The sequence below is a fragment of the Anaeromicrobium sp. genome (genome assembly GCF_025210435.1).
GTDB lineage: Bacteria > Bacillota > Clostridia > Peptostreptococcales > Thermotaleaceae > Anaeromicrobium.
This window is the reverse complement of sequence record NZ_JAOART010000135.1, coordinates 1-57,671: the sequence shown is the minus strand read 5'-3', so window position 1 is coordinate 57,671 and position 57,671 is coordinate 1. Positions and strand designations below refer to the sequence as shown.

Here is a 57,671-nt window from a genome sequence, read left to right as displayed (position 1 = left end):
GCCTACAACCGGACTTAAGTCTGCATAAAAAATATCTCCTCTTTTAATAATCACATTACTCACACTCCGCTAACTTTTCTTCATATCTCTTAAGAGCATTCATATCTAAATCCAGTCCAACTTCAGATAAAGCTAGATTCATAGCGCCCATTTCTCTGTAGCCTTTTTTCATATTTTCTCTTATCTGTATTTTTCTTCTCTCCCGAATATATAATTTCATAGCTTCTCTTATAAATTCACTTCTATTTCTCTTCTCCATTTCTACAAGATGATCCACCTCTTGTAGTAAGCTATTAGGTAAGCTGATCATTATGCGCTTTGACTCAGCCACATCCACACCTCCTGCAGTAAGCAACATGTTTATTTTAATATTTATATTATATACAAATAATATTTACTCAAATATATACTCAATTATATAATATTCATTATAAGTGTGTCAATATGACTACTTTTTTATACTTTTTTTCATCATTTTATATGAATAACCTTATTTTCACTTTTATATACCCTGGGAACTCTTTTATTTATCATACATACAACCTCATAGTTTATAGTATCTAAACTTTGTGCAATATTATCTACACTTATGTAATTTCTACCTGAACTTCCTATTAATACTACTTCATCTCCTACTCTTACATTTTCAATAGAAGACACATCTACCATACATTGGTCCATACATATTCTCCCTACAATAGGAGCCAACTTACCTTTTATCAATACATTAGCCTTTCCTGATAACATCCTAGTAAATCCATCTCCATATCCAATGGGTATTGTGGCAATTTTAGTTTTACCCATGGCTTCATATTTACGTCCATAGCCCACAGTCTCCCCCTTATCTATAACCTTAACATGGCTAATTTTAGCTTTTAAACTGAGAACAGGTTTTATGTGTAGCAAATTCTTTTGAATATGTTCTGATGGATAAAGTCCATATAATATAATACCTGCTCTGACCATATCTAAGTGAGTACTATCCATATCTATTATGGCTGCACTATTAGATGTATGTTTTATTTTTATATTTACATTATTTTTTTCTAAAGATTCTATCACATACAAAAACTTATTAAATTGTTCCTTCGAAAAGGTTTTATCCATTTCATCAGCCACTGCATAATGAGTATATATTCCTTCTAATTCCACATGGGATAAACTACTTATTTGCAAAATGTCTTTTATTGAACTTTCATTTGGTTTAAATCCTAATCTACCCATTCCCGTATCAATTTTAATGTGAAAACGAGCTTTTTTTTCTAAATATTCTGCCACTTTGTTGTAGTGTTTTCCTTGTTCCAAATTATATATGGTTTGACATATATTATTATTAATAACATCATCAGCACATTCATTAGGAGTATATCCCAGTATAAGTATAGGTATCTGATCATATTTATCTCTTAATTCTAATGCTTCACCTAAAGTTGCTACTATAAAATATTCAATACCACTTTCTATGAGTGTATCTGCAATTTCTAATGCTCCATGGCCATATCCATCGGCCTTTATGACTGCACCGATTTTAGTATCCTTTGATACTCGATTTCTAATTTCCATCATATTGTATTTTAAATTATCCAAATTAATTTCTGCCCATACGGGTCTTAGTTTACTTAAATCTCTCATTTGTTTGCCCCCCCACACCTTTTCTTAAATACATTTTTATTTTATCCGAAAAAATTCCTCAGATAACTTAGGATCATAGACAAACTTACAATATTCTATAAATATTCTAGTATTACCCTTATTATCAAATATTTCTAAATAGGCTGGCTTTAAGTTTTTTGTATGTATCCATAATCTTTCCTTGGAATAATAAGGATGATTTCCTGGTATATTAGTGTCTATAACCACATATTCCATATGATCTTTAACCTTTGTACCAATAGTAGAATCTTCACTTTTAAGACAATTATCTAAAAAGTATCCTAAAAACAGGTTCTTTTCCTTGGAACTTCTTTGTACCATCCAAATTTGGTCTATTTGAGGATGATATATATAGGTCTTATCTCCATCTGAAAGAGTAGTCTTTCCCTTTAAATTTTCAGGTTTCATCACTTCTAACTTATACATATTAGGTTTCTTAAACCATTGCCTTACTTTGTACTTTTGAGGTGTTTTATTTCCAATAGATGTTATTTCTATTTCACATGAATAACTCTCCATTTTGTTTAATTTTTTTTGTGAACTATAAAATATTTCTTCATCGGTTTTCTTTGCGCAAGCTGATAAACCTATTAACAAAATACCTATTATACATAGTACCTTCTTCATACACCCAATCACCCGTGAAAAATTATTAAAAGACAAAGAAGTCTTTTAATAATTTCTACGTGGATTCATTCACTTATATTCTACTTTTTTATTAATAATAATAGTTTATAGTAACAATTCTTTAAATACACTTCCTATTTCATTTACTATGTCTGTGGCATTTAAACCATATTCACTTACCTTTTGTGCTGCAAAATCTCCTGCTCTTCCATGGATATACACTCCACAAACAGCTGCTTCAAAGGGGGATAATCCTTGACCTATTAATCCTGTAATAATACCAGTAAGTACATCTCCACTTCCTGCTGTGGCCATACCTGGATTTCCCGTAGTATTTATAAAAACTTCTCCCTTAGGATTAACTATTATGGTTTTCGAGTCCTTTAAAACTACTACACAATTGACCTTTTTAGCAAACTCAGATACTACTTGTATCTTATTTTCTTTTATATATTCTATATCCAAATCTGTTAGTCTAGACATTTCTCCCATATGGGGAGTCATTACACAAGGGGATTTTATTTCTGATAACATTCCCTTCCTTCTAGCTAAAGCATTTAATCCATCTGCATCTATTACAATAGGTATATTAGTTCTTTCTAATATATTCCTTATTAAATCTTCTATTTCTCTACTTTTACCACAACCAGGTCCTATTCCTACCACATCGCTATCTTCCATAGTCTTTATGATTTTCTCTATGTCAGCTATACTAAATGTACCCGTCTTAGTTTCTGATAAGGGTACAGTTATGACTTCTGTAAGACTTGACTCTAATATAGAATTTAATCTTTGAGATATGGCTAACCTTATAATTCCTATACCACTTCTTAAAGCCCCCTTACAGGTCAACATGGCAGCTCCTGTCATACCTACAGATCCAGCTATGACATATCCCTTTCCATATGTACCCTTGTGGGTATCTCCATTTCTTTTTTTGATCCTATTTTTTATGTATTTAGAAGTGATCAAATTTCCCTTTAAGTTAAAATCCGATTCCACGTCCTTGGGAATTCCTATATTTTTAATAATTACCTCTCCACAATAATCCTTACCTGGATAATATATATTTCCATACTTAGGTAGATGAAATACTACAGTCTTACTTGCTTTTATGGCACCACCACATAACCTGCCATTATCTGCGCAAATCCCTGAAGGAATATCTATTGATATAACTTCATCACTATATGTGTTTATAATATCTATCACTTGCTTTATGTACCCATCTATAGGACGACTAAGTCCCGTTCCAAAGATGGCATCTACTATTATGGAACTTCTCTTTACATGTTCTGAAAATTTCTTTAGTATATTAATAGTAGTTAAAAGTCCAATTTCTATGTTTAGTTTTGATACTATATCATAGTTTATCTTTCCATCGCCCTTTATATGAGCTGGATTTCCAAGGAGATATAAGTTTATAGGTATCCCCATATTCTTTAGATGCCTGGCTACTACAAACCCATCCCCTCCATTATTTCCTGTACCACAAACGATAGTAACCACTTTTTTTTCATATTTTTCTAAAGACTTGCATATTTCTTCAACCACTTTCAATCCTGCATTTTCCATGAGAACAACTCCTGGAATCTTATATTTGTCCATGGCCATTTTATCAATATTTTTCATCTCTTCTCCACTTACAACCTTCATTACTCACACTCACTTCACTATATTTTTTTACTCTCCAATAGCATTGGCAACTGCATATTTTTTACTATGGGATATGCTTATTATTATATTACTTATTCCTAATTGTTCCTTTATCCTTTGTGCATTATTATAAAGGATGACCTCAGGCTTCCCTAGTTCATTGCGAACTACCTCTATATCCTTTAGTTTAAAATTTCTAAGCCCAGTTCCTAAAACCTTCATTATAGCTTCCTTTGCAGCAAAATTCCCAGCTATAGTATTAGTATTGTAGTTTACCTTTTGAAAATATTCTATTTCCCTTTGGGTAAAAATTCTTTCTATGAATCTTTTGTTTCTTTTTATCGCTTCTTCTATTCTATATATTTCTATAATATCTATTCCTATACCTTTTATCAATCTTACCACTCCCACGTAATTAAATTCTCTTTATCTTCTTTAAAACCTTCTAAATTACTAGTTTATACAATTTTAACATATTTTTAAATTTTCATACTATCAAGCAGGTCTATGAAGACTAAACTTGCTTTATACATTTATCTTTATGGAAAAACATAAAATTAATTTTATTAGGTTAGCCGTTGGTCGTTAGTATAGATTTATTGGTTTTAAATTTATTTTATACAGTAACTTGCCTATAAGGGAAACTATTGAAAATCTTTGGAACCCTGGAACGTCACAACATCCTATGCTACTTGGGCATGACACGTGAACCTATATACGAAGATTCACTCTTTCGCTTGTGACAAGGACTTGGGTGGAAAAGATTTTCAATATATTTTCCTGAAATAGGCCCGCATAAAGCAAGTTTATACACCAGAAATCTATATTTCTTAATAAAATTAAAAGTGTGAATTAGTTTAATCTAATTCACACTTTATAGATACGCATCATCATACTTATTAGCTTCCTTATGTCCAAGAGTATTATGAATGTATTCATATACCTTGTCTACCTTTTCCTGTAAACCTATCTTTTCATCTCTCATCTTTCCTAATTTTTCTCTTAAGATGGACATTTCACTTTCTAACTCTTCAACTCTTTTAGTTTCCTTTTCTATACTCTTATATGCCATATGAGTACTTTCTTCTAATATTTCTAAGTTATATTTCCTAATCTTTTTAGGTAAAGTTTCTAATAAAAATTGATTTTCATCTAATTGGTCATTTATTTGTACTAGTTGTTCCTTCATGTTTTCAAGTCTTTCAATAGAACCCTCATTTTTATTGTTTATTTCATCTGAAAGTTCTAGTATGGCCTTTATAAGTTGCTTCTTTTTTTTCTTAATTAAAACAGTTTTTTTTTCTGCACCCTTATGTTCATTACATAATTCATCTAGGATTTTAGCATTTTTTTTCATTGACCTAGTCATATTATTTTCAAACAATTCTTTCCACACTTTATCATATATTAAAATTCCAATTTTATTTTTTCGAATTATTTTATCATCTAGCATTATATTTTTTGACATAACCTACCTCCGATTTTAGCTTACACTCTATAATCGGCAAAAAGCCTTTTTTTCTTAAGGGACTATTACCCTATTCCTAAAAAATAACTAGCCATACTAAAGTATACAAATAATGATACTGCATCTACTATAGTAGTTATAAATGGGCTTGCCATAATCGCTGGGTCTAGCTTTAAACTTCTTGCTAATATAGGTAATGTTCCACCTACTAATTTGGCTATTACTACTACTACTATTAAGGTTAGACACACGGTAGTTGCAATTTTTATATCTACACTTTGTAAATAGTACATTCTAATGAAATTAAGTAAAGCCAATCCTAATCCAACTAACAAACTTACCCTTAGTTCTTTTCCTATTACTTTAAATAGATCTGACAACTGAATTTGCTCTAGGGCCATACCACGAATTACAAGGGTTGAAGATTGAGATCCAGCATTTCCACCTGTGCCCATTAACATGGGCATAAAAGATGCCAGTATTACTACCTTTTGCAATACATCCTGAAATTTATTTATTATACTTCCCGTAAACATGGCAGATACCATTAATATCATTAGCCACATTATTCTTCTTTTAGCTAGGGTAAATACACTAGTATCTAAATAATCTTCTTCTGTAGGCTCCATAGCCGCCATCTTATGAAAATCCTCAGTATTTTCTTGTTCTATTACATCTACCACGTCATCTATTGTAATAATTCCTGTTAACCTATCTTCCTTATCCACAACTGGAAGAGCTATGAAATCATATTTTTTAAACACATTAGCAATTTCTTCTTGATCATCATGAGTATATACTTTAATAGGATTTGTTACCATTATATCCTCTACAGTTTGATCCTCGTCACTTATTACAAGCTTTCTTAAAGATACTATTCCCTCTAGTTTTCTATTAGAATCCATAACATAACATGTATATATGGTCTCCTTATCGATTCCAACCCTTTTTATTAGCTCCATGGCCTGTTTTAAGGTCATTTCCTTTTTAAGGCCCACATACTCAATAGTCATAAGACTACCTGCAGAATCAGCAGGGTAGTTCAAAAACTGATTTATAAGCTTTCTTTCATCTTCCTTAGTATGCTTTAAAATCTTCTTCACAATAGTAGCTGGCATTTCTTCTATAAAGTCTATCATATCATCAAAATACAAATCATTTACTATGTTTGCAATTTCCTTATCTGTTATAGCCCTTATAATAGCTTCTTGTGTATCATTTTCTAAATTTGAAAAGACCTCTACGCTCATGTCCTTAGGAAGCAATCTAAATAAAATTACCGCTTGATCCTTTTGTAATTCTTCAATAAATTCTGCTATATCTACTGAGTTTAATTTTATAATTTCTTTTCTTACTAAACCATATTTTTTTTCTTCGATTAATTCAAATATATTTTCTTTCACAAATTAGACCCTCCTTACAAGGGAGAACCACATCCTATATTTACAGTAATGATTATGGTTCTCCTTATTCTATTAAGTTTTCCATAATCCCTCTGGGGGACAGGACTTGATTCCACAACCATCACCAACTTTCTCAAAATCATTTTTTCCTTACAAAGTATTATAAGATTTACTCAAAAAATAGGCCATAATAATATAGCCCATTATCTTTTCTTTAAGTAGTTTTTTATTGTTTCTTTTTATCTATTATATTATATGTCATATTGGCCAATTTATCAAGATTATAGGAAACTACAATAATAAATTTATGTTGAATTTAAAGAATTTTTACATATTTTCGAATTTTCCTATTGCCCTTTTCTCCTTAATGTAGTACAATTTCTTTTAATACTAATATAAATAAAAGTGATGATGGAGAAAAAAATACAATTTCTTTAGTTACAGAGAACCTATATATGGCTGAGAGTAGGTGCTAAATCTTGTATATAATGATCACTCCTAAACTGCTGAGTCGAACTTTTAGTAGGCAAGGCCGGTATTGTGATAAGTCACATTTGCCACCGTTATATGGCTAGGGTTAATTTATGACCCGAAGAGTTAATTTGTGTAAGCAAATTTTAAATTAGGGTGGTACCACGAAACTATACCTCGTCCCTAAGGTTATATACCTTAGGACGAGGTTTTTTTAATTGGAAAAACTTTTAGGAGGTAATAATAATGAGAAGTAACAAAATCAAAGGTGGAGCCAAGGGCGCTCCTGCTAGATCTCTTTTTTATGGAATGGGTTATACAAGAGAAGAGATAGACAGACCCTTAATAGGTATAGTAAATGCACAAAATGAAATAGTTGCAGGACACATGCACTTAGACGAAATAGCTAAAGCTGCTAAACTAGGAGTAGCCATGGCTGGAGGTACTCCCATAGAATTTCCTGCCATAGGAATATGTGATGGTATTGCCATGGGTCATGAAGGTATGAAATACCCCCTTGCAAGTCGTGAACTTATAGCTGACTCTATTGAGGCCATGGCTATGGCCCACGGTTTTGATGGACTTGTTTTGATTCCCAATTGTGACAAAATAGTCCCTGGAATGATTATGGCTGCTGCAAGACTTAATATTCCATCAGTAGTTATAAGCGGTGGTCCCATGTGGGCTGGAAAATACAAGGGGGAAAATCTTGACTTTAGTTCTGTAATAGAGAGGGTAGGAACTTACAAAAATAATGAAATATCTATGGAAGAATTAGAAGAATACGCTAAACGAGCTTGTCCAGGATGTGGTTCATGTTCTGGTTTATTTACTGCAAATAGTATGAACTGTTTAACAGAAGTACTTGGTATGGGTCTTCCTTTTAACGGCACTGCCATGGCCCACTCTGGTGAAAGGATTCAACTAGCTAAATATGCAGGTATGAAAGTAATGGAATGTGTAGAGAAAGACTTAAAACCCCTTGATATACTTACTCTAGATGCTTTTAAAAATGCTATTACTGTAGATATGGCCATGGCTGGGTCCTCTAACACAGTACTACACTTACCAGCCATAGCATACGAAGCAGGAATAGAACTTCCACTAGGTTTATTTGATGAAATAAGTAAAGTAACTCCTTATATAACAAAATTAAGCCCAAGTGGTCCCCATCATATTGAAGATTTACATAGGGCTGGAGGCATTCCTTCTGTTATGAATGAATTAACTAAACTTAATCTTATTAATACTGATTGTATGACAGTTACAAATTACACAGTAGAAGAAAATATAAAAACTACAACAGTACTAGACCATAATATAATAAGGCCTATAGATAAACCTTATAGAAATAGGGGTGGACTTGCCATACTAAGAGGTAACTTAGCAATGGATGGTGCTGTAGTTAAAGAATCTGCCGTAGCAGCTGAGATGTTAGTTCATAGTGGTCCTGCTAAGGTATATAACTCTGAGGAAGAGGCAGTAGAGGCCATATTTAATAGGGAAATAAAAAAGGGTCATGTGGTAGTTATTAGATACGAAGGACCAAAGGGTGGTCCTGGTATGAGAGAAATGCTATCACCTACGTCAGCCATTGCTGGAATGGGCCTAGATAAGGATGTGGCCTTACTTACAGACGGAAGATTTTCAGGAGCCACTCGTGGTGCCGCCATAGGTCACGTGTCTCCAGAAGCCATGGAAGATGGTATTATTGGTCTTATTAAAGATGGGGATATTATTAATATAGATATACCAAATAAAATTTTAGAAGTGGCTTTAACAGACGAAGAGTTAGAAAAAAGAAGAAAATCCCATGTAAGACCTGAGCCTAAGGTAACTAAGGGATATTTAGCAAGATATGCAAAATTAGTTACCTCTGCAAGTACTGGAGCAGTTCTTAAGTAAGGCATATTCAAAATAAAAGATGATAAGGAATATCCCTTACCATCTTTTATTTCTCCCCTATTTTTTCGCCCATGAATACACTAGTTTCTATTCCATCTTTAGAATTTCCAACTATATCAAGATCCATATTAACCATCCCCTTTTGTAGGAACATGATTACAGTAGAACCACCAAACTTAAAATAGCCCTTTTCATCTCCCTTTTTAACCTCTTTATATTCATTAAAGGTTTGGATTATACTTCCTACACAAGTGGCTCCCACATCTACAAAGGCCACTTGACCAAAATTTTTAGAATCAAACATGGTAATATGTCTTTTATTTCTACAATAAAGACTAATTACTTCTCTTAATGCAATAGGGTTTACTGAGTAATAATCTCCCTTTATCCTTTTTACATCCCTAGGTATTCCATCATCAACAAAGTGAAATCTGTGATAATCATTAGGAGCCAATCTAACAACTATACATGTGCCCCCTTCATATAATTCAGCTTCATTTTTATCATTAAATAAGTCCTTTAGCTTATAGAAAAATCCCTTAACTTGAATTATTTTATCCACATGAATATTCTCATAAGCCAATATTTTCCCATCAGCCGGTGATATTAATGCATTTTCAGATCTATCTATTTTTCTACTTTCACTTTTTAATCTCCTAGTAAAAAAATCATTAAAGGAAGTATACTCTAATATGTCTTCCCTTTCAGCTTCACCCATGTGAATATTAAAATCCCTTACAAAATCCCCTATCTTCTTTTTACTATGGGATGAATCTTGTAATTTCCCATATAAGCTTGAGAAAAACTTTCTTTTTACAATTAGCTCTAATAGTCCTTTCCCCACAGATGTGTTATATGTCCAAACTATAAATTGATTTCCTGCCACCTTTTCTTTTACTTTTTTTCCCGTTTTCCTATCTATATAATAACTCATGTTCTTGCTCCTTTTTAGTTTAATTAGGCCTATTAATTATTATCCCTGTTACCCTTATAAAAATCAACTAATAGATTATTAAATTTTTATAAAGAATAAAGTTTCTAATTTTATTATGGATTTATCCTGTGGAAACTTCCTTTATATGAGCCTACTTCGGGAAATTATATTTATGTTCTACATTTTCTCAAGTAATAACAATTACTCATTCGTATCTACCAATCCAACATTTCCCCTATTATGAAATTCCACATTTTTACAATGGTAATTTTTAGAAAATTCCAAATTAAGACCAATTTCCTTCAAATATGCAATTGACTCTTGAACTGGGTTGTGTTAAATTCTAATTGGATGGGATTAATATTTTTTTCCAAAAAATGCAATCTCAATCCAATATCATTCCCAAAAAGGAGATGTGAAATCATGTCAGTTGTTGAAAAAGTTTTAGAGCAAGTCAAAAAAAGAAATCCAGGTGAAGCTGAATTTCACCAAGCAGTAGAAGAAGTTCTTCATTCATTAGAGCCTGTTATTGAAAATCATCCAGAGTATGTTGAAGCAGGAATTATCGACAGATTAGTTGAACCTGAAAGAGTTATCATGTTCAGAGTTCCTTGGGTTGATGATAATGGTAAGCCTCAAGTTAACAGAGGATTTAGAGTACAATTTAACAGTGCAATTGGACCTTACAAGGGAGGACTTAGATTCCATCCTTCTGTATACTTAGGAATTATTAAGTTCTTAGGATTCGAACAAATCTTTAAAAATTCATTAACTGGTCTTCCAATTGGAGGAGGTAAAGGTGGATCTGACTTCGATCCTAAAGGAAAATCTGATGGAGAAATCATGAGATTCTGTCAAAGTTTCATGACTGAACTTTATAGACACATCGGACAAGATCTAGACGTTCCAGCTGGAGACATTGGTGTTGGAGCTAGAGAAATCGGATACATGTTTGGACAATTCAAAAGAGTTAAGAATCAATACGAAGCTGGAGTTCTTACAGGAAAAGGTTTAACTTATGGTGGATCTTTAGTAAGAAAAGAGGCTACTGGATATGGACTTATCTACTTTGTAAGAGAAATGTTAGCAGCTCATAATAATTCTTTCCAAGGTAAATCTGTTGTTATTTCTGGTGCTGGTAACGTTGCTATCTACGCATGCGAAAAAGTTACTCAATATGGTGCTAAAGTTATCGCCATGTGTGACTCTTCTGGATACATAGTTGATGAAAAGGGTATCAACTTAGATACTATTAAGCAAATTAAAGAAGTGGAAAGAAAAAGAATTAAAGAGTATGTTAACTACCACCCAGAAGCTAAATACTTCGAAGGACAACAAGGAATTTGGGGAGTTAAGTGTGATATCGCTCTTCCATCTGCAACTCAAAATGATATCGACTTAGAAAATGCTAAGAAATTAGTTGAAAACGGAGTTTTAGCTCTTGGTGAAGGCGCTAATATGCCTTGTACAAATGAAGCTTTAGAGTATTTATTAGAAAAGGGAGTATTAGTTGGACCTGCTAAGGCTGCAAATGCTGGTGGAGTTGCTACTTCTGCTCTTGAAATGTCTCAAAACAGCATGAGACTTTCTTGGTCATTCGAGGAAGTTGATGCTAAATTAGACCAAATCATGGTTAACATCTTCGCTGCTGCTCAAAAGGCTGCTAAAGACTATGGTATGGAAGGTAACTACGTTGCTGGAGCAAACATTGCCGGTTTCTTAAAAGTTGCTGAATCTATGAAGGCTCACGGAATCGTTTAATAATATGAGTTGTTAAGGAGTAACCCTCGGTTACTCCTTTTTTAATATGTCACTTAATCCATATCCATATAGGAAAAATTTCTACTTATTATTTTTCGCCCTCTCCAACCAAAGGCCCTATTTCCATATTTTCTTTTAAAAGCCTTATTAGACATGTTATCTATTTCTCCTTTGTCTAAACTAGTAATAAGATTTTCTTTAAACTCCATAATATTAGTTTCTACTATATTTTCATTATGGGGACAAACCTGTTGGCATATATCACAACCAAATACCTTCTTTGCCATTTTTACCTTTTTAATTTCATCACGTGTTAGTTCTTCCTTTTTCTGAGTTAAATAAGATACACATTTTTTAGCATTCATACTAAAATCATCGTAAAGGGCCTCTCCTGGACAAGCTTCTATACATGCTCTACATTTTAAACAAGTCATATTTAAGGGCATATCTTCCTTGAAGGGATAATTATTAATCATATATCCAATAAAGGTATAAGTACCATATTTATCATTTATTAAACTTTGATTCAATCCAAAAAAACCTAATCCTGCCCTATAAGCCAAATATCTATCTGCTAAAGGGCCTGTATCTACAAAGGCTTCATATTTAAACCCTTCTATTTCATCACTTAAATACTTGCCTATTTCCTTTAGTTTTTCTTTAACCACCATATGATAATCTAATGCATAGGTGTAATTAGAAATATTACTATTCATATCCTTTATATAATAGGGAAAAAGACAAACTATAACGGATTTACAATCATCCATTATAAGTTTAGGGTCTATTCTCCTTTCTATTTTTTCTTCTTCCATTCCACTTAACCAATTATTTTTCTCTCTTCTTTCAATCATATTCTTTAATTCATCATAGGGGCCTATGGGAGCAATACCCACATATTCTATTCCCATGTAATTACAATATTTCTTTAATTTTACTTTCATTTTTCACTATCCTATCCTAATTTCTTCATCTAAATAAAAGGAGTATATTATTTTTTCTTTCACCCTTTTATTTAAAATTTTCTCAAGGGCTTTTTCGTAAAGATCTAATTGGGGTTTGTATTTCATTATTATCTCATGATTACTCTCCTTTATATAATCACTTTTATAATCAAGTAACACCAACCCTTCATCTTCCTCAAAATAGCAATCTATTATACCCTGAATAAGCATGTCTTCCTCACTTGTAGTATTTGGAATTATATCTTTAGGATTCATTACAAGGTTAAAGGGAACCTCCTTGTAAATAACCTTAGCCCCTTTAGTCCTTTTGCCTATATTAGATTGGAAAAAATTCCATATTTTATTTGAATCTAATACACTAGCTTCATCTTTAGTTAACAGCTCCTTATTTTTCATTTCCACTATTGCCCTATCTATATACTCTATAGAATCTACCCTTTTAAAATCTAAGTATTCCATTAAAGAATGGATTATTACACCCCTTTGAGCTCCTGTGAAAGCACTTTTACTTTCCATAAATTTAGGTTTTTTAACTAATGTGGGTATATGTATATCTTCTACACCCTTTATTGCAACCCTTTTTATTTCACTTACCGTTAGTTTAGATGGTATTTTACTTTCATCCTTATAAGAATATACCCAGTCTAATTTATGACCTATAATAGCATTCATAGAAGCTTCCTTACCCTCATATTCTTCCATTTTTTCTAACAATAACTTTTTTTGTTCTTCCTTATTCTTTTCTTCTATTTCCACATGTTTCTTACTTAGTAAATTAACTTTCCATTTAGATTCATCCTCTATTATATTCACTTCCATATTTTCTCTTAAACTTTCTAAATCCCCATGTCTAACAAGAAGGGGCCCTATCCAGTCCATATAAGAATGGGCCCTCAAAAGATTTGATACATTTTGAGATTTTTTCCACTTTTTAAGAGTTCTTTCTAAATCATTTATACCTCCCACTAGAATTAATTTATCTTTAGCCCTAGTCAAGGCCACATATAATACCCTCATTTCTTCCGATAGACTTTCCCTTTTGATTCTATTTTTCATGGCTATTTTAGCAATAGTATCCATTTCTATTCTCATTTTAGGGTCCACATACTTAGGTCCTAATCCTAAATCTTTATGAAGCAATAAAGGGTTATTAGTATCTCTTAAATTAAACCTCTTTCCCATTGCTCCCACAAATACTACAGGAAACTCTAGGCCTTTACTTTTGTGTATACTCATTATTCTAACCACATTATCATTTTCACCTAGGGATTTGGCCTCTCCTAAATCACCACTACTATTTTTCAATTTATCCACATACTTAATAAAATTAAACAATCCTTTAATAGTTGTACTTTCAAATTGCTTTGCCTTATCTATTAATAATCTCAAATTAGCTTGCCTTTGAATTCCCCTAGGAATGGACCCTATATAGTTATAGTAGTTAGTCTCTATATATAGCTTATCTATAAACTTATCTATAGGAATATATATGGCTTCCTTCTTCCAATTATCTAATTCACTTATAAAGGCCTTGCATTTTTCACTTAAATCATCTTTCTTTTCACCTATATAGGAATTCACTGCATGAAAAAAGGTTCCACTTTTATTTTCTATTCTTATCTTTATAAGTTCTTCCACACTGAATTTACCAATGGGTGACTTCATAACACTAATAAGGGGAATGTCCTGCATTTTATTGTCTATTACCTTCAAAAAGTTCATAAATAGGTCTATCTCTAAGGTTTCAAAATAACCGCTATTAGTATCTGCATACACGGGTATGCCCTCTTCCATCAACACTTCCATATAAGATGCGGCCCAATTCCTTGTGTTTCTAAGCAGTATGACCATATCATTATATTGAACTTTTCTATATTCTTCTTTTTTATAATCATATATTTCCTTTTCCAATAATTCTTTTATTCTTTTAGCCACAACCTTAGCTTCAATTTGAGTATATTCTAATTCTTCCACTTCATCTATTATTTCTTCACTAGATTTTTTATCTATTAGATTCACTTCTATTTCAGAATCTTCCATAGGCTTCTTTTCAAATCCCTCGTAAAGATAAGCCCCCTCATCATAATCTATTTCTCCTAAAACTTTGCTCATTATGTTTTTGAATATGTAATTTATTCCATCTATTACTTCTTTTCTACTTCTGAAGTTTTTACTTAAATCTATTCTTTTATTTAAACTATCTTCGTCCTTACTAAAGTTCTCATACTTACCTATGAACAAGGATGGGTCTGCTAACCTAAATCTATATATACTTTGCTTTACATCCCCTACCATAAACATATTGTCCTGTCTTTTTATAAAATTAAGAATAGTTTCTTGAACTATATTACTATCTTGGTATTCATCCACAAATATATATTCAAATCTCCTTTCATACTCCTTAGCCACTTCCCTATTAGATAAAATTTCAAGGGCGTAATGTTCTAAATCATTAAAATCCACAATGCCCTTTTCATTCTTCTTTTCTTTATATAATTTTTCAAAATCACATACAAGGTCACATAGATAGGCCATGCATGGATATAGTTCCTTTAAATTTTCCACAAATTCCTTTGGACTTTTATTTAAAATATTTTTTCTTATATCATCTACAATATCCTTTCCCTGTTGCCTAATTTCCTTAAACTCTTCCTTTAAATTGTCATCAACATCTTTACTAACTCGTCCTAACCTCTTATAAGATACACTGCTTAATATTTTATAAAAGTAATCTAAATCTATCTTGAAAGCTTCCATCAACTCATGAACTAGGCCTATATCACTATTTGCCGCCTCTTCATAGGCAATGGGTCCAAAGGGCTTATTACATATATCCTTCGCCTCTAAAAACATTTCACGTGCTCCAGATAAACCAATATTTATTTGGTTTATAATTTCCTTATACCAACTATTTTCATATATACTTTTCATGTCTAAGTCAAATTCTAAAACTTTCCTTTTTAACCACTTTTGTGGATAGGGTTGACTTTGAATAAATTCATATAAGGTAAGTACTATTTCTTGTAATGGTATATCTTCCCTATTCCCTCCAAACCGTTCTACCAACCCTACAAATTCTTCATTTTCCCTTCTGTATTCTTCCTCAAAGATTTCTTCTAGAGATTCTCCTTTCATAATATTAGTTTCTGTAATATCTCCTATTCGAAAATTAGGATCTATATTAATTAAATGAAAATACTTCCTTACTACCTCTATGCAAAAGGAATGTATAGTACTTATGGAAGCCTTATTAAGCAATGGAATTTGTCTTCTCAAATGCTTATCCTTAAAATCCGTCTTCTCCAGTTCTTTACTTATGGCATTTCCTATCCTTTCGCGCATTTCTCCCGCTGCAGCATTGGTAAAAGTAACAATTAATAATTTATTTATATCTATTTTATCCTTAGTTATTAGATTTATTATTCGCTCCACTAACACAGCAGTTTTTCCAGAACCAGCCGCTGCTGATATGAGTAAATTACTTTCTCTCCCATCTATGGCCTCTTGTTGATCTTTTGTCCACTTAACCACTTTTCTTCATCTCCTTAGTTATGCCTGTATATACTCTTCTTATATTTTATATCATATTTTAATATTCACCTAATCAATATTAGAATTAATTATTTTTTGTATATTGAGCTCCATTAAAACTATATTTTTCTCTTTGAAATGATTAAAAATACGAAATTCCATCATAAAAAATTCATTATTTTAAATTTTTTATTTCAATCTCATGCAGGAGCTAAACCCTGTTCTTTACTTAATTTTATATATTTTCCATCACAAAGAAAACTTCATTCCATTTAGAATTTTTCCAAAATTCTTTATTTAACATCTAGAAATTATTCACATTTGATGGTACAATAAAATCACCAGTAAATATATTTTTTAATTTTCTATCTATTCAAACAATAACCAACACATCTAAAAACAATCTTTTATAAACACATTTCGAAATACCATATATATAAATATAAAATAAAAATTTTTTTAGGATGATTTTTTTTGAAAGGGTTATACTAAAGGCAAGTCAACCACGTTTTATTCAGTAATTCCGTATTACTGTATAATAAATTTTATTGAAGGGGGAGACATAATATGGCTCAAATAGTTGATGCTCTGAATGGTCTCGTTTGGAGTAAAGCACTAATTTATTTATGCTTAGGCGTTGGCCTATATTTTTCTTTTGCGATGCGCTTTTTACAAGTGCGACACATTAAAGAAATGGTTAGACTGTTAATGGATGGGGGAGATTCAGAACAAGGTATATCTTCATTCCAAGCACTAGCTGTTTCTGTTTCTGGACGTGTTGGTACAGGTAACATTGCCGGGGTTGCTACTGCAATCGCACTTGGTGGACCTGGTGCAGTATTTTGGATGTGGGCAATCGCCTTCCTAGGTGCGGGTTCCGCTTACGTAGAGTCTGCATTAGCACAGATTTACAAGATAGAACAGGATGGAGAATATCGTGGAGGTCCTGCCTATTACTTCGAAAAAGGTTTAGGAATGAAATGGTATGGAATCACATTTGCCATTGCGACAATAATAGCAATGCTTCTATTACCAGGTGTTCAATCTAACTCTATAGCTGCCGGTTTAAATAATGCCTTTGGCATTAGTCCAACTATAACTGGTGGAGGTTTAGTAGTTGTTTTAGCTATCATCGTATTTGGTGGAGTTAAGCGTATAGGTAAAGTTGCTGAGATAGTTGTACCTTTCATGGCTATAGCTTATATCTTAGTTGCAGTTGTAATTGTTGTTATGAACATAAGCGAATTACCAAGAGTTTTCTCTTTAATCGTGAGAAGTGCCTTTGGTGCCGATGCTGCATTTGGTGGTATTATAGGTATGGCAATTTCTTGGGGTGTAAAACGTGGTATTTACTCAAACGAGGCTGGTCAAGGTACTGGACCGCAAGCTGCTGCTGCTGCTGAAGTTTCTCATCCTGCTAAACAAGGTTTAGTTCAAGCATTTTCTGTATATATTGATACATTATTCGTATGTTCTGCAACTGCATTTATGATCCTAATCACAGGTACTTATAACGTTGAAAATCCTGCTGGCGGATACATTGTAGAGAAAATGCCAGGAGTAGCTATCGGTCCTGCTTATACTCAAGCAGCAGTTGAATCCATGTTCCCTGGATTCGGTAGTGCCTTTGTTGCAATATCACTGTTATTCTTCGCATTCACCACTTTAATGGCTTACTACTACATTGGTGAAACTAATGCAGCATACCTAAATGTAAAAGGTGATAAGCCCTGGTTGCTCACTGGATTTAGAGTTTTAATATTAGTAGCTACTTTCTATGGTGCTGTTAAAGCTGCTGGTTTAGCTTGGGGACTTGGAGATTTAGGTGTTGGTATCATGGCTTGGTTAAACATAGTGGGTATTATCATGTTAAGAAAACCTGCATTTGCTTCTTTAAAAGATTACGAAGAGCAAAAGGCTGCTGGAAAAGACCCTGTTTTCGATCCTGTTAAACTCGGAATTGAAAATGCAACTTTCTGGGAAAATAGAAATGCAAAAGGTAAAAGATTAGATAAATAAATAGATAAATAAAAATAAAGATTATTAAAATCAGGATGAATAAAAAATTAGAGTAAGTAAAAGGTTGTGTCTATGACACAACCTTTATTTATTCTCTTCTCTTATTTTTCTAACAACTTCATCCTTAGATAATTTTTTTATATTTTTATAACTATTATCATGAAAAGCCGTATCGAATTCGCATATGGTTGAATATAGGCAATAATCACAGGCCCTTTTAGTTCCATTTTTACAAGGTAATATTTCTATATTTCCCTTCATCATTTCATAACTTATTTCTTTAACTAGGTTTTTCACATGTTTTATTAAATTCTTGAAGGTTTCCCCATCTATGGCAGAGGATCTCCCATCCACCTCTCCCTTTTTACTTAATCTGACAGGAAGAATATCTGAATATCCATCTATATTTTTATCCATTTGCCTTATAATATTTACATCCTTTAAAACTAATCCCTTCATTTTTAATTTTTTCTTAATTTCCCTTTCAATAAGGTCCTTAACCTTTTCATCTGTCTTAATTAAAGGATCATCAATTTTAAAATAGAATATTCCAGCTGGCTTTTTATGGGGTTGACTTTTAAGTATAGCCTCTAAATATATTATTAGTTGTAGTTGAATACCATTATATACATCAGACAAGCTAAATTCCTTATTCCCAGATTTATAATCTATTATTTTAATATATTCACTATCTTCTTCGTTAAAAATATCAACCCTGTCTATTCTACCCTCTAAATATATTTTTTCACCCTCTGATAACTCAATTTCAATTGGAGGATATTTCTTGTTTATACCAAAAGCCACTTCATATTCCTCTGGCTTAAAGCCCCCTTCTCTTAAATGATCCGTTAAAGTCCAAATGGCCCTTTTGCTAATTCGTTTTAATTTTTTCACTAAATACTTATATCTATTAGAACTCAACATAATTCCATTCCTATATTGAGGAATTATATGATCTATTACCTCTTCTACAATTTCTCCACTTTCCTCTTCCTTTAAGTCTTTCCAATCTATAGAATCATTTTTCAATTTATCTGTAAATTTTTCCATAGACTGATGGAATAATTCTCCCACATCTGGACTTTTTATCTCAAATATTTTTCTTTCCTCTGGCCTTAATCCATAGCGTATAAAATGGGAAAAGGGGCAATTAACAAATTTTTCAAGTCTCGATACACTAGCATGTATTGGCACATTGTATAAATTTTTTGCATCCCTTTCATATATATAATTTTCTTTATTCTTATAGAACAATCCATTTATCACCTGTTCACTTAAATCCTTCCATCCAGGTTCATTCTTATACCAATTGTATACATGAAACCAGTTTTCACTAATGTCATTTCCATCCACATAATTTCGTAAATTTTCCACCAAATATTTAAAGGTACTATTTGGCCTAGTTACTAAACTCAAATTTAAATCTTCATAGGACATATCGCTTTTTTCTATCAATTTGGGAAATATCTTTTTAATTCTATCTATTAATATGGATGGTCTTAAAGCCTTCCCTTCCTCATTAGCCAAAGGATAACTTATCCATAGATATTCTGTAGGTTTTCCTAAGGACGAATATATGGTAAATCTCTCCTCTAGGGATTTTTTATTATCATCATAATAAATAGGTATGTCCATATTTCTCATAAAAAGCCTCTCTTCACTAGAAAGAATCTTATCATCTTCCCTTTTCTTAGGTAGAATACCATCATTTACACCTACCACAAACAGGGCTTTTATATCATGACTTTTAGACCTGGATATATTACCTACTAGGACCTGATCTATAGTTGTAGGTATTATTCCCACTTCTGTGGCCTCAAATCCCGATTCTAATATTTTTATAAAGTCCTTTAAACTCATCCTCCTAGTTCCCATTATTTCTACTAGTTGGTCTAAGGTTTCCATTAATATGTTCCAGATTTGTGTATTTTCATTCATATAATCATAAAGTTTTTCGTCCTTTAAATAGTCTATAAACCCCTGAAATTTATAAAAAAGCTCAACTTTTTCTAAAAACTTGTAAACTCCCCTTGTTATGGTTTCCACAGTCTTTTTTCCTTTAAATTTTTCTTCTAAAAATTCCAGGTCCTCCACTAGAGTTTTTCTAATTTTATTTAATGATTCTAAATCATATTCCCCTTCACCATATTTAAATGGAAACTTCCACCTATCTCCCCTTATGCCGTATTTTAGCACATAATTTTCTATCAATTCACCCTCCTGTGGTGAGATCCTAGTAAATCCAGTTTTTATATATCTAAACATATCTTCATACCTATAATTTTTCTGTATAACAAGCAAGGCTGACAGTATGAACTCTATTATGGGATTGTTCATTATTTTTCTTTTTTGGTCTAAGAATATGGGAATATCATATTCCTTAAATACCCTTTCAATAATTCTAGAATATTTGTCCATATCATTTGATACTACAGCAATATTCCTTAATCTATAATTTTTATCCCTTATTAGTTCTATAATTTTACTAGCCACATATTCAATTTCAACATAAATATTCCTTCCATGAAATATATCTAGATTTTCCACTTCCCTCTTATAGGTTTTATAGGGATATGCATATATGTTTTTTTCTAAGTGACTTATTTCTTCTGATTTTTGTAAATAATCAAGTCTTTGACTGTCTAAATTTATTATATTTATACAAGAACTATATCCTTCATCCTCTATAATTCTTATTATTCTTCTATAATTATCTTCACATAAAGTAAATATGTCCCTGTCATTTCCATGGCCCATAGTAAAGGTCATAGTTAGACTATCTACCTTATTAATTATTTTTCTTATAATTTCATTCATTTGAATAGTGAAATTTGAAAATCCATCTATCCATACATGGGAATTTTTAAGAAAATCTCCTTCTCCAATTTTTTCTATTAATAGATTTAAAAAATTTTCCGTATCTATATATTTCCCCTCTAAATAATCTTCAAAGTTTTCATATATTAAAGATATATCTTGAAGCTTTTGAGAAATAATAATATTTTCATCCGTATGTTCTAATTCCTTATCAAGATCCTTAGGCATAATATTGTTTTGTTTAAGCTCTCCTATAAGCTCATTTATCCTGTTAATAAACCCATCCTGATGGGAACTTTTCTTATAAATTGTCAAATTTTTATTGTTCTCTAGGACTATTTTTTTTAAAATCATATTTTTTCCCAAATCATTTATAAAAGTTCTAGTTATACCTCCTGCTTCCCTTAAAACCTTATGGGCAAGTCTAGTAAAACTAAGTACTTCAATATTAATAATACCCTTTAGTTTTAGCTTTTTTATCAAATCCCTTTCCGTCTCTAGGGTAAATTGTTCTGGAACTATTAGTATTAATTTTTTTTCTTCTTTCTTTAGCTTATCTAATATATCTCTAAATACAAAATCTGTCTTTCCCCCACCAACTCTTGATCTTATTAGTTTTATTTCCCTTGGCATAGAATCACCTCAAATTTATTATAACATTTTTTAGTATAGTCATAGTCTTCATCTTATATGTAGATTTCGTAACACTAAGTTTTCTTTATACAGCAACTTGCCTATAAGGGAAAATATATTGAAAATCTTTGGAACCCTGGAACGTCACAACATCCTATGCTACTCCAACATGACACATGAACCTATATCCGAAGATTCACGCTTTCGCTTGTGACAAGGACTTGGGTGGAAAAGATTTTCAATATATTTTCCTGAAATAGGCCCATATAAAGCAAGTTTATACACCAGAAATCTATAAAAAATCCATACCATGGATTTTTTTTCCCTCAATGTGTTATACTTTTATAAGACTTATGCCTAAGTTACAAAATTTTAGGAGGTATTTTTCTTGGATTTCTCTTTCTTTAAAGATTTAGATATAAATTTAAGTGAAACACAAAAAAAAATAGTTAAACACAAAAATGGACCTGCCTTAGTCTTAGCCGTACCTGGTGCTGGTAAAACTACTACTTTAATATGTAGAACTGCATATCTTTTACTTAAACATAAGATAAAAGCAGAAAACATATTATCCATAACCTTTTCCCGTGCCTCTGCAAAGGACATGAAGGCTAGATTTTATTCCATTTTTAAGGATAAATTTAGTGATAAAATCTATTTTGCAACTATACACCAACTTTGTTTAAAAATAATAAATAGATACTATTATAGAAAAAATATATCCTTTAAGATACTAGATTCTAAAGACACCATATCTAAGAATCATTTAATAAGAAAAATATATTATGATATAAATCATAAGGGACCATCTGAGGATACTCTAGAACAAATATCTAATTCCATTAGTCTAGTGAAAAATTTAATGATACCTAAAGAACAGTTTTCCTTCCATGATTTTAGTGTGGAGCATTTTTCTAGTATATATGAAAAATATGAAGAATATAAAAAACAAAATCGTATAATAGATTTTGATGATATGCTCACAGTTGCCTATAAAATACTAAAAAGTGATGAAAACCTACTTAGTCAGTATAGGAATCAATACAAATACATTCAGGTGGATGAAGCTCAAGATACGTCTAAAATACAGCACGAAATAATAAAATTATTATCAAGTCCTAATAACAATCTATTCATGGTTGCTGACGATGATCAAAGTATATATGGTTTTAGGGGAGCTTGCCCCTTGGAACTCCTTGATTTTTCAAATACTTATAAGGATAGTCAGATTTATTTCTTAGAAGAAAATTATCGTTCCTCTAAGGAAATAGTTAATATAAGTAACGAGTTTATAAAAAGTAACTCTAGCAGATATAATAAAAATATATTTACACAAAATGAAGAATTTCTTCCTGTAAATATAATAAAAGTCCATGATAGTTTAGACCAGATAAACTTCATAATAGAACACTTAAATTCATCAAAAGAAAAAACAGCCATTTTATATAGGAATAATATATCTGCCCTACCCTTAATTGATAAATTAAATAAAAACAGTATAGACTTTTTCATTCACGGATTTAAATCTAACTACCTAACCCACTGGATAACTAAGGATATACTTGCCTTTTTAGATTTATCCTTAAATCACTATGATTTAGAATCCTTTGAAAGGATATATTATAAAATGAACGGATATATTTCTAAGGCATCCGTTTCTTATATAAAGAACAACCCTAAATCCATTACGGTTTTTGATTATCTAATAGGTTTCCCAGGCCTTAAATCCTATCAAATAAAAAATCTTAATAGGATAAAAGATTCCTTTAATGCCCTATGTAAAATGACTCCCTATGAGTCCCTAGAATTCATTGAAAATGATTTGGCCTATCATAATTATTTAGAATCAAATTGTACTAGATTAAAATCCAGTTATGAAAATGCAGTATTGTTATTTAGTCATTTAAAATTATTAGCTATAGATGAGCCTAATATAGTATCCTTTATGGAAAGACTAAGTGAAATTCCTAAAATTGCATCTAAATCTAAGGAAAATAAAAACATAGTACTATCCACGGTTCATTCAGCTAAAGGCCTGGAGTATAATCGAGTTTTTATCATAGATTTAATAAAGGGTCAATTTCCTAGCATGAGTAATTTAGATGAGGAAGATGAGGATAACATTTCTTATTTAGAAGAAGAAAGAAGATTATTTTATGTGGCCATGACCAGGGCAAAGGAAAACCTGTCCATAGTCTGCCCCACATTTCAAAATGGTAGATATATTAAACCTTCCATATTTATAGATGAAGTTAATGGAACCAAATTAAAAGACTATATCAACAGAACAAATTGGTCTCCAAAGACAACAATACAAAAACACGATGAAGATACTTCTAAGAATCACCCCTATGAAGAAGGAGAAGTTATAAATCACACTAAGTTTGGTATAGGAATAATCCTTCACATAAATGGTGATCTTATGAAAATAGATTTCAACTCTATAGGAACAAGGATTTTATCTATAGACATGTGCATGGAACAAGATCTAATAGATTAAGGCATATGAATTTCTTAATCTTGACCCTCATTTTTAGTTATTTTTTTAACATTCTTCCCTATAATTTCATGATTTTTTCATGAATAGGTTTTCATATAAAGGGTATTTTTTCTATATGAGGTATTATATTTAAACGAGTTGTATTTATACCTCTATCTATTGTATAATATAATCTATCGATAAAATATAAACAATCTACCATGGGGTTGGTTATTATATTTTCAATATTATCTAAAACCTCTAATATACTTTTCATAACCTTCACATGATAAAACTATAAAAACAAATATATGTAAGGGGGAAATATTCATGAAAAAAAATACAATATTGATGATTCTAGATGGATATGGAATCAATGAATCAGAAAAGGGTAATGCTGTAAAATTAGCTAACACACCTAATTTAGATCAATTAACTGAAAATTATCCTACAAGTATTATACAAGCAAGTGGACTCCATGTTGGATTACCTGATGGACAAATGGGAAATTCAGAAGTAGGTCACTTAAATATTGGAGCCGGAAGAATTGTATATCAAGAACTTACAAGAATAACTAAAGCTATTGAAGAAAAAACTATCTTTGAAAATGCTTCTCTATTAAAGGCTGTTAAAAGTGCTAAGGATAATAATAGTGCATTGCACTTATGGGGATTATTATCTGATGGTGGAGTTCACAGTCACAACACTCACCTTTATGCTCTTTTAAGACTTGCCAAAGAAAATGGTCTAGAAAAAGTATATATTCACCCATTCCTAGATGGACGTGACGTTCCGCCTTCAAGTGCTAAGAGCTACATTTCTCAACTTGAAGAAAAATTAGAAGAAATAGGTATTGGTGAAATCGCTACCATAAGTGGACGTTTCTATGCAATGGATAGGGATAACCGTTGGGAAAGGGTTGAAATGGCTTACAATGCCCTAGTTTTAGGAGAAGGAGAAATTGCATCTACCCCTATAGAAGCCGTTGAAAATTCTTATTCTAAGGACCAGCTAGATGAATTTGTTAAACCAACTGTTATATTAAAAGATGAAGTACCTGTTGCTACTGTTAAGGAAAATGACTCTATTATTATGTTTAACTTTAGACCTGATAGGGCTAGGGAAATAACTCGTACCTTTGTAGATAGTACCTTTAATGGATTTGAAAGAAAAAAAGGATTCTTCAAAGTAAACTACGTTTGTATGACTCAATACGATGCTTCCATGCCTAATGTCCACGTGGCATTTAAGCCTCAAACATTATTAAATACATTAGGTGAGTATGTATCAAACTCAGGGCTTAAACAACTTAGAATAGCAGAAACAGAAAAATATGCCCACGTTACATTCTTCTTTAATGGTGGTGTAGAAGAACCTTATAAGGGTGAAGATAGAATATTAATTCCATCTCCAAAGGTTGCCACTTATGATATGCAACCTGAAATGAGCGCTAATGAAGTAACTGAAAAATTAGTTGAACAAATAGAAAAGGAAGATTATGATTTAATAATAGTTAACTTTGCTAATCCAGATATGGTAGGACATACGGGAGATATTCCTGCTGCAGTAAAGGCCATTGAAGCAGTAGATATATGTGTAGGTAAAGTGGTAGATGCTACTTTAAAGACCAGTGGACAAATACTAATAACAGCAGACCACGGTAATTCAGATGAAATGTTAGATTCAAATGACAATGTGGTTACTGCCCATTCTACTAACCCAGTTCCATTAGTATTAGTTAAGGAAAATTGTAACTTTGAGTTAAAGGACGGTAAATTAGCTGATTTAGCACCTACTTTACTATCTCTTATGAATTTAGATAAACCCATAGAAATGTCTGGAGAATCATTACTAGTGGATATGAAAGATTTAGCCCTAGAAAATGCATAAAGTTGGAGCTGCTTTGCAGCTCTTTTTTATGTTTATTAATCAGAGTATTTCGAATTTTTTCCAATTAGATTGTATATGTGGAATCTTTTCTGAATTTTCAGACACCATTGCCCTTCCTTTTTGATGAATTATAGCATGTTTTATTTCCTTTTTCAGAATATTCTGTGTTTCATTTTTGTATACATGTATTTTTTTGTGCATTCCACTGGTTTGTCCACTTATCTCCCTAAATTTTAAATTTTCCCATGCAATTTCCATTATTTTAAATTGTATTTTTTGAAATTTTTTCATTGTTTGTCTCACAAAGTATGTTATAATGGTTTTATTAATTTCACGTAGATAAAGAAAAATATAAAAGAATTTTTAAATTTATTTTATTTTTAACTTCTCTAATCGACTGAATTTTCTAGTATTTCTACCAAAGGGAGTGTGTATTATGGAATGTTGTTGTATGGATTTTAAAGAATTAGATCCAGTTATAGACAAGTATAAAGATTCTAAAGGAAGTTTGATAACTGTACTTCAAAAGGCACAAGATATTTATGGTTATCTACCAGAAAAGGTATTAATGTATATTGCAGAAGAATTATCGGTAAAACCTGCTAAGGTATATGGAGTTGCAACTTTTTATACCCAGTTTAGATTAAAACCTGTAGGAAAGTATTTAATAATGTTATGTCAAGGTACTGCATGTCACGTTAACGGGTCTAAGGCCGTTGAAAATGCATTATGTGAAGAACTTGGTGTAAACGAAGGTCAAACCACTGAAGATGACCTATTTACACTAAATAACGTTGCCTGTTTAGGTTGTTGTAGTTTATCTCCTGTTATGATGATTAATGGAGAAACCTACGGAAATCTTACACCTAAATCAGCAAGGGATATTATTAAAGATATCAAGGCTCAAGAAGAAAGTAACAAGGGGGTATAAAAGGTGAAAGTTATTATCGGACAAGGAAGTTGCGGTATTGCAGCTGGTGCTAACAAAGTATACTCATTGTTTAAAGAAGAAATAGATAACTCTAACATAGCAGCTACCATATCTACAACAGGATGTATTGGTATGTGTTATCTTGAACCGATTATTGATTTAGTTGAGAATGATAAAAAATTCACTTATGTTAAGGTAACCGAAGAAATGGCTAAGGAAATAATCGAAAAACACATAAAAAATGGTAATCCTATAAATGAGTATTTAATGGATGATATTTCTTCTAACATTTTAAATTCTCAAAGTAGAATTGCCCTTAGAAATTGCGGTATCATAAACCCTGAAAATATAGATGAATATACAGAAATCCATGGTTATAAGGCTATTCAAAAATGCTTAAAGGAAATGACTCCTGATGAAGTTATTGAAGTAATCAAAGTTTCTGGCCTTCGCGGCCGTGGAGGAGCAGGATTCCCCACATGGTTTAAATGGAATGCAGCTAAAAACAGTAAAGCTACTCCAAAGTATATAGTATGTAATGCAGATGAAGGAGATCCAGGAGCATTTATGGATAGATCTGTTTTAGAAGGAGATCCTCATAACCTAATTGAAGGAATGATGATTGGTGCTTATGCTATGGGAGCTGAAGAAGGTATTGTATATGTACGTGCTGAATATCCATTAGCTATAGAAAGATTACAATTAGCAATCGAGCAAGCTCGACAAAAGGGTTTCTTAGGAAAGGATATCTTTGGAATCAAGGGACTTAACTTTGACTTAAGGATCAAAGCAGGTGCTGGTGCTTTTGTATGCGGTGAAGAAACTGCATTAATAGCATCCCTTGAAGGCGAACGTGGTATGCCTCGACTTAAACCTCCATTCCCTGCTCAAAAGGGATATTGGCAACAACCTACTAATATTAATAATGTTGAAACCTTCGCAAATGTCCCTTGGATACTATTAAACGGCGGAGAAGCCTTCTCTAGTATGGGGACGGAGAAGTCTAATGGAACTAAAGTTTTCGCTTTAACTGGTAAGATTAAAAACGGTGGACTTGTGGAAGTTCCAATGGGAATAAGTTTAAAAGAAGTTATATACAACATTGGAGGCGGAATTAAAGATAATAAGGAATTTAAAGCAGTTCAAATGGGTGGACCTTCAGGTGGATGTATTCCTAAGGAACTTATCGAAACTTCCGTTGATTATGAGTCAATAAATAAAACTGGTGCCATAATGGGTTCTGGTGGAATGGTAGTAATGGATGAAACCACATGTATGGTTGATATGGCTAGATTCTTCTTACAATTTACTCGTGAAGAATCTTGTGGTAAGTGTATCCATTGTAGAATAGGTACTAAAAGAATGTTAGAAATCCTTACTCGCATATGTAATGGTGAAGGTAAAGAAGGAGATATAGAATTATTAGAAGATTTATCCATAAAGATAAAAGAAGGTTCCCTATGTGGTCTAGGTCAAACTGCACCAAACCCAGTTTTAACTACTATTAAATATTTTAGAAATGAATATGAAGATCATATTTTAAATAAGAAGTGTACGGCTAAACAATGTACTGAACTTCTTACTTACACAATTACAGACAAGTGTATCGGATGTACCCTTTGTAGCAGAAATTGTCCTGTTGATGCAATTTCTGGTAGTGTTAAAACAAAACATACTATTAATGAGGATACTTGTATCAAATGTGGCAAATGTATGGCCGCTTGTAAATTTGATGCAATAGTAATTGACTAAGGAGGCATTTATTATGGCACAAATACGTCTTAATATAGATGGTAAAGAAGTAATAGGCCACGAAGGCCAAACTATTTTAGATATAGCTAAAGAAAACGATGTATATATCCCAACCCTTTGTTATGACTCTAGGGTTGAAATATATGGTTCTTGCGGCCTTTGTGTAGTTGAAGTTGAGGGAATTCCTAAACTCCTACGTTCTTGTGCAACTAAGGCATCTGCTAACATGGTAGTAACTACAAAGTCTACTCGTATAAAAGAATCAAGAAAAACTGCTTTAGAATTATTATTATCAGACCACACTGGAGATTGTAGACCTCCCTGTGTGTTAGCATGTCCTACTAATACGGATTGTCAAGGTTATGTGGGTCTTATAGCTAACAAACAATATGATGAAGCATTAAAATTAATAAAGGAAGAACTACCTCTTCCAGCTAGTATTGGTAGAGTTTGCCCTCACCCATGTGAAGATGCCTGTAGACGTAAATTAACTGATGAATCCGTATCTATTGCTTGGTTAAAGAGCTTCGTAGCTGATATTGATTTAAATGGCGTAGAAAAACATATGCCAAAGATTAAAGAATCTACTGGAAAGAAAGTGTCTATAGTAGGTGGAGGCCCTGGTGGTTTAACTGCTGCTTACTATTTAACCAAAGAAGGTCATGATGTAACTATATATGAAGCTATGCCTAAGTTAGGTGGAATGCTGAGATACGGAATTCCTGAGTATAGACTTCCTAAGGCAGTTTTAGATAAGGAAATCCAAATAATAGAATCAATGGGCGCAAAATTAGTACCTAATACTAGATTAGGAAAGGATTTATCCTTTGAATCTTTACAAAACTCATCCCATGCTGTTGTTTTAGCAATTGGTGCTTGGAATAGTAGCTCTATGAGGTGTGAAGGTGAAAATTTAGATGGAGTAATGGGGGGTATTGACTTCCTAAGAAAAGTTGTAACTAACGAACATATGAAAGTTGGAGAAAAAGTTGCCGTAGTAGGTGGAGGAAACACTGCTATGGACGCTTGTAGAACTGCTATTAGACTTGGGGCTAAGGAAGTTTACAACATATATCGTAGGACAGAAGCTGAAATGCCAGCTGAAGAAATAGAGATAGTTGAAGGTAAAGAAGAAGGTGTAATCTTTAAGAGCCTTGTAAACCCAATTGAAGTAATAGGTGAAGATGGAAAGGTATCTAAGATTCGTCTTCAAAAAATGAAGCAAGGTGAACCTGATGCTAGTGGTAGAAGACGTCCTATCCCTATTGAGGGTGAAGAAGAAACATTAGACATTGATACTGTAATAGTAGCAATAGGCCAAGGGGTAACTCCTGAAGGATTAGATAATGTAGAACTTACTAAGTGGAATACTATAATAGCAGATGAAAATACTTTTAGAACTAATTTAGAAGGAGTTTTCGCCATTGGAGATGCTACAAATAAAGGTGCTAGCATTGCCATTGAAGCAATTGGTGAAGGTAAGAAAGCTTCTCATATAATAAATAGCTATCTACATGGCATGGAAGTGGCTTATGAAAAGCCTTACTATGTGGAAAGAAATGATCTTACTGAGGAAGATTTCGCTGATAAAGAAAAGAAACACAGACCTCATATGAGACATTTACTTCCTGAAGAAAGAAATACTAACTTTAACGAAATAGTTTCAGGTTATACGGAAGAGCAAGCTATAGAAGAGGCTAGTAGATGTTTAGAATGTGGTTGTCATGATTATTTTGAGTGTAAGCTTATTGATTATGCTAATGATTATAAAGTTAAACCAGAGAGATTAGCTGGAGAAGTTCACAATAGAAAAGTTGATAACTCTCATCCATTTATTGATAGAAATCCTGATAAGTGTATCTTATGTGGATTATGTGTAAGGGTTTGTGATGAAGTTATGGGTGTTGGTGCTCTAGGATTAGTTGATAGAGGATTTGATACTATAGTAAAACCTGCCCTTGATAAACCACTAAAAGACACTAATTGTATCTCTTGTGGTCAATGTATAAGCGTATGTCCAACAGGAGCATTAGGAGAAAAATCTCCTATGGATAAATTTGTACCACTTAAGACAGAAGAATCTAACCATGTATGTTCTCACTGTAGTGTTGGATGTAACATGACCCTACACACTAAGGGAGATTTAGTAGTTAGATCTGTTCCTAATAAGAATAGTAAGGTTGACAATGGATTATTATGTGTTAAAGGTAGATTTGGTTTTGATTTACACAAACATGGGGATAAAATTGATTCTGCTCTTGTTAGAAAAAATGGTTCATTAGAAAAAGTGACTATGAATGAAGGACTATTAACTGTTGCTAAGAAAATACAAAGTTTAAAGTTCTTGTATGGTTCTGACTCCATAGGAGTATCTATTTCTGATAAATATTCTAATGAAGAAATACACATGATTTCTAGGTTTGCTAAGGAAGTAATAAAAACTAATAACATTTTCTCTTTCAATAGATTATCAGAGGGTGTAGAAGATGTTATAGGTTATGACTCTTCTACTAGTAAATATGATGAACTATTATCTACTGATACAATTCTTTTAGTTGGTGCTGATATTATGAAAGAATTCCCTGTAGTAGGTACTAAGATTAAAAGAGCAGTAAAAAATAATACTAAACTATTAATTATAAATCCTGAAGCTACTACAGCTGATGAATGGGCTCATAGGAGTTTCTACCCAGAGAATAATACTTTATTCTTAAATGAAGTTTTAAAAGCTTTAGTTGACCTAGGTGCTGTGCCTAAGGATGCAGATAATTTTAATGAGTTAAAAGAAAGCTTAGAAGGTATAACTCCAAGTAATGAAGCTAAAGAAATGGCTAATGTTTACTTTAATTCTAAGAAGGCCATGATTGTATTTGGTCAAAACAATATTAGTACTTCTGCTGCTAAATTATTAGCTAATATGGCCGTTGTAACTAATCACATAGGTTGTGCACGCTCTGGTTTAATCCAACTTAAGCCAAATTGTAATAGTCAAGGTTTATCAAACCTAAATATTAGTGGTTTTGAAAATGCAGTTGAAAAAATTAATGATGGAAGTATTAAATCCTTAATCACATTTGGTGAAAACATTCCAACTTCTGTAAGTAAAGACAATCTAGACTTCTTAGTAGTACTAGATCAATACACTAACGATACTACAGATAGTGCCCATGTGGTATTACCTTCTGCTAGCCTATTAGAATCTAGAGGAACTTATACTAACTCAGAAGGCACAACACAAAAGATTAATAATCATAAATCTTTAGGTAAAAATATTGAAACTATAATTAGCTTATGTAATTTATTAGAGTATAAAATAAGTTATATTAATATAGATCAAATAACAGAAGAAATATTATCAAAACACAAGTCCTTCTCAAGGGAATTTAATTTAGAAAGTAAAAATGCCCAACTACAAATAGTTTCTAATGATTCTTTATTTGTTAAACTTGATAATACTAATAATACAACAGAGTTGTTTTCAGAGTATCTTAGAAATGAAAATTTAATTTAATTTGGGACAACAACTGACATAATATAAAAGTAAAAAAGCTTGTAATACTTACATAAGTATTACAAGCTTTTTACTTTTTAATTATATATATCAGAAAATTCAACATTTACCCTTTCCACTCTATTCTCTATCATTCCTTCTGGCATGTGATTTTCAATTTCATCTACCCTTTGACTTTCTGCTACAGGCAACTTTATAATAAATTTTGTTCCCTTTTCATAAACACTCTGAACATCTATAGTACCCTTATGCATTTCTATTAAATATTTTACTAAGGATAGACCAATTCCACTGCCCTCATGCCTCCTCCTAAAGGATTTATCCACCTGTCTAAATCTTTTAAATATTTCCTTTAACTTTGTATCCTCTATACCTATTCCATCATCTTCCACAATTATTAATATATACTCCCTATGATCCTCCATATTAATATTTATGGTAGAACCACTATTGCTAAATTTAATACTATTAGATATTAAGTTCAGCATTATCCTTTCTAAAGCATCTGGATCACAGGATACTATTTTTTCTTCCACATCCGTATCAAACACTATATTTAATCCCTTTTGTTCTACGTATTCTACTACAGACAAGGTAATATCCTCAATAATGTTTATAATATTATAATTATTAAAATCCAAATGAAAATATCCCGCATCCATTTTAGTTATATCTATTAAATTATTAACCAATCTAAGTAATCTATGACAATTTTGTTTTAACACTTTTATACGCTTTACCCTATTATATAAGCTAGAACTATTTCCCTTTTTATCACTTTCTATTAATTGAATACTTCCTAATATGACATTTAAAGGTGTTCTTAACTCATGGGATAAATTGGCAAAAAACTCTGTTCTAATCTTATCCTGTTCCTCAGCCTCTCTAATTTGTTTTGTTAACTTTTCATTCTTCTTTCTCTCTGATATATCATTACCTATGGTTAATATTTTTGTAGTTCCATTTTCAAAGTACGGAATAGTAGTTACTTCTATTTCTGCATATCCTCCACCTATTTTTTTATATCTTCTTTCCTGCATAGGCGCTATCCTTTTATTTTTTAATACATACTCAAATCTCTCCTTAGTCTTTTGTACATCTTCTTCATCCATAAATTCATAAAACTTCTTTCCAATAAGTTTATATTTTTCATTGGCATTTAATGCCTTTACAGCTTTATCATTAGCAAATTCTATTACTCCGTTATTTATGGCTACTAAGGAATACGGTATAGAGTTTACTAAGGTCCTATACCTTTCTTCACTTTCCTTTAAAACTACTTCCATTTCCTTTCTATTTGTTATATCTAGTATTACTCCTAATATGCCTGCAATTTGATCATTATTATCGGAAAAAGTGGCCTTATAAAAAATACCATGGCCCATAAATCCATCTTTTTTCTTCATATTACTTTCATAGGATATTGTTCTTCCCATTTTTAAAAGTTGTATATCCGTTTCTTTACAGGCTCTAGTATAGTCATTATCTATAATATCTTCTATATTTTTTCCTATTATGTCTTCCTTTTTTAAATTCATGAAATTCGCAAAGGCCCTATTACAACCTAAATAAGTTCCCTTAAGATTTTTATAATAAACAGGACTAGGTATAGTTTCTATTAATACTTCCATAAACTTTATTTTATCTTTAAGCTCTTCTTCTACGCGATGGCCCTTTTTAACACTAATTAAAAGGTAATATATTATTATGGCCAACATTATTATAATCCCCGTTATACATATACCAACTACACTTTTAGATACCCTATAATAGGTAGGTACCATATTTATATAGGAACTACCACTTGGAACCTTATTGAGTGAAATATTGTACTTTTTCAGCAATTCATAATTAAATATATAACTTTTTTTATCATATATTATACTCCTTTTAATATGGGAGTCCTTATTTAATATATCCTTTAATAAATTTTCCATAAATAATCCTTTATCCTTAGAACTCATCACATGTCCACCTATTGCTCCCCTTTTTACAGCTTCCTTTGATATTGTAAATAAGGGTTTATTTAATTCCTTATTCATTTCATCTATTAAATCTACTACTTTTAATCTTTTTCCATTCTTATTTAATTCACTAGTCAATAAGAAATATATGGGATTTTCTATTTTTTTCATCTTTTCAAGGGTACTTTCAAATGATTCTTCCTCTATTATTACAAATCTTTTACCCCTTTCATAATATTCTTTTTTCAGTTTTTTTAACTGATTTTTATAATAATCTCCCTGTGAGTTTTTCCCCAATACAAATACTAAATTCGTGTTATAGGGTATCATATTGGTGGCTAATTCCATATTTGACTGTATATTAATATTTGTATACACACCATAAAATTTTTCATCCTCTTTAATTATATTTTCCACCTGTTGCCTATTAGCAATATGTGCATTTACCACAATTGGTGCATCCTTAAATATGCCCCTTCCATATTTTTTTATAAAATAAAATGACTCCCTATCTCCTGTGATCACTGCATCTATATGACCCTTTTTATATTTTTCCTTATAAAGTTCATATAACTTTTCCATATATAGTTCATCACTAAAATTATCTATTTTTAGACATTCCCTAGTAACTATCATATAATCCACAAATGCTCTTAACCCCTTGGGAATTTCTTCACCCAACGTATCATCACAACCATAATTATGAATTACAAGTACATGCTTTTTTTCTTCTCCATAGGCCATATTAAATAAAACTATATATACAAAAAAAATACATATGAAAAGTGCTTTAGTCCTACCTCGACTTTTTATCATATTAATCCCCCTGATTTTGTAAATATTTCCCTGTTTAGGATACTTCTACAAAAACCTTTTATCCCCTTCATCATATAAAGTCTTCTTTTGTCGAAGATGATTTTTTATTAAAATTTCATATATATAATAAAATTTAAAGGCGTATTATGAATGATTAATCATTTATAATACGCCTTTTCTCATATAGTTCTATACTATTGCTTTTTTCCTAATTCTTGTTCTATGAAGTATAAATATTATGGCTAGAATTCCAAGTCCCAACATATCAGACATGACTCCTGGCTTTACTAATAATACGGCTCCTATAAAGGTACTTATTCGTTCAATTATAGTCATTTTATCCTGAAAATAATTTTCTGCCGCTGAAGCTAATGCCACAATACCTATAAGACCTGTTATTATAGTCATTATTAAAGATCCTATGGTCACATTTTCCATAAGTATAATAGGAGAATACACAAACATAAAAGGTATCATTATTCCTGCAAGGGCCAATTTAAACCCTGTGACGGCAACCTTTGTAGGATTAGCATCTGCTATACCTGCCGCCGTATAAGAGGTTAGGGCCACAGGTGGTACTACTGCCGATAGGGTTCCATAATAAAAGGCAAAAAAATGAGCAGCTATTGGTCTTACCCCCATTTTTATTAAAGCTGGGGCTGCTATGGATGCAGTTATAATATAGCATGCTGTAGCAGGTAGACCCATTCCTAGGAATATGGATGCTATCATAACCAATATTAAAGCAAGCCAAAGTTGACCAAAGGATAGTTTAATAATATTATGGGCCACCACTTGACCAAGGCCAGTCATGGACACAACACCCACTATAAAACCTACTACTGCACAGGCTATGGCCACAGATACGGCACTTTTAGCTCCTTCTTCTAAAGCTTCTATGAACTTCTTAAAATCCATTCTAGTGTTTTTTCTAAAGGAGCTTGTAACTATGGTAGCTATTAATCCATAAAAGGCTGCATAAAGGGGTGTAAGTCCCTTTATAAGTAATATTAGTATTATTATTATAGGTAATACTAAATGACCCTCATTTAACATAACTTCTTTAAATATGGGTAGTTTATCCTTGTCCATTCCCTTTAAGCCAGTTTTTTTAGCTTCAAAATCAACCATAGTAAATATGGCAAAATAATAGAATAAAGCTGGAATTATGCCTGCATACATAACCTTAACATAAGGTATTCCCAAGAAAGATGCCATCATAAAAGATGCTGCCCCCATAATAGGTGGCATGAGAATTCCTCCTGTAGATGCAGCAGCCTCCACAGCACCTGCAAATCTAGGTTCATATCCCACTTCCTTCATAAGAGGTATGGTAAAACTTCCTGTAGTTGCCACATTGGCTTGAGAACTACCACTTATAGTTCCCATAAGACCACTGGCCATTACTGCCACTTGGGCAGGACCTCCCCTAAGTCTTCCTGCAAAGGCCAATGCAAAATCGTTAAAAAACTTAGCCGTTCCTGTTTTATTTAAGAAGGACCCAAATAATATGAACATAAATACATAGGAAGCTGATACCATTAAGGTTACTCCAAATATGCCTCCATCAGTTAAATACATTCTCGTTAATATTCTCTTCCATGAAAAGCCCTTGTGGGCTAACATACCTGGGAATAAATATCCATATTTAGCATATAAAATAAAAATTATAGAAAGACAAGGAAGTATATATCCTACACATCTTCTACCTGCTTCTAGGGTTAATATTATGGCCATAATTGCAAATACATAGTCTGTACTATTTGGTACTAAGGATCTCTCCACAAGATTATCATAGGTAATATAAATATATAAACCTATACTTATGCCTAATACAAATAATATCCAATCTAATATAGAAGGCCTTTTGTTAGACTTTTTTTTAGTTGCAGGGTACATTAAAAAGGTAAGACCTAACATTAACCCTAAATGAACGGCATTTCTCTTTATGGCAATCATCAAACTTGCACTATTCATCCACACATGAAACAAAGAGGTAAATACTGCATACATGGTAACAAAGAAAGCCACTTTACCTGCTAACCTCCTGTCACCATGACTATTATTCTCTTTCATCCCATTCCCCTCCTTATATGTTATATTTACATTTATCAATTATAGATTTATCCACTCTAAACTTTCCTCATACAGTAATTTGCCTACGAAGATAAATATCTTTTAATTTTTAGGAATCTGGAGCGTCACTATATTTTAAGCATAGTAAACATGACACGTGAACCTAATTTCAAAATTAAAACTTTAGCATGTGACAGGCGACTTAGATGGATAAAAATCAAAAGATATTTACCTGAAGTAGGCCCATATAAAGCCCATTTCCCCATAACAAATCTATAAAAGATTAGAGTTAATAGATTTTTTCCTTAACTCTAATCTCTCAACCCTATATACCTACTCTTCTAATAATTCCTTTGGAATCTCAATTCCCTTTTCTTTAAAATATCTTACTGCTCCCTTATGAAGGGGGACTGGAGGAAGACCCTTTATAGCTTCTTCAAGCTTTACAAATTCTAAAGCCTTATGGGATGATGATATTTCATCATAGTTTTCATAAATATTCTTAACTAATTCATAAACTAGATCTTCATCTAAATCTGCACTAGCTATTAAAGTAGACTTTATTCCTACAGTTTTCACATCCTTATCTAGGTTAGAGTATAGACCTGAGGGTACTGTAAACTGTCCATAATAGGGTGCCACATCATGTAACTTATCATAGTCCTCATTACTAAACTCTAACATTTTAACCTTAGTTTTACTTGCAAAGACTTCGGATACGGCAGATGTTGGTAATCCACCTTCTGCATTCATTCCAGTTAATTGTCCATTTTGCATTGCACTAGAAGCCTCAAAATATCCTAAGTGTTCAGCCTCAATATCCTTAAAAGTTATGCCAGCCACATTTTCTAGTATTAAATTAGTACTATACTCAGTACCAGAGCCTGCTCCTCCCACATTAAATCTCTTTCCCTTTAAATCAGACAATGAATTAACATTAGCATCCTCTGTTACTACTATTTGAGTAACATCTGGCCATAGGGCTGTTACAAATCTAACATTTTCAAATTTATTATCCTTAAATTTCCCTTCTCCCTTATATGCAAATAAAGTTAGATTTCCCATGGCAATTCCAAGTTCTGCTTCCCCATCCTTTAACATATTTAAATTCTCCACAGAACCGCCTGATGATTGAACAGATGCAACAACACCCTTATGTCCTAATTTTTCATTCCATAGGGTTGAAAATATAGTTCCAACGGGATAATAGGTTCCTCCTGTAGAACCTGTAACTACTGTAACAAATTGTTTTTCATTACTAGTATCACTACCACTTTCTGTAGATTCTTGTCCACATGCTCCTAATGATAATACTAGTAGGATAACCATAAATAAACTTATAACCTTCTTTTTCATACTTAATCCCTCCTTTCCCTTTATCATTGCAAGGACCATACCAATATAAAAATCCCCTGTTTAATAGGATTTCAACTTATCCACAAAGAAAAAAAGCCTGCAAAATTTGCAGACTTGGAAATTATTTCCGTTGATTAGTTACTTATATTTTTATATTCCTTTAACTTATATCTTATGGTTCTCTCGCTTATGCCTAGTATTTGGGCTGCCTTTCTTCTGTTTTCTCCTGTATTCCTAAGGGTTTCTAATATAATTTTCCTCTCCACATCACTTAAATTAGTTCCTATTTTAATTGGTACTATCCCCCTACTTATATTCTTTTTACCTTTAATGCACAATTCACTAGGTAAATCTTGTCTTTTAATCACATGATTATCTGTTAAAGCCACTGTTCTCCTAATAATATTCTTAAGCTCTCGTATATTCCCAGGATATGAGTAATTCATAAGTACTTCATAGGACTCTTCGTCTATCCCTTCAATTTCCTTGTTCATATTTGTAGATGCTTCTTTTATAAAATTATTAACTAATATGGGAATATCCTCTTTCCTATCCTTTAAATCAGGAAGCCTTATATTAACCACATTTAATCTAAAATATAAATCTTCCCTAAAATTTCCCATGTTAACTTCCCTTTTCAACTCTTTGTTAGTGGCAGAAATAATCCTCACATCAATTTTTTTACACTCATGACCACCTAATGAATATACTTCCTTTTGTTGGATGGCCCTGAGTAGTTTCACTTGTAAATTTAAATTCATATCCCCTATTTCATCTAAAAATAAAGTACTTCCATGGGCTAATTGAAATCTTCCTATCTTATCCCTATCAGCTCCTGTAAAAGCTCCCCTCTTGTGTCCAAAGAGTTCACTCTCTATGAGATTTTCTGGTATAGCCCCACAATTGACTATTTCTATTTTTTTCTCTTTTCGACCTCCATACTCATGAATAGCCTTAGCCACGAGTTCCTTTCCCGTCCCACTAGATCCTTCTATTAATACACCTATATCTAAATCCTTTATTTTATCTATTATATAAAATACTTCCTTCATTTTTTTAGATGTACCTAATATATTGTATTTACCATCTTCAACAAACTCTTCTACCCTGTTTTTCTCTAAACTTTTACTTATAAGAACCTTTAATTTAGGAATGTCTAAGGGTTTGATTATATAATCATAGGCACCTTTTTTTATGGCTTTCACAGATGATTCTATGTTTCCATAGGCAGTCATTATTATGATTTCACATTTCTTTTGTTTTAAATTCAATGTATCTAGTAGATCTAACCCACTTATATCACCAAACTTTAAATCGAGAAGTATAATGTGAAATTCTTTATTTTCTATTTGTTCATTTACCTCGTATATATTAGTTGCCGTATATACATTAAATTCGTCTTCAAATACAAATTTCAGCGAATAGCAAATGGTCTTTTCATCATCTATAATCAATAGATTTTTCATATTACAACTCCCCTTTTATAGGTATTTGTATTTTCACTTTAGTTCCAACCTTCTTTTCACTTTCCACATATAATTTACCTTCATTTTCCTTTATTAGCCTATAACTAGTAAATAATCCTAATCCACTACCCTTTTCCTTTGTGGTGAAGAAGGGCTCAAATATACGTTCTAAATGTTTTTTCTCTATGCCACAACCATTATCAGAAATGATTATATTAACATTTCCTTCTTCCTCATAAGCTTCCATATGGATAATAGGCTTTTGTACATCCTTTAAGGATTCTAAACTATTTAGCAATAGGTTTATTATTATCTGTCTAAATTCCTCCTTATGAAAATAAATATATATGTTGTCTTTCACATTTATCTTTAGATCTACCTTCATCTTTCTTATGAAAACTTTGAAAAAGATTATAGTATTATCCATTTCTTCTTTTAGTAAAAAATATTTCTTTTGTATAATTTTGGGTTTTGAATAATTTAATAAACTTGTTATGAGTTTATCTAGCCTTTCTATTTCTAAGGGCACATCCTTACTGATTCTTTTTCTAAATTCTTCGTTTTCATATTTATATGGAATCATATCCACATATGCTTTTATTGCCGTTAGTGGATTTCTTATTTCATGGGCTATGGACGCTACCATTCTTCCTAAGGCCTCTAATTTATCCTTTATCATAATTTCCTTTCTTAATATACGTTCCTTCGTTATATCCTTAAAAGTTACTGTAACTCCCATAGTATCCTCTTTAATATAATTTATTGGATATATATTATATTGAATTATCATATCCTTTTCTTCCATACATATGTTTTTTTCTAAATTAACTATTTCCTTTTCTCCCTCTAATACTTTCCTTATTTTCTCTATGGGAAAATAATCTTTTATTATGGTATCATGGATTTTTTTATACATCAGATTACTTTTAGATATACGAAGTACGGATAGGGCCCTTTTATTAACAAGGGTTATATACTCATCCTTATCTAGAGTTATGAGACCACTAAATATACTATCTAATATTTGTTCTTTAAATATGGACTCCTTTTGTAATTCTTGAGTTCTTAAATTCACTTCACTTTTTAATACATAATTCCATCTATAAAAATTAAATACCAATATTAAAGAGAGTATTATTCCTGCTAGTAATCCATAAATTATTTTTTTTACAATTTCATAGGACAAATTAATTCTCTCTCCAAACCATTTCTTATAGATTTTATCATAGGTTCCATTTAACTTAATTCTCCTAAGGCCTTCATTAAATATGCTTATTATTTCTTTATTTCCCTTTTTAACAGCTATACAATAATTTTTAGGATCTATTTCTTCCCCTACCATTTTTATGTATTTTCTATAATTGCTCTTTTGTATATTGTAAAGACCCGTTAATCTATTTCCTATGTATACATCCACTTCCTTTGTAATAAGGGCCTTTAAAGCCCTTTCCTGATTTTCAAATTCTATTATATTTACATTTTCTATTCCATTTAATAAATCAATTGCAATATCATTTTTCTGGATAGCAACCCTCTGTCCCCTTAAATCTTGTAAATGAACTATATAAGTATTATCCACATTTACAAACATTATTTGAGAAGACCTTAGATAGGGATTGGAAAAATCGTATGACAAATTTCTATCTTCCGAATATTTCATGCCTTCTATAGCATGGATTTTATTAGAGTTTAAATTAACCATAGTCTTAAACCAAGGCTCTAGTTTAACCTCCACATCTAATCCCATTTCTATGGCTATGGCCCTAATCAAATCCACATTAAAGCCCTTGAATACACCATTTTTATCCACATACTCAAAGGGTGGAAAGTTATTATCTCCCCCTATTACTATGGTTTTAGATTTTATTTCCTCTGAATAGACCACACTGTTTGTACAAATTAATATTAAGAACATAAGTATAATCTTTTTTATAATCCCCACCTCCTATTCTTATATTATAAAATAAAATCCCACCATATTTAGTGAGATTTTACAAATTTTTCTATATTGTCCACATGTTTTTGTTCTTCATCTATTATCATTTCTAAAACCTTATAGAGGCATTTTTCTGAGTCATTCACACTAGTTACAAGCCTTCCCTTTATATCTATCAAAAATGCCACATTTTTCTTCTCAAAATCTATGGCAAAGTTTAATAGTTCTTCCTTTGTACCTACATTTGGAACAATTATGTTTCCTTTAAATTTATTAAGTAAAAAGGATGCTTTATCATACAAATGAAAATCAATAGATTCTTCATCTTTACATTTCTTTTTCAAATCATTATAGTATTCTATGTGTCTTACCTCTTCCCTTACGAGTACATTAACTATAGTACGCATGTATATATCTTCACCATATTTTTTTCCCATTTCCTCATACATTTCTTTAGCCATTTCTTCTATTAAAATAATTTTATCTAATAAATCTATCACTGTGTATGCCATTTTTTCCTTTACCTCTTTCCAAAGAATTATTACACTTACTGCCTATAAATAGAATAAATCACACATTATAGTATATGTTATTTTTTATTTTTTGTATATGAATTTAATTTATCCGTATGAGGCATTAAACTCTCCCAGGAATATTCTCCTTTATTATTAGTCTTTTCTTGTATTTTAAGTAAATCTTCTTTTTCATCCCTTTTAATAGATGTATTATTCCTTATTTCAATTAAATTAGTATTTATTTTTCCCAATTCCTTTAAAATTTCTTGTAACAATAATTTCTCACTCATGAAATTCCTCCTATACATTATTATTCACCATATAATCAAATTAAATATATTTATATTCTATGATTTAAACTTATTCACTGTTATTTCTTTATATAAATATATATATATTTATGAACTAATAATTTAAAGAAGGCTAAAAATATTTTAAAATGAGAAAATATAAAAATAGCTCATAAATTAGAAGAAGAGATAATAAATCCTAATTAAGACTTATCATCTCTTTTGGCCATATATTAAATTTGGTATAAGCATTATTAAAGCAATGAACCCAAAGGTACATATAATTTCAAAGGAAAATATTTCAAACTCATATTTTTTCTCTATCCCCATTTATTAAAAGTTTTATCCCTTCTTTACTTGGTAAAAATAGATTTCTAATATTTAAAACATCATTTATATGAACCCATTTATAATTCTTAAATTCCCTTAAATCTATATTTATTTCCCCTTTAAACCTTTCACATAAATAAATAGTTGGAGACACTTTTCTCTCCACACCCTTTACCATGGCTTTAGAATATACTTTTCCTAAATATTTCAATTCCAATGAATCTATGCCAAACTCTTCTTTTAACTCCCTTTTGGCACATCCTTCTAAGGTCTCATTTTTTTCTTGCTTTCCTCCTGCCAATGACCATCCTTGATCATCACATCTTTCACCTAACAATATATAGTTATCTTTCTTTACTACTACCCCTGTGCATCCCTGTAAATATTCATCCATTTTCATAATCCACCTCTTAAATCCTATCTATGGTTTATATGGTTAAACCCTTGATCAAATACATTCTTTACGTGATCATCATCTAATGAATAATATACCATCTTCCCCTCTTTTCTGTATTTAACTAATCTTGCCTGCTTTAATACTCTAAGCTGATGAGATATGGCCGATTGCTTCATATCAAGTAGTGCAGCTATATCACATACGCACATTTCCGAATTCATTAAGGCACATAATATTTTTATCCTTGTCCCATCGCCAAAAACTTTGAAAAACTCTGCTAAGTCATATAGTTTTTCTTCTTCTGGCATATGCCTTCTTATTTCATTTACCACATCTTCATGTATTATATTACAATTACAAATCATCCTATCTTTTTCCATAAAATCCTCCTATTATGGTCCATATATAAATATAATACCAAAAATTCACATAAATATTTAGTATAAATTAATTCTTGAAGATAAATGGGTATATGATGTAAAATTATATTATGATATGTTTAATAGGGGAGATAAAAAAATGCTAAAAAATTATATGGAATATATTGTTGATAACTTATTACAAAAGACACTAAATGAATATCCATTTATATGTACTTGTTCCATGTGCAAAACTGATATTAAGGCCATAGCTTTAAATAATCTAAAACCCATGTATGTGGCTACGGCTGATGGAGAATCCTATTTAAAGGCAAATAGTTTAGATAGGCAATTCCTATCTGATGTGGTGGCTGAAATAGCAAAGGCCATAGAAATTGTTTCTTCTAAACCTAGACATGATCTTTAAGAGGGTGTATATTACACCCTCTTTTATGTTGTGAATTTTTACCTCTAAAAGTATATAAAATTTTTTCATATTTATGAGCATAATATAATATGACACTTAATACTCTATGAAAGGAGGTACCTATGGTTAAAAAATTCATTTCATATTATAGACCCTATACCCATCTTCTAATTTTAGATTTATCTGCTTCCTTAATAGTTAGTTTGGTAAATTTAGCTTTTCCTGCCTATTCAAGAAAAATAATTAACAATATAATTCCTAATAATGAAATAGACAAACTATTTAATATTTCCCTTTTAATGATTGGTTTATTCATTTTAAAGGGTCTATGTAATTATATAATAAATTATTGGGGCCATGTGCTAGGAGTTAGGATAGAACATGACATGAGAAGGGATTTATTTAAACATCTTCAGAGTTTATCCTTTAAGTATTATGACAATAACAAAATAGGTCACTTAATGTGTCGAATAGTAAATGATTTACATGATGTTGCAGAACTGGCCCATCACGGTCCTGAAGATTTATTTTTATCTTCCCTTATGATAATAGGTTCCTTCATCATATTGATTAATATAAATGTATTTTTAACATTAGTAGTATTTTCCTTCATTCCCATACTTCTCATATACGCCATAAATAAACGTAAAAAAATGTCTCGTGCCTTCAAAAGGGAGAAAAAGGAAATTGCCAAGGTAAATGCTCAAGTACAGGACTCCCTATTAGGCATAAGAGTTTCCACATCCTTTAATAATCAATTATACGAAATGAAAAAATTCAACAAGGAAAATCTAGAATTCAAAAAAGCTAGGGAGAAGAGTTTTTCATCTATGGCCACCCTAATGGGAGGAATATTTTTTCTAATAAATATTTTAAGGGTAGTAGTTTTAGTTTTAGGTGGATATTTAGTTATGATAGGTACCATAAGCCATGGAGATTTAGTGGCTTATCTACTATATACAGGTTTCTTTATTCAACCCATAAGGCGAATTAGTCAATTTACTCAGCAGTATGAATCGGCCATGGCTGGATTTCATAGATTCCATGAGCTTATGAGTATAAAATCACATATTAAAGACCATGAACATGCCCTTCCCTTAGAAAAATGTCATGGACATATAGAATTTAAAAATGCATCTTTTTCCTATGATGAAGAAAATTATGTATTAAAGGGAATAAACTTAAAAGTAAACAAAGGAGAAACTTTAGCCATTGTGGGACCATCGGGGGTAGGGAAAACAACCCTTTGTAATTTAATACCAAGATTTTACGAACTTAGTCATGGGGATATTTTAATAGATAATAATAGTTTGAAAAACTACACCTTAAATTCATTAAGATCCCATATAGGTATAGTTGACCAAGATATTTTTTTATTCACTTCAACTATTTATGAAAACATACACTATGGAAATTTAAATAGCTCCTATGAAGATGTGATTCAAGCTGCAAAACTTGCTAATATTCACGACTACATTATTTCCCTTGATAGGGGTTATGACACTTACATAGGTGAAGGTGGTATTCAGTTATCAGGAGGGCAAAGACAAAGAATCGCCATTGCTAGGGTATTTCTAAAAAACCCTTCTATCCTAATACTTGATGAGGCCACATCTTCCTTGGATTCTGAAAACCAATCTATACTTGAAAATTCACTAAAAGAGCTATCTTCTGGAAAAACAACCCTCATAATAGCCCACAGACTATCGACCATAAAAAATGCCCATAGGATAGTAGTTCTCAATAATAATCAAGTGGAAGAAATAGGTACTCACCATGAACTTATTAACAATAATGGCCTTTATAAAAACTTATATGACCTGGAGTTTAAAAGCCCAGAAATTTTATAAAATAAAAAGACAAAAATGAATTTTAAAATCCACTTTTGTCTTCACATATTCTTTCAAATTCACAGTACTTACAGTATTTTTCATAGATACTTTTATCAAATAGCCCTTGAAAATCATATTCCTTTATCCTATCTATTATATTTTTTATACTCTTATGATTTTCTTCATGTTTAAACTCATCATAATCTATTTGGATTAATTGATCTTCATATTGGGGATTGAAATAAATCATTTTTAGATTAGAAAATTCTATAGTTTTTCCTAGCAATTTTAGATTTTCCATTAATACATACATATAAACTATTGTTTGCATTCTCTTTTCTAAATCCCTATATATGGGCTTTCTACTTTCCGTTTTAAAATCCCATATTTCTATGGTATCTTCCTTTAATATTATTAAATCATAATTGGCTTGTAATCTCACCTCATCCATTGCCATTCTTATGGTATATTCACTTAAATAGGTATGGTCTTTATTTATAGGTATAGTTTTCTTTAAACTTTTCATCCAACCTTCTAATTTATCTTTATCCTTTGTATCTTCTCCCATACTAGTATCTATACCTATAAAATATCTGTTACATAATAAATGAAAATTTAGTCCCGTTTCTATATTTTCATAATAGCCCTCTTCATCCTTTTTAAAGTTAATATTGTCCATATACTTTAACTTGAACTTTAAGGGACATTGTTTAAATGTATTTAGAGAGTTTTGACTATGATGAAAATCTTCTAAAGTTCTTATATCTAGCATGACTCTTCCTCCTTAATCACATAATCCCTTAAAATATTAAAATATTCACTACTAACCTGTTTTTTATTTATTTTAGAATTCAATCTATTACTCATTATTATTAAATGCTCTTTAGCTCGAGTTATTCCCACATAAAGTAATCTTATTCTTTCATTTATCACATCTATCTTTGCATTTATACTATAGTTCCCTTCAATTCTCTTCCCAATTAATTTATCCACTAGGGAATTTAACACAGCATTAGGATTAGCATAGGTACTTTTAAGATACCAGCATTCTGATCTTATGCTATCTGTAAATCTAGAGGGAAAGTTGTATTTAGTTAAATTAAGTAAAAAAACCAGATCCCACTCAAGGCCCTTTGATTTATGATAAGTACATATGGTGACCTTGTCTTTCCTAGGTTCATATCCAATTATATCTGAAACAACTTCAACCATAGACAAAAATACCCTCTTATTATCTTTTAAATTTTGGCCTATATCTCCTAGGGTAGCTTTCTTATTTATCATTGTAAAAACCTGTATATATGATATAATACTTTCAATTAAGGAACTTTCTTCTACTTTCAAGTTAAATATGTCTATGATTTTAATTAATATGTTTTCATAGGATAAGTCCCTTATATTTAAAATATCTAATATAATATTCCTACTTTCCCCATCTATTTCTTCTAATATGGAATGTATATCTAAACTTTCTAAAGACTCCCATCCTTCTGTCTCCATTAGACTAAGTAAATGTATTAGGTTCCTTTTATCATAGGGCCTATCTATGAAATTAATAACCCCTATTGCTAAATTAACAACCTTAAATTTTTCTTCAGACATGGATGATAAGTCTTCATATTCTATTCCTTCCCTTTTAAGTAATTCTCCTAACTTTTTAACTGCATCATTACTTGGTAATAAAACTCCTATGGATTTATTATCATTTTTCTTTTTAAAGGCCTTTATCAATTTTAATGTCTTTATTATTTCACTTTTATCACTTTCTAACTCATAGGCATGGACTCCATATTTTTCAGTGATGGGATTTTCTCCCCAGGGTCCCTTATTTACCGTCTTTATTCTTTGATCTATTAGGGCATGTCTACATTCACTCGTAGGATGTTCATTGGTCACATAGTCCACCAGGTAGTTTGCCACACCTATAACATCCTTTGAACTACGAGAAGCCCTATCCATCAAGTAAGATTTAGATGCCTCATCCATAAATTCTTTAAATAGTTTTGGTTCTGATGCAGAGAAGGTTCCATTTATACTTTGGTTTAAATCTCCCACCCGAACTAAGTTATCATTATCCTTTGATAATAATTTTAGTAGTTTACATTGAATGAGATTAGAATCTTGACATTCGTCTTCAAATATATAAGTATACTTTTTCTGAAACTTTTTCCTAGCATCCCTATCCTTCTTTATGATCTTATAAGCCATATTTAAAATATCATCATAGTCTATAAATCCATGTACCTTCAAACTCTTATCATATTCTTCATATATTATTCCTAGGGCCTTAAGTAATGGATCATAATTTCCAACTATCTTTTCATTAAAGTCCCTTGGTTTCATATCCATTAATTTTAACTTGGATATGATTCCACCACTTATATTGATAAACTCACCTTTCCATCTATCATATTGAACTTGATTCTTTGGACTTTTCAAAAGGCTTTTAAAAATAGTCTCACCCTGGTTTTTTAACCATTTGTTTAAGGCCTCATTAATGAAAAATTTCTTTTTATCTTCGTCTAATATTTCAAAATCCTCATTTACTCCCACCACATCTGGTTTTTCCCTAAGTATCTTATAGGCCAAGGAATGGATAGTCATAACTTCAAAGTCCCTTTTAGTTCCCACATTTTTTTCTTTTAAAATACTTCCTATTCTATTTTTAAAATTAGTTACAGCACTATTCATATAAGTAACTATGAGGACTTTCCCAGGCAAATGTTTCTTTTCTTCTATGAGCTTTGCCACTAAATTTGCCACTATGAAAGTCTTTCCAGCTCCTGGAACCGCCCCAACGGCCATGGTCCCCCCATCATATTCCATTATACTTCTTTGATCTTCCCTATAATTCATAATTATCACCAAACTTTTCTAAAGGATCTAATAACATATCATACATGACATTATTTTGTTCATATCCCCTTTTAGAATACTCACTTGAAAAAAAGTACACCTTATCTGTGCAGGCCCTTAATAAGGTACTCACATTGTATAATATAATTTGTCTTTGAAGTATATTTTCCAACTCTTCCGTATAGGTAGTATATTTGTCCTTATCCACCTTAAACACATGGGGATTTGATAATTCCTTTTTAGTTCTCATACTCCATGTACTGCTGCTTATATCTACCCATATTTGGATTTTATTATTTAAATTGGAATTTATATATGTATCTGGAGTCATTATAAACAGAGTATCTTTATTGTCTTTTAATTGTCTAAAGTCATTTATTTTATTTAATTTTATTTTTTCATCAATTAGTATATTTAAAAGTTTTTCCTCTGGATACTTTATTTTATTGAAATCCTCCATTATATCCATAAAGTTTGAACTAGTATCTATTATATTTTTCACAATACCAGCCTTTTTTTCCCCATCCTTCATTTTTAATATTTTATCTATATATACTTTCTCCATTAATTTATCTATTCTGTTATTTTCCTTAATCATCTCTTCCATATATGATTTTAACCCACGGTACTCATCCATAGGAAAATCCACATTAAAAAATCCCCTTTCATAGGCTTCATCCCCTAGCCTAGAGGCATCTAACATATTTAAATGAAAATAATTTATAAAAAACTTTTTATAATCATCCCTATTAAAGTTTATTCTTTTAAAATCTTTACATAGACCACACAAGAATATAAGGGAGTGCATATGCTCATCTTTACTTATTCTATCAGAATTAACAAAGGTAACTATATTAGTATTTTCAAACTTTTTCCTTATATTGTACTCTAGAATTTCATCCTTAATAGGTGTGATTATTACCACATCATTGCCCTTATACCCCTCATCAAATAATCTTTCTATCCTATGACAAATTCCTTCTATCATCTGCCCCCTAAGTATATGATTATTATCTATTTTCACAGAAGGATTACTTTTAATAGATAACTTTCCCTTCATATGATAATCTACAAATGACTCTACAAAATCTCCTACTAGGTTTTTCTCCCTTTCACAGGGTAAGTTTATAGTTTCAAATGAATTGTTTATATAATCTAGTAAATCTTTAGTATACTCCCTATTAAACTTCATATTGCCAAATAAATATAATCCCTTAGGTTCTATTTTGTTTACAAGGTTTAATATGGCCTTATTGCTTTTTTCAAAATCATCTACCATAACATAATCAAATCTACTTTCTAAGTTTTTTAAATACGCTTCATCCTTAATTAAAAATTCATTATATAAGTACACACTTAAAGCATAATCTATAGTTCCCTTTTGAATTAAACTACTTATATATTGATTAATTACAGTATTTATTTCATCATAGGTGTTTTTCTCAAGGGTATTAGCTAGGTCCAATGAATAAAATAGTTTTTCCCCTATCTTTTCAAAATCCACAAGATTTTCTGCACAAATATTAATATTGCTTATGAGAGTCCTTGCTACTTTCTCCGATGATGATGTAATATCTAATAACATATTCTTTTTATTCCTATAATGATTAACTAAAAGCTTCATCATGTAATAACTCAAATCATAGGACATGAATTTAGGCTTAATTATCCTTTTATTAATCCTATGACAATTTTTTAAAACTATAGGCCAATATATGTTTAATTCATTTTTAATGAAAGAATAATAGGTTTGCCCATTTATTTTGTTAATACTAGGGAATACTAATTTTTCTCTCCAATTTAACCCTGCCATAGCTCCAAAGTATATGACCAATATTTTATCACTACTAATATTTTCTTCTATTAACTTTTTATATAGCCTTATGGCCCCACTAGTCTTTCCACTATTCCTTTCCCCATCTATTAAAAATTTTCCCGGGAAATTTTGAAATATCCTGTCTATTTTAATCACCCCATCACTATAGGTTTCATATTTATTCATACTTTATATATTTCTACAACTAAAATTTATTATCCTTTTTTTAGAGTTTTACCTTATTTATAGATTTCTTGATTTTAAATTTGTTTTATACAGTAACTTGCCTACAAGGGAAAATATATTGAAAATTTTTGGAATTGAGGAACGTCACAACATCCTATGCTGCTTGAACATGACTCATAAACCTATCTACGAAGATTCACACTTTCGCTTGTGACAAGGACTTCAATGGAAAAATTTTTCAATATATTTTCCTGAAGTAGGCTCACATAAAACTAGTTTACACATAATAAATCTATACATACCTTAAAGTAGATTTAAAAGACAGTAGATAATATCTACTGTCTCTGAATTTATACCTTATTCATGATTACTTCTGTAGCTGTTTTTTCATCCATAATAATATGTGTGACAAATCCAGTTCTCAATACACCAATAATTGCATCTACACTCGCATTTATGCAAATGGCAATAACTTTTTTAGCCCTACTTAATTTTTCTAAAGAAATATGCATCACATGATCATCTTTACTTTTTATAATTTTCCCATCTTTATTAAAGTAATAAGACAAAAATACACCAACAGCCTTTTCCTGTATTAATTTTTTACCAAACCTACTGGCAGTTGCCTGATCAGGTACAGATGGAAAATTTCCCACTGCCATAATAACTATATCTAGACTATCCCATTGTTCATCTATACTTCTAAAGTTTTCTGTTTGTAAATATATGTCCTTTTCTTCCTTTGTAGTTGGAAAGGCTGGTGCATATATGAAAGATGGTTTTAATCCTGTACTATTTGAAAAAATCCTAACTAGATCATTAGGATGATAACTTTTATTAGGAATATTTGCCGTTCCAATTAAAGGGCATATTTCTCCTTCATATCTGGAAGCATCTTCTATTTTTTCTAGTCCATCAACCAATGCTCCTATAGTATATCCCCATCCTAAACCTACTGATTTTGTTTCTGCAAGCATGTCCTTTATATATTGAATAGAATGATTAAGTACAGTTTGTTTCGTAATATATTCAGTCTTACCTTGAGGAACTATGACTCCTCCCTTTATATTAAACACGTTTCTAATTTGGCCCATAATTAAATCATTACTTGAAAATAATGACCTTATCTCAATCTTCACAATACCAAGTTCTTTTGCTCTACTAAGCATTTTGCTTACAAGGGGCCTTGATACTTGAATTTTTCTTCCTATCTCTGCTTGTGTCATATTATCTTCATAATACATTTTTGAGACTTCTACCAATTTTGCTACCTCATTTATATCAGACACTATTATCACCTCTCTTTTAACTTTGAATAATCTTTGAAAAATACTATTATTAATCTGCCTTCTTCCCCATTTATAAACATTACACGTTTACATTATCTTACGTCATAACATTTGTCAAGCCTACAAAACAAAAGAAGTCTTCTTAAAATTACGAAGACTTCTTTCTTTACCTATAAAATCATTATGTATTTCCCGCCTAGCACTCCTCCATTAATTCCATAAGTAAATTATCCTTAATAATAAATGCTATTCTTAAATTTTCTTCAGCCATGAAAGGTTCCACAACCACGTCATTCTCTTTTAGATAAGTATCTAAGTTATTTACTTTAAATGCCACATGGGGATTTTTTTGCATTACCTCAGGTAGTGGAGTATCCTCTTCGAATCTCAAATACTCAAATTTAAACTCACTAGCTTCAGGATCTGTAATATAAACCTTTAAATCTTCTGCATAATTTTCATTTTCTTGCACCTTATCCGTAACAACACCAATATGCATAAATTCCATATAAATACCACTCCTTTTCACATAAACTCTAAATTTGGCTATTTTCAGTTTTAATAGATTCTTCATATTTAGTTCTAAGAACTACAGTAACATATCCATAAATTAACCCTAATGCACAATAAACTAATTCAGTAAACATTCCATTGCTAAAAGTGGCTCCTTTAACATAGCTCATAAATCCAAAGAATACACCTGCTCCCACAAAGACTCCTGGAATATAGTCAAACCAAGGTACTCTCTCTAAACATATGGTTGGAAGAACCATTAAAAATACTGCTATAGGAAAACTTAAAAATCCAATTCCCATTCCTATTAAATTTCCACCTAAAACCATAATCCCAATTGATACAACAATACCGCTGAAGTATCCTAAAAATACCTTTATTCCTCCAGTAACATTACACCCTGCCATAAAGTACATGGCCCAAGCTTGAAAAGCAATCCAACCAAAACCACTATTTCCTGCTGGTGGCATAAAGGGACTTAACAATTGATCCACAATCTGAATGGTAAATGCCAATATGGCTATGATAATTGGAATAACTATAAACTTACTAAATTTCACAGCTTAATCCCCCTTAGCTATCATATTATTAAGTTAATTATATTTGCCTTTTTAAATCCTCATATAATTTAAAAGCTTTTTCCACAGAAAATCCTTCATGAACTACAGATCTTACTGCTTTTATCATGGCCTTAGGATTCTCTGCCTGGAATACGTTTCTGCCCATATCTACCCCAGCTGCTCCTTGCTGTATAGCTCTATAGGTTATTTCTAGAGCTTTCTTTTCCGATACTTTTTTACCTCCAGCTATTACTATAGGTACTGGACATGCAGCTGTTATTTTTTCAAAGTCGTCACAATAATAAGTTTTTACTATACTTGCTCCAAATTCAGCAAGCATTCTAGTAGCTAATAAAAAGTACTTAGGCGTCCTTTCCATTTCTTTTCCTACAGCAACGACACCTAAAACTGGTATGCCATAACGGTTTCCCACATCTACTGCCTTTACAATATTATTAATTGATTCACACTCGCCACTTGCTCCTATGAAAGATTGAATAGCTAGGCATGTGGCATTCATTCTAATGGCATCATCAATATGAACACCTATTACTTCATGACTCATATCATCTTTTAATACAGAACTTCCAGCTGAACATCTAAGGGCAATAGCCTTATTATGATCTGGCATAATACATGATCTTAGGGCTCCCCTAGTTGCCATAAGACAATCAGCATCTTCCATAAGGGGTGGAATTGATAAATCAAGTCTCTCAAGACCTGCTGTGGAACCCATGATGTACCCATGATCAAAGGCCAACATGAGGGTTCTTCCCGTTTTAGGATTAAATATTTTAGATAATCTATTTTTCATTCCCCAATCAACATGATCCATTCCCTTTACATGAAAAGTTTGCTTTGGAGGTTTTATATCTATTCCATAATCCTTTGCTAATTTCATTCCGTCTTTATCCGCCATATGATCTCCTCCAATCTATTTCTTAAAATAAGGTGTATTACATGGTTCATTCCAATATTCTAATAATTCATCATCCATTCTGGCAATAAACATTTGAAATCCACCAGCTTCTTGAACAGTAAGGATTTCATCCACAAGGCTAGCAACAACCTCAATTCCTTTACTTTCAAGATATTTATGACATTTTCTATAAACGATCAATTGCTCCATTAATGTAGTTGCTCCTGATCCATTTATAATAACCATTAATTTTTCTCCAGATTTTATATTTAAATCCTTAAGTAATGCATCCATCATTATTTCAGCCGTTTCATCAGCACTCTTCATTTTAGTACGGCCACCGCCACCTTCGCCATGTTGACCCATACCGATTTCCATTTCATCGTCACCTAATTGAGATATCTTCATACCTGTGGCAGGATGAGTAGCTCCTGAGCAAGCTACGGCTATTGTAGCCATATTATCTGCAAATCTTTGTGCAATAGTAGCTACCTCTTCTAAAGATTTTCCCTTTTTAGATGCTCCTGCTGCAATTTTATAAAGGGGTACACAACCAACTAATCCTCTTCTATCATCTCCATTTTCTCTTGGAGCATTTGAAATATCTTCTTGAGTTACAACTTTTACTACATTTAATCCTTCTTTTTTAGCTTTTTTCATAGTAAGATTTCCAGTTAGCATATCACCTGCGTGATTTAAAACTACAAACAATACACCTTTTCCTTTTTCTGCCATCTTAATTGCTTCAATGCATCCACCTGGACCAGGTGCCGCAAAAATGTCTCCAGGTACAGAAATATCCACCATTCCATCTCCTACAAAACCACTTAAAGCTGGTTCATGACCTGTACCACCTAAAGTTACAATTGTAACCCTATCTGCTTCTTCAAGCTTTTTGTTAACTACTAAATTTGTATCTGTCAATGTGATTGTGTTTGGATTAGATAAGGCTAATCCCTCAAGAAGTTCCCTTGTTAAATTTTCAGCATCGTTAATAAATTTTTTCATTACCATAATTCATGTCCCCCTTTTTTATTTTTCTTTTATTTTGCACCTTCATACAAACCTTTGAAAAACAATGAAATAGATACTGCACCTGGGTCTTTATGTCCTATACTTCTGTCTCCCACATTCTTAGCTCTTCCAAATTTAGCTATATAATTTTTAGTATTTTCAGCCCCTTCTTCTGCTGCTTTAGCGCCAGCTTCAATAATTTCCACTAATCCTCCTTGGCTATTTACAATAGCATCTACAGCTGGATAAAAGGCATCTACCAGTGTTTTATCTCCTAATTTTGCTTTTGATATTATTTTAAAAGCTTCCTTTGATTCTTTAAACATATTTTTAACTTCTTGGGTACTTAGAGATTCTTTCTCTTCTATGCCTTCTCCCATTCCTTCAAAAATAGTTCCATAGAGAGGACCTGCAGAACCTCCGTTTACATTCATAAGATCCATACTCAAATCTTCATTTATTTTCTTTATGAAATCATTTTCCTCATGATTATAAATTCTATTTTCTATACAAGATGCAATGCGACCCATAGTTACTCCATGATCTCCATCCCCTGCAATACTATCTAATTCACACAAATATTTTGTATTTGATTTAAGTAAGTCTACACATGATAATAACATCTTCTTCCACAATTTCATATCCAACACGCCATAGCCCCCCCTTTACATTTGTTATGTATATAATAACATATGTTATTGCTTTTGTTAATATGTATTTTATTTTTTTATCCCAAAGATTATACACAATATATATTTATACGATTTTCACTTCCCTTATCTCTAACAGTAAAAAAACTCTAGTTTTTATACTAGAGTTTTTTAACGAGCTTAATTTCTTAATATGCTGCACTACATAAAATTTTTTAACTATATTCAAAAAAAGAACTCTTATCCATTAATAGATAAGAGCCAAATATACGCATAACTTTTTAGAGGTTTTTACATTAATTCCATGTAAAGTTTTAAGTACATACTAAATTTATTATCCAACTAGTTTTTCACCTAGTTCTACACATTGTTGTTCTCCATCACTATCTGGAGTTAAATGAACTATTAATCCATCACCAACTAAATCAGCACCATAATCACTCATTCTTTCTTCCCATTCTCTCATCCATTGACCGTCACCCCAGTCATAAGAACCAAATAGAGCTAACTTCTTACCACCTAAACTTACGTCTTTAAGACTTTCTACAAAAGGTTCCATACTATATTCTTCTAATACTTCTGCTCCCATGGAAGGACAACCTAATGCTACAAAATCAGCATTTTCTACCATGCTTACATCTGCATCGTCAACACTTACTAAGTTTACTTCTACACCTTTATTTTTAACTCCCTCACAAATTGATTGAGCCATAGCTTCTGTATTTCCTGTTCCACTCCAATATATTATAACTGCTTTTTTCATGAATTCTCTCTCCTTTTCTGATAATGATTATCAATCGCACTTATAATTTACCATATTATTTATTATTTGTAAATAGTTAAATTGGAATTTTTTGATGATTAATTTGAAATAATATTTGTTGACATTATTTATAATTTATTTTAAAATATTATTTGTAGGTACAATCTTTTGGGGCCATAGTTCAATGGGAGAATAGTAGACTGGCAGTCTATTGATACGGGTTCGACTCCCGTTGGCTCCACCAATAGAAAAAACTCTAGTTTTTATACTAGAGTTTTTTTGCTATTTAAACTATACACGTGGGCCAGCGTATATAGAGAGTAGTTTATCATTTTCTATACCTGCATAAATTACACAAGACCTGTCCACAATATATTAACATCCATAAAATTTTAGATATTTTTCAATATTTGATTGTATATATTCAGCACTATGATTACCAGCAAATATATAATTTTGAGAATTTATCCCTTTTTCTTTCAATATTTTATGTAAAATTGAGCAGCCTTCATAAAATCTACCTTCATCCTTATCTCCCGCATCAAGATAGACATGAATATGAGAAGAAATATTATTATTTCTTGCAATATATATTGGATCATATTTTTCCCATACATGTATATCTTTATAATATGCCTTGTCTTCATCATCAAGTTCCAGTTCTAAAGCAGGCATATGCCCTCCTACTTTTGAAAACATATGCTGATGTCGAAATGTATTGTGAAAAGCTACATATCCTCCAGCAGATATTCCTCCTATATATCTTCCTTTTCTATCTTTTATAGTATTAAAAGTGGATTGTCAACACTTTTTAGGACACTTTTTTATCGGACATCATTAATCTATATTCTACAGGGGTTAGGTAATCTAACGACCCATGTATCCTGTGGTTATTATACCAATTTACGTAATCAAACAATTCGTATTCTAATTGT

Annotated in this window: 43 protein-coding genes, 1 tRNA gene, 1 pseudogene and 1 other annotated feature (1 of these 46 running past the window's edge); of the genes and pseudogenes, 11 read left to right on the top strand and 34 right to left on the bottom strand. The window is 31.4% G+C overall.

The window, feature by feature from the left end; genetic code table 11:
- From N4A57_RS16370 to mgtE, 8 genes are all read right to left on the bottom strand, one after another.
- Positions 1-63 carry the 5' portion of a type II toxin-antitoxin system PemK/MazF family toxin gene (locus N4A57_RS16370; protein ID WP_442863869.1) on the bottom strand. 297 nt of this gene lie to the left of the window's left edge, so only the first 63 of its 360 coding nucleotides appear in the window; its start codon is at positions 61-63; the stop codon falls past the left edge of the window.
- The gene (locus N4A57_RS16365) at positions 56-331 is read right to left on the bottom strand and encodes a CopG family ribbon-helix-helix protein (protein WP_095134334.1); all 276 of its coding nucleotides are present in this window, start codon (positions 329-331) and stop codon (positions 56-58) included. Before N4A57_RS16365 ends, N4A57_RS16370 begins: the two co-directional genes overlap by 8 nt.
- A gap of 140 nt (positions 332-471) precedes the next feature.
- A complete protein-coding gene (gene alr / locus N4A57_RS16360) occupies positions 472-1,632 on the bottom strand; it encodes an alanine racemase (RefSeq protein ID WP_293659125.1) in 1,161 nt (386 codons plus the stop codon).
- 36 nt (positions 1,633-1,668) lie between these two features.
- The gene (locus N4A57_RS16355; protein ID WP_293659124.1) at positions 1,669-2,280 is read right to left on the bottom strand and encodes a LolA family protein; all 612 of its coding nucleotides are present in this window, start codon (positions 2,278-2,280) and stop codon (positions 1,669-1,671) included.
- A gap of 105 nt (positions 2,281-2,385) precedes the next feature.
- Entirely contained in the window at positions 2,386-3,936 is a 1,551-nt protein-coding gene (locus N4A57_RS16350) for an NAD(P)H-hydrate dehydratase (RefSeq protein ID WP_293659123.1), read from the bottom strand.
- Between the two features lie 27 nt (positions 3,937-3,963).
- Positions 3,964-4,332, bottom strand: coding sequence for a holo-ACP synthase (gene acpS, locus N4A57_RS16345; RefSeq protein ID WP_293659122.1), 369 nt, complete (start codon positions 4,330-4,332; stop codon positions 3,964-3,966).
- A 478-nt stretch (positions 4,333-4,810) separates the two neighbouring features.
- Complete coding sequence (locus N4A57_RS16340; protein ID WP_293659121.1) at positions 4,811-5,404, bottom strand: hypothetical protein; 594 nt, start codon at positions 5,402-5,404, stop codon at positions 4,811-4,813.
- A gap of 65 nt (positions 5,405-5,469) precedes the next feature.
- Positions 5,470-6,807, bottom strand: coding sequence for a magnesium transporter (gene mgtE, locus N4A57_RS16335; protein ID WP_293659120.1), 1,338 nt, complete (start codon positions 6,805-6,807; stop codon positions 5,470-5,472).
- Positions 6,808-7,206: 399 nt separating this feature from the next.
- Positions 7,207-7,466: a binding site (T-box leader), on the top strand.
- Positions 7,467-7,524: 58 nt separating this feature from the next.
- Between mgtE and ilvD the strand changes: the two genes are divergently transcribed.
- Positions 7,525-9,183 (top strand): dihydroxy-acid dehydratase, encoded by a 1,659-nt coding sequence (gene ilvD, locus N4A57_RS16330; RefSeq protein ID WP_293659119.1) that lies wholly within the window; start codon positions 7,525-7,527, stop codon positions 9,181-9,183.
- A 46-nt stretch (positions 9,184-9,229) separates the two neighbouring features.
- On the opposite strand, the gene N4A57_RS16325 is transcribed toward ilvD, so the two are convergent.
- Positions 9,230-10,117 carry a phosphatidylserine decarboxylase gene (locus N4A57_RS16325; RefSeq protein WP_293659118.1) on the bottom strand — a complete coding sequence of 296 codons (888 nt, stop codon included), beginning with the start codon at positions 10,115-10,117 and terminating at the stop codon, positions 9,230-9,232.
- Between the two features lie 423 nt (positions 10,118-10,540).
- On the opposite strand from N4A57_RS16325, the gene gdhA reads away from it, so the two are divergent.
- Complete coding sequence (gene gdhA, locus N4A57_RS16320; protein WP_293659132.1) at positions 10,541-11,878, top strand: NADP-specific glutamate dehydrogenase; 1,338 nt, start codon at positions 10,541-10,543, stop codon at positions 11,876-11,878.
- Between the two features lie 53 nt (positions 11,879-11,931).
- Here gdhA and queG read toward each other — a convergent pair whose 3' ends face one another.
- Complete coding sequence (gene queG, locus N4A57_RS16315; protein WP_293659117.1) at positions 11,932-12,822, bottom strand: tRNA epoxyqueuosine(34) reductase QueG; 891 nt, start codon at positions 12,820-12,822, stop codon at positions 11,932-11,934.
- Between the two features lie 6 nt (positions 12,823-12,828).
- Entirely contained in the window at positions 12,829-16,374 is a 3,546-nt protein-coding gene (gene addA, locus N4A57_RS16310) for a helicase-exonuclease AddAB subunit AddA (protein ID WP_293659116.1), read from the bottom strand.
- Between the two features lie 567 nt (positions 16,375-16,941).
- Here addA and N4A57_RS16305 point away from each other — a divergent pair.
- On the top strand, positions 16,942-18,393 hold the full coding sequence (locus N4A57_RS16305) for an alanine/glycine:cation symporter family protein (protein ID WP_293659115.1): 1,452 nt from the start codon (positions 16,942-16,944) through the stop codon (positions 18,391-18,393).
- Between the two features lie 84 nt (positions 18,394-18,477).
- Here the strand turns inward: N4A57_RS16305 and addB are convergent, their stop codons facing one another.
- A complete protein-coding gene (gene addB, locus N4A57_RS16300; protein WP_293659114.1) occupies positions 18,478-21,843 on the bottom strand; it encodes a helicase-exonuclease AddAB subunit AddB in 3,366 nt (1,121 codons plus the stop codon).
- Positions 21,844-22,231: 388 nt separating this feature from the next.
- Here addB and N4A57_RS16295 point away from each other — a divergent pair, with 388 nt between their 5' ends.
- Together N4A57_RS16295 and gpmI are read left to right on the top strand one after the other, a co-directional pair.
- Complete coding sequence (locus tag N4A57_RS16295) at positions 22,232-24,343, top strand: ATP-dependent helicase (RefSeq protein WP_293659113.1); 2,112 nt, start codon at positions 22,232-22,234, stop codon at positions 24,341-24,343.
- Between the two features lie 309 nt (positions 24,344-24,652).
- Positions 24,653-26,212 carry a 2,3-bisphosphoglycerate-independent phosphoglycerate mutase gene (gene gpmI, locus N4A57_RS16290; protein WP_293659112.1) on the top strand — a complete coding sequence of 520 codons (1,560 nt, stop codon included), beginning with the start codon at positions 24,653-24,655 and terminating at the stop codon, positions 26,210-26,212.
- Positions 26,213-26,251: 39 nt separating this feature from the next.
- Here gpmI and N4A57_RS16285 read toward each other — a convergent pair whose 3' ends face one another.
- Entirely contained in the window at positions 26,252-26,503 is a 252-nt protein-coding gene (locus tag N4A57_RS16285) for a hypothetical protein (RefSeq protein ID WP_293659110.1), read from the bottom strand.
- A 145-nt stretch (positions 26,504-26,648) separates the two neighbouring features.
- Between N4A57_RS16285 and nuoE the strand changes: the two genes are divergently transcribed.
- The 3 genes from nuoE to N4A57_RS16270 are packed head-to-tail and all read left to right on the top strand — an operon-like array spanning position 26,649 to position 32,406.
- Positions 26,649-27,143, top strand: coding sequence for an NADH-quinone oxidoreductase subunit NuoE (nuoE, locus tag N4A57_RS16280; protein ID WP_293659109.1), 495 nt, complete (start codon positions 26,649-26,651; stop codon positions 27,141-27,143).
- 3 nt (positions 27,144-27,146) lie between these two features.
- On the top strand, positions 27,147-28,895 hold the full coding sequence (locus tag N4A57_RS16275) for an NADH-quinone oxidoreductase subunit NuoF (protein ID WP_293659108.1): 1,749 nt from the start codon (positions 27,147-27,149) through the stop codon (positions 28,893-28,895).
- Positions 28,896-28,908: 13 nt separating this feature from the next.
- A complete protein-coding gene (locus N4A57_RS16270) occupies positions 28,909-32,406 on the top strand; it encodes an FAD-dependent oxidoreductase (protein ID WP_293659107.1) in 3,498 nt (1,165 codons plus the stop codon).
- A gap of 77 nt (positions 32,407-32,483) precedes the next feature.
- On the opposite strand, the gene N4A57_RS16265 is transcribed toward N4A57_RS16270, so the two are convergent.
- The 9 genes from N4A57_RS16265 to N4A57_RS16225 form a co-directional block, all read right to left on the bottom strand.
- On the bottom strand, positions 32,484-35,186 hold the full coding sequence (locus N4A57_RS16265) for a sensor histidine kinase (RefSeq protein WP_293659106.1): 2,703 nt from the start codon (positions 35,184-35,186) through the stop codon (positions 32,484-32,486).
- A gap of 189 nt (positions 35,187-35,375) precedes the next feature.
- Positions 35,376-37,262 (bottom strand): TRAP transporter permease, encoded by a 1,887-nt coding sequence (locus N4A57_RS16260; RefSeq protein ID WP_293659105.1) that lies wholly within the window; start codon positions 37,260-37,262, stop codon positions 35,376-35,378.
- Positions 37,263-37,595: 333 nt separating this feature from the next.
- Positions 37,596-38,618 (bottom strand): TAXI family TRAP transporter solute-binding subunit, encoded by a 1,023-nt coding sequence (locus N4A57_RS16255; RefSeq protein ID WP_293659104.1) that lies wholly within the window; start codon positions 38,616-38,618, stop codon positions 37,596-37,598.
- A gap of 134 nt (positions 38,619-38,752) precedes the next feature.
- Positions 38,753-40,084: a sigma-54-dependent transcriptional regulator gene (locus tag N4A57_RS16250; protein ID WP_293659103.1), complete on the bottom strand. Its 1,332-nt coding sequence runs from the start codon at positions 40,082-40,084 to the stop codon at positions 38,753-38,755.
- 1 nt (position 40,085) lies between these two features.
- A complete protein-coding gene (locus N4A57_RS16245) occupies positions 40,086-41,999 on the bottom strand; it encodes a transporter substrate-binding domain-containing protein (RefSeq protein ID WP_293659101.1) in 1,914 nt (637 codons plus the stop codon).
- Positions 42,000-42,064: 65 nt separating this feature from the next.
- Entirely contained in the window at positions 42,065-42,532 is a 468-nt protein-coding gene (locus N4A57_RS16240) for a hypothetical protein (RefSeq protein ID WP_293659099.1), read from the bottom strand.
- 77 nt (positions 42,533-42,609) lie between these two features.
- On the bottom strand, positions 42,610-42,825 hold the full coding sequence (locus N4A57_RS16235) for a hypothetical protein (RefSeq protein WP_293659098.1): 216 nt from the start codon (positions 42,823-42,825) through the stop codon (positions 42,610-42,612).
- 307 nt (positions 42,826-43,132) lie between these two features.
- Positions 43,133-43,555 (bottom strand): NUDIX hydrolase, encoded by a 423-nt coding sequence (locus N4A57_RS16230; RefSeq protein WP_293659096.1) that lies wholly within the window; start codon positions 43,553-43,555, stop codon positions 43,133-43,135.
- 17 nt (positions 43,556-43,572) lie between these two features.
- A complete protein-coding gene (locus N4A57_RS16225; RefSeq protein ID WP_293659095.1) occupies positions 43,573-43,932 on the bottom strand; it encodes an ArsR/SmtB family transcription factor in 360 nt (119 codons plus the stop codon).
- A gap of 139 nt (positions 43,933-44,071) precedes the next feature.
- Between N4A57_RS16225 and N4A57_RS16220 the strand changes: the two genes are divergently transcribed.
- Together N4A57_RS16220 and N4A57_RS16215 are read left to right on the top strand one after the other, a co-directional pair.
- Complete coding sequence (locus N4A57_RS16220) at positions 44,072-44,338, top strand: late competence development ComFB family protein (RefSeq protein WP_293659094.1); 267 nt, start codon at positions 44,072-44,074, stop codon at positions 44,336-44,338.
- Between the two features lie 122 nt (positions 44,339-44,460).
- Positions 44,461-46,188: an ABC transporter ATP-binding protein gene (locus tag N4A57_RS16215; RefSeq protein ID WP_293659093.1), complete on the top strand. Its 1,728-nt coding sequence runs from the start codon at positions 44,461-44,463 to the stop codon at positions 46,186-46,188.
- Positions 46,189-46,210: 22 nt separating this feature from the next.
- Here the strand turns inward: N4A57_RS16215 and N4A57_RS16210 are convergent, their stop codons facing one another.
- The 10 genes from N4A57_RS16210 to N4A57_RS16165 form a co-directional block, all read right to left on the bottom strand.
- Positions 46,211-46,942, bottom strand: coding sequence for a PD-(D/E)XK nuclease family protein (locus N4A57_RS16210; protein ID WP_293659092.1), 732 nt, complete (start codon positions 46,940-46,942; stop codon positions 46,211-46,213).
- The gene (locus N4A57_RS16205) at positions 46,936-49,026 is read right to left on the bottom strand and encodes an ATP-dependent helicase (protein WP_293659091.1); all 2,091 of its coding nucleotides are present in this window, start codon (positions 49,024-49,026) and stop codon (positions 46,936-46,938) included. Before N4A57_RS16205 ends, N4A57_RS16210 begins: the two co-directional genes overlap by 7 nt.
- Positions 49,016-51,028 (bottom strand): UvrD-helicase domain-containing protein, encoded by a 2,013-nt coding sequence (locus tag N4A57_RS16200; RefSeq protein ID WP_293659090.1) that lies wholly within the window; start codon positions 51,026-51,028, stop codon positions 49,016-49,018. The genes N4A57_RS16205 and N4A57_RS16200 overlap by 11 nt, the downstream gene beginning before the upstream one ends.
- Positions 51,029-51,378: 350 nt before the next feature.
- Positions 51,379-52,317 (bottom strand): sugar-binding transcriptional regulator, encoded by a 939-nt coding sequence (locus N4A57_RS16195; protein WP_293659088.1) that lies wholly within the window; start codon positions 52,315-52,317, stop codon positions 51,379-51,381.
- 196 nt (positions 52,318-52,513) lie between these two features.
- Entirely contained in the window at positions 52,514-52,825 is a 312-nt protein-coding gene (locus tag N4A57_RS16190; protein WP_293659086.1) for a hypothetical protein, read from the bottom strand.
- 28 nt (positions 52,826-52,853) lie between these two features.
- Entirely contained in the window at positions 52,854-53,390 is a 537-nt protein-coding gene (locus N4A57_RS16185; protein WP_293659085.1) for a DUF1097 domain-containing protein, read from the bottom strand.
- 37 nt (positions 53,391-53,427) lie between these two features.
- Entirely contained in the window at positions 53,428-54,309 is an 882-nt protein-coding gene (gene lsrF / locus N4A57_RS16180) for a 3-hydroxy-5-phosphonooxypentane-2,4-dione thiolase (RefSeq protein WP_293659084.1), read from the bottom strand.
- A 15-nt stretch (positions 54,310-54,324) separates the two neighbouring features.
- Positions 54,325-55,323, bottom strand: coding sequence for a dihydroxyacetone kinase subunit DhaK (locus tag N4A57_RS16175; RefSeq protein ID WP_293659083.1), 999 nt, complete (start codon positions 55,321-55,323; stop codon positions 54,325-54,327).
- Between the two features lie 29 nt (positions 55,324-55,352).
- Positions 55,353-55,964: a dihydroxyacetone kinase subunit DhaL gene (gene dhaL, locus N4A57_RS16170; protein ID WP_293659131.1), complete on the bottom strand. Its 612-nt coding sequence runs from the start codon at positions 55,962-55,964 to the stop codon at positions 55,353-55,355.
- Positions 55,965-56,307: 343 nt separating this feature from the next.
- Positions 56,308-56,736, bottom strand: a complete 429-nt coding sequence (locus tag N4A57_RS16165; RefSeq protein ID WP_293659082.1) for a flavodoxin — start codon at positions 56,734-56,736, stop codon at positions 56,308-56,310.
- 170 nt (positions 56,737-56,906) lie between these two features.
- Here N4A57_RS16165 and N4A57_RS16160 point away from each other — a divergent pair.
- Positions 56,907-56,980 (top strand) — tRNA-Ala (locus tag N4A57_RS16160).
- Positions 56,981-57,111: 131 nt separating this feature from the next.
- On the opposite strand, the pseudogene N4A57_RS16155 reads toward N4A57_RS16160, so the two are convergent.
- Together N4A57_RS16155 and N4A57_RS16150 are read right to left on the bottom strand one after the other, a co-directional pair.
- A pseudogene (locus N4A57_RS16155) lies at positions 57,112-57,522 on the bottom strand (alpha/beta hydrolase); the annotation flags it as partial.
- A 25-nt stretch (positions 57,523-57,547) separates the two neighbouring features.
- Positions 57,548-57,671 (bottom strand): IS3 family transposase (locus N4A57_RS16150; protein WP_293658522.1); only part of this gene is annotated, 124 nt, incomplete at its 5' end.

Coding starts and splice junctions, on each gene's coding strand:
- N4A57_RS16215 (WP_293659093.1), top strand. CDS start 44,461: ATGGTTAAAAAATTCATTTCATATTATAGACCCTATACCCATCTTCTA.
- ilvD (WP_293659119.1), top strand. CDS start 7,525: ATGAGAAGTAACAAAATCAAAGGTGGAGCCAAGGGCGCTCCTGCTAGA.
- N4A57_RS16200 (WP_293659090.1), bottom strand. CDS start 51,028: ATGAATAAATATGAAACCTATAGTGATGGGGTGATTAAAATAGACAGG.
- N4A57_RS16305 (WP_293659115.1), top strand. CDS start 16,942: ATGGCTCAAATAGTTGATGCTCTGAATGGTCTCGTTTGGAGTAAAGCA.
- N4A57_RS16225 (WP_293659095.1), bottom strand. CDS start 43,932: ATGGAAAAAGATAGGATGATTTGTAATTGTAATATAATACATGAAGAT.
- addB (WP_293659114.1), bottom strand. CDS start 21,843: ATGCCAAGGGAAATAAAACTAATAAGATCAAGAGTTGGTGGGGGAAAG.
- N4A57_RS16205 (WP_293659091.1), bottom strand. CDS start 49,026: ATGAATTATAGGGAAGATCAAAGAAGTATAATGGAATATGATGGGGGG.
- N4A57_RS16245 (WP_293659101.1), bottom strand. CDS start 41,999: ATGTTCTTAATATTAATTTGTACAAACAGTGTGGTCTATTCAGAGGAA.
- N4A57_RS16165 (WP_293659082.1), bottom strand. CDS start 56,736: ATGAAAAAAGCAGTTATAATATATTGGAGTGGAACAGGAAATACAGAA.
- N4A57_RS16220 (WP_293659094.1), top strand. CDS start 44,072: ATGCTAAAAAATTATATGGAATATATTGTTGATAACTTATTACAAAAG.
- gpmI (WP_293659112.1), top strand. CDS start 24,653: ATGAAAAAAAATACAATATTGATGATTCTAGATGGATATGGAATCAAT.
- N4A57_RS16325 (WP_293659118.1), bottom strand. CDS start 10,117: ATGAGTTATTATATAGATAGGAAAACGGGAAAAAAAGTAAAAGAAAAG.
- alr (WP_293659125.1), bottom strand. CDS start 1,632: ATGAGAGATTTAAGTAAACTAAGACCCGTATGGGCAGAAATTAATTTG.
- gdhA (WP_293659132.1), top strand. CDS start 10,541: ATGTCAGTTGTTGAAAAAGTTTTAGAGCAAGTCAAAAAAAGAAATCCA.
- N4A57_RS16355 (WP_293659124.1), bottom strand. CDS start 2,280: ATGAAGAAGGTACTATGTATAATAGGTATTTTGTTAATAGGTTTATCA.
- N4A57_RS16270 (WP_293659107.1), top strand. CDS start 28,909: ATGGCACAAATACGTCTTAATATAGATGGTAAAGAAGTAATAGGCCAC.
- N4A57_RS16190 (WP_293659086.1), bottom strand. CDS start 52,825: ATGGAATTTATGCATATTGGTGTTGTTACGGATAAGGTGCAAGAAAAT.
- N4A57_RS16210 (WP_293659092.1), bottom strand. CDS start 46,942: ATGCTAGATATAAGAACTTTAGAAGATTTTCATCATAGTCAAAACTCT.
- N4A57_RS16285 (WP_293659110.1), bottom strand. CDS start 26,503: ATGAAAAAATTTCAAAAAATACAATTTAAAATAATGGAAATTGCATGG.
- lsrF (WP_293659084.1), bottom strand. CDS start 54,309: ATGGCGGATAAAGACGGAATGAAATTAGCAAAGGATTATGGAATAGAT.
- N4A57_RS16235 (WP_293659098.1), bottom strand. CDS start 42,825: ATGAGTGAGAAATTATTGTTACAAGAAATTTTAAAGGAATTGGGAAAA.
- queG (WP_293659117.1), bottom strand. CDS start 12,822: ATGAAAGTAAAATTAAAGAAATATTGTAATTACATGGGAATAGAATAT.
- N4A57_RS16175 (WP_293659083.1), bottom strand. CDS start 55,323: ATGGTAATGAAAAAATTTATTAACGATGCTGAAAATTTAACAAGGGAA.
- N4A57_RS16260 (WP_293659105.1), bottom strand. CDS start 37,262: ATGAAAGAGAATAATAGTCATGGTGACAGGAGGTTAGCAGGTAAAGTG.
- N4A57_RS16265 (WP_293659106.1), bottom strand. CDS start 35,186: ATGATAAAAAGTCGAGGTAGGACTAAAGCACTTTTCATATGTATTTTT.
- dhaL (WP_293659131.1), bottom strand. CDS start 55,964: ATGAAATTGTGGAAGAAGATGTTATTATCATGTGTAGACTTACTTAAA.
- N4A57_RS16340 (WP_293659121.1), bottom strand. CDS start 5,404: ATGTCAAAAAATATAATGCTAGATGATAAAATAATTCGAAAAAATAAA.
- N4A57_RS16230 (WP_293659096.1), bottom strand. CDS start 43,555: ATGAAAATGGATGAATATTTACAGGGATGCACAGGGGTAGTAGTAAAG.
- nuoE (WP_293659109.1), top strand. CDS start 26,649: ATGGAATGTTGTTGTATGGATTTTAAAGAATTAGATCCAGTTATAGAC.
- N4A57_RS16255 (WP_293659104.1), bottom strand. CDS start 38,618: ATGAAAAAGAAGGTTATAAGTTTATTTATGGTTATCCTACTAGTATTA.
- N4A57_RS16250 (WP_293659103.1), bottom strand. CDS start 40,084: ATGAAAAATCTATTGATTATAGATGATGAAAAGACCATTTGCTATTCG.
- N4A57_RS16350 (WP_293659123.1), bottom strand. CDS start 3,936: ATGAAGGTTGTAAGTGGAGAAGAGATGAAAAATATTGATAAAATGGCC.
- N4A57_RS16240 (WP_293659099.1), bottom strand. CDS start 42,532: ATGGCATACACAGTGATAGATTTATTAGATAAAATTATTTTAATAGAA.